The sequence below is a fragment of the Luteibacter aegosomaticola genome (assembly GCF_023078475.1).
GTDB lineage: Bacteria > Pseudomonadota > Gammaproteobacteria > Xanthomonadales > Rhodanobacteraceae > Luteibacter > Luteibacter aegosomaticola.
This window is the reverse complement of the sequence record NZ_CP095741.1, coordinates 1375130-1432800: the sequence shown is the minus strand read 5'-3', so window position 1 is coordinate 1432800 and position 57671 is coordinate 1375130. Positions and strand designations below refer to the sequence as shown.

General features: G+C 65.8%; 52 protein-coding genes and 1 pseudogene (2 of these 53 running past the window's edge). 26 read left to right on the top strand and 27 right to left on the bottom strand.

Annotated elements, in window-relative coordinates; translation table 11 throughout:
- A protein-coding gene (locus L2Y96_RS06370) for an asparaginase domain-containing protein (RefSeq protein WP_247334184.1) crosses the window boundary here: on the top strand, nucleotides 1-301 show its 3' portion. 185 nt of this gene lie to the left of the window's left edge; the window shows 301 of its 486 coding nt (coding positions 186-486); its start codon lies off the left edge, out of view; its stop codon occupies nucleotides 299-301.
- An 8-nt stretch (nucleotides 302-309) separates the two neighbouring features.
- On the opposite strand, the gene L2Y96_RS06365 is transcribed toward L2Y96_RS06370, so the two are convergent.
- The gene (locus L2Y96_RS06365) at nucleotides 310-1641 is read right to left on the bottom strand and encodes a S8 family peptidase (protein WP_247334183.1); all 1332 of its coding nucleotides are present in this window, start codon (nucleotides 1639-1641) and stop codon (nucleotides 310-312) included.
- 172 nt (nucleotides 1642-1813) lie between these two features.
- Nucleotides 1814-3655, bottom strand: coding sequence for a M4 family metallopeptidase (locus tag L2Y96_RS06360; protein WP_247334172.1), 1842 nt, complete (start codon nucleotides 3653-3655; stop codon nucleotides 1814-1816).
- 229 nt (nucleotides 3656-3884) lie between these two features.
- On the opposite strand from L2Y96_RS06360, the gene L2Y96_RS06355 reads away from it, so the two are divergent.
- A complete protein-coding gene (locus tag L2Y96_RS06355) occupies nucleotides 3885-4325 on the top strand; it encodes a DUF4279 domain-containing protein (RefSeq protein ID WP_247334160.1) in 441 nt (146 codons plus the stop codon).
- Between the two features lie 7 nt (nucleotides 4326-4332).
- On the opposite strand, the gene sufT is transcribed toward L2Y96_RS06355, so the two are convergent.
- Nucleotides 4333-4890, bottom strand: a complete 558-nt coding sequence (sufT, locus tag L2Y96_RS06350) for a putative Fe-S cluster assembly protein SufT (RefSeq protein WP_247334159.1) — start codon at nucleotides 4888-4890, stop codon at nucleotides 4333-4335.
- A gap of 190 nt (nucleotides 4891-5080) precedes the next feature.
- On the opposite strand from sufT, the gene L2Y96_RS06345 reads away from it, so the two are divergent.
- The 8 genes from L2Y96_RS06345 to dnaE all read left to right on the top strand — a co-directional run bounded on the left by L2Y96_RS06345 (nucleotide 5081) and on the right by dnaE (nucleotide 13235).
- Complete coding sequence (locus L2Y96_RS06345) at nucleotides 5081-5521, top strand: hypothetical protein (protein ID WP_247334157.1); 441 nt, start codon at nucleotides 5081-5083, stop codon at nucleotides 5519-5521.
- Nucleotides 5522-5617: 96 nt separating this feature from the next.
- The gene (locus L2Y96_RS06340) at nucleotides 5618-6241 is read left to right on the top strand and encodes an RNA polymerase sigma factor (RefSeq protein ID WP_425492558.1); all 624 of its coding nucleotides are present in this window, start codon (nucleotides 5618-5620) and stop codon (nucleotides 6239-6241) included.
- The gene (locus tag L2Y96_RS06335; RefSeq protein WP_247334155.1) at nucleotides 6238-6618 is read left to right on the top strand and encodes a hypothetical protein; all 381 of its coding nucleotides are present in this window, start codon (nucleotides 6238-6240) and stop codon (nucleotides 6616-6618) included. The genes L2Y96_RS06340 and L2Y96_RS06335 overlap by 4 nt, the downstream gene beginning before the upstream one ends.
- A 5-nt stretch (nucleotides 6619-6623) precedes the next feature.
- Nucleotides 6624-7175: a DUF3106 domain-containing protein gene (locus L2Y96_RS06330; RefSeq protein ID WP_247334153.1), complete on the top strand. Its 552-nt coding sequence runs from the start codon at nucleotides 6624-6626 to the stop codon at nucleotides 7173-7175.
- A 67-nt stretch (nucleotides 7176-7242) separates the two neighbouring features.
- On the top strand, nucleotides 7243-7815 hold the full coding sequence (locus tag L2Y96_RS06325; protein ID WP_247334151.1) for a nitroreductase family protein: 573 nt from the start codon (nucleotides 7243-7245) through the stop codon (nucleotides 7813-7815).
- A 62-nt stretch (nucleotides 7816-7877) separates the two neighbouring features.
- Nucleotides 7878-8702, top strand: coding sequence for a 5'-3' exonuclease (locus tag L2Y96_RS06320; RefSeq protein ID WP_247336934.1), 825 nt, complete (start codon nucleotides 7878-7880; stop codon nucleotides 8700-8702).
- Between the two features lie 231 nt (nucleotides 8703-8933).
- Entirely contained in the window at nucleotides 8934-9518 is a 585-nt protein-coding gene (locus L2Y96_RS06315) for an NUDIX hydrolase (RefSeq protein ID WP_247334142.1), read from the top strand.
- Between the two features lie 174 nt (nucleotides 9519-9692).
- The gene (gene dnaE, locus L2Y96_RS06310; protein ID WP_247334140.1) at nucleotides 9693-13235 is read left to right on the top strand and encodes a DNA polymerase III subunit alpha; all 3543 of its coding nucleotides are present in this window, start codon (nucleotides 9693-9695) and stop codon (nucleotides 13233-13235) included.
- Nucleotides 13236-13241: 6 nt separating this feature from the next.
- On the opposite strand, the gene L2Y96_RS06305 is transcribed toward dnaE, so the two are convergent.
- The 5 genes from L2Y96_RS06305 to L2Y96_RS06285 form a co-directional block, all read right to left on the bottom strand.
- Complete coding sequence (locus L2Y96_RS06305; RefSeq protein ID WP_247334138.1) at nucleotides 13242-13826, bottom strand: hypothetical protein; 585 nt, start codon at nucleotides 13824-13826, stop codon at nucleotides 13242-13244.
- A 44-nt stretch (nucleotides 13827-13870) separates the two neighbouring features.
- Nucleotides 13871-14332: a hypothetical protein gene (locus tag L2Y96_RS06300; protein WP_247334136.1), complete on the bottom strand. Its 462-nt coding sequence runs from the start codon at nucleotides 14330-14332 to the stop codon at nucleotides 13871-13873.
- A 220-nt stretch (nucleotides 14333-14552) separates the two neighbouring features.
- Nucleotides 14553-15140, bottom strand: a complete 588-nt coding sequence (locus L2Y96_RS06295; protein ID WP_247334135.1) for a hypothetical protein — start codon at nucleotides 15138-15140, stop codon at nucleotides 14553-14555.
- Between the two features lie 30 nt (nucleotides 15141-15170).
- Nucleotides 15171-15761 (bottom strand): hypothetical protein, encoded by a 591-nt coding sequence (locus L2Y96_RS06290; protein ID WP_247334126.1) that lies wholly within the window; start codon nucleotides 15759-15761, stop codon nucleotides 15171-15173.
- A 369-nt stretch (nucleotides 15762-16130) separates the two neighbouring features.
- Nucleotides 16131-16421: a hypothetical protein gene (locus L2Y96_RS06285; protein ID WP_247334124.1), complete on the bottom strand. Its 291-nt coding sequence runs from the start codon at nucleotides 16419-16421 to the stop codon at nucleotides 16131-16133.
- A gap of 233 nt (nucleotides 16422-16654) precedes the next feature.
- On the opposite strand from L2Y96_RS06285, the gene L2Y96_RS06280 reads away from it, so the two are divergent.
- The 5 genes from L2Y96_RS06280 to ispA all read left to right on the top strand — a co-directional run bounded on the left by L2Y96_RS06280 (nucleotide 16655) and on the right by ispA (nucleotide 20890).
- Entirely contained in the window at nucleotides 16655-17611 is a 957-nt protein-coding gene (locus L2Y96_RS06280; protein WP_247334122.1) for an acetyl-CoA carboxylase carboxyltransferase subunit alpha, read from the top strand.
- 70 nt (nucleotides 17612-17681) lie between these two features.
- Nucleotides 17682-18425 carry an NYN domain-containing protein gene (locus L2Y96_RS06275; protein WP_247334120.1) on the top strand — a complete coding sequence of 248 codons (744 nt, stop codon included), beginning with the start codon at nucleotides 17682-17684 and terminating at the stop codon, nucleotides 18423-18425.
- Complete coding sequence (gene tilS / locus L2Y96_RS06270) at nucleotides 18422-19711, top strand: tRNA lysidine(34) synthetase TilS (RefSeq protein WP_247334118.1); 1290 nt, start codon at nucleotides 18422-18424, stop codon at nucleotides 19709-19711. Before L2Y96_RS06275 ends, tilS begins: the two co-directional genes overlap by 4 nt.
- A 32-nt stretch (nucleotides 19712-19743) precedes the next feature.
- Nucleotides 19744-20004 carry an exodeoxyribonuclease VII small subunit gene (locus tag L2Y96_RS06265; RefSeq protein ID WP_247334116.1) on the top strand — a complete coding sequence of 87 codons (261 nt, stop codon included), beginning with the start codon at nucleotides 19744-19746 and terminating at the stop codon, nucleotides 20002-20004.
- Entirely contained in the window at nucleotides 19985-20890 is a 906-nt protein-coding gene (gene ispA, locus L2Y96_RS06260) for a (2E,6E)-farnesyl diphosphate synthase (protein WP_247334100.1), read from the top strand. The genes L2Y96_RS06265 and ispA overlap by 20 nt, the downstream gene beginning before the upstream one ends.
- A 103-nt stretch (nucleotides 20891-20993) precedes the next feature.
- On the opposite strand, the gene L2Y96_RS06255 is transcribed toward ispA, so the two are convergent.
- Entirely contained in the window at nucleotides 20994-21407 is a 414-nt protein-coding gene (locus L2Y96_RS06255) for a DUF4870 domain-containing protein (RefSeq protein WP_247334098.1), read from the bottom strand.
- Nucleotides 21408-21514: 107 nt separating this feature from the next.
- Nucleotides 21515-22864, bottom strand: a complete 1350-nt coding sequence (gene pmbA / locus L2Y96_RS06250; RefSeq protein WP_247334096.1) for a metalloprotease PmbA — start codon at nucleotides 22862-22864, stop codon at nucleotides 21515-21517.
- A gap of 118 nt (nucleotides 22865-22982) precedes the next feature.
- Between pmbA and L2Y96_RS06245 the strand changes: the two genes are divergently transcribed.
- The 4 genes and pseudogenes from L2Y96_RS06245 to L2Y96_RS23045 all read left to right on the top strand — a co-directional run bounded on the left by L2Y96_RS06245 (nucleotide 22983) and on the right by L2Y96_RS23045 (nucleotide 24047).
- Nucleotides 22983-23207 carry a DUF1653 domain-containing protein gene (locus tag L2Y96_RS06245; RefSeq protein ID WP_247334094.1) on the top strand — a complete coding sequence of 75 codons (225 nt, stop codon included), beginning with the start codon at nucleotides 22983-22985 and terminating at the stop codon, nucleotides 23205-23207.
- Nucleotides 23204-23746: a ribosome biogenesis factor YjgA gene (gene yjgA, locus L2Y96_RS06240; protein ID WP_247334085.1), complete on the top strand. Its 543-nt coding sequence runs from the start codon at nucleotides 23204-23206 to the stop codon at nucleotides 23744-23746. The genes L2Y96_RS06245 and yjgA overlap by 4 nt, the downstream gene beginning before the upstream one ends.
- A gap of 80 nt (nucleotides 23747-23826) precedes the next feature.
- Nucleotides 23827-23910, top strand: a pseudogene (locus L2Y96_RS23120) (hypothetical protein); the annotation flags it as partial.
- Entirely contained in the window at nucleotides 23889-24047 is a 159-nt protein-coding gene (locus L2Y96_RS23045) for a hypothetical protein (RefSeq protein WP_425492557.1), read from the top strand. The pseudogene L2Y96_RS23120 and the gene L2Y96_RS23045, both read left to right, overlap by 22 nt.
- Nucleotides 24048-24053: 6 nt before the next feature.
- Here L2Y96_RS23045 and L2Y96_RS06235 read toward each other — a convergent pair whose 3' ends face one another.
- Complete coding sequence (locus tag L2Y96_RS06235; RefSeq protein WP_247334083.1) at nucleotides 24054-31142, bottom strand: beta-1,3-glucanase family protein; 7089 nt, start codon at nucleotides 31140-31142, stop codon at nucleotides 24054-24056.
- 395 nt (nucleotides 31143-31537) lie between these two features.
- Nucleotides 31538-32977: a metalloprotease TldD gene (gene tldD, locus L2Y96_RS06230; protein ID WP_425492556.1), complete on the bottom strand. Its 1440-nt coding sequence runs from the start codon at nucleotides 32975-32977 to the stop codon at nucleotides 31538-31540.
- A gap of 124 nt (nucleotides 32978-33101) precedes the next feature.
- Here tldD and L2Y96_RS06225 point away from each other — a divergent pair, with 124 nt between their 5' ends.
- Entirely contained in the window at nucleotides 33102-34301 is a 1200-nt protein-coding gene (locus L2Y96_RS06225) for a sterol desaturase family protein (RefSeq protein WP_247334071.1), read from the top strand.
- Nucleotides 34302-34424: 123 nt separating this feature from the next.
- Here the strand turns inward: L2Y96_RS06225 and L2Y96_RS06220 are convergent, their stop codons facing one another.
- From L2Y96_RS06220 to L2Y96_RS06150, 15 genes are all read right to left on the bottom strand, one after another.
- Nucleotides 34425-34772: a HigA family addiction module antitoxin gene (locus tag L2Y96_RS06220; RefSeq protein WP_247334054.1), complete on the bottom strand. Its 348-nt coding sequence runs from the start codon at nucleotides 34770-34772 to the stop codon at nucleotides 34425-34427.
- An 11-nt stretch (nucleotides 34773-34783) separates the two neighbouring features.
- Nucleotides 34784-35062, bottom strand: coding sequence for a type II toxin-antitoxin system RelE/ParE family toxin (locus tag L2Y96_RS06215; RefSeq protein WP_247334053.1), 279 nt, complete (start codon nucleotides 35060-35062; stop codon nucleotides 34784-34786).
- 355 nt (nucleotides 35063-35417) lie between these two features.
- Entirely contained in the window at nucleotides 35418-39293 is a 3876-nt protein-coding gene (locus tag L2Y96_RS06210) for a YhdP family protein (RefSeq protein ID WP_247334031.1), read from the bottom strand.
- Nucleotides 39294-39320: 27 nt separating this feature from the next.
- Complete coding sequence (rng, locus tag L2Y96_RS06205; RefSeq protein ID WP_247334030.1) at nucleotides 39321-40808, bottom strand: ribonuclease G; 1488 nt, start codon at nucleotides 40806-40808, stop codon at nucleotides 39321-39323.
- Nucleotides 40809-40862: 54 nt separating this feature from the next.
- Nucleotides 40863-41420 carry a Maf family nucleotide pyrophosphatase gene (locus tag L2Y96_RS06200; protein WP_247334028.1) on the bottom strand — a complete coding sequence of 186 codons (558 nt, stop codon included), beginning with the start codon at nucleotides 41418-41420 and terminating at the stop codon, nucleotides 40863-40865.
- An 11-nt stretch (nucleotides 41421-41431) separates the two neighbouring features.
- Nucleotides 41432-41902, bottom strand: a complete 471-nt coding sequence (gene rlmH, locus L2Y96_RS06195) for a 23S rRNA (pseudouridine(1915)-N(3))-methyltransferase RlmH (protein ID WP_247334026.1) — start codon at nucleotides 41900-41902, stop codon at nucleotides 41432-41434.
- A gap of 7 nt (nucleotides 41903-41909) precedes the next feature.
- Complete coding sequence (rsfS, locus tag L2Y96_RS06190) at nucleotides 41910-42299, bottom strand: ribosome silencing factor (protein ID WP_247334024.1); 390 nt, start codon at nucleotides 42297-42299, stop codon at nucleotides 41910-41912.
- 108 nt (nucleotides 42300-42407) lie between these two features.
- Nucleotides 42408-43049, bottom strand: a complete 642-nt coding sequence (gene nadD, locus L2Y96_RS06185; protein ID WP_247334015.1) for a nicotinate-nucleotide adenylyltransferase — start codon at nucleotides 43047-43049, stop codon at nucleotides 42408-42410.
- Complete coding sequence (gene holA / locus L2Y96_RS06180) at nucleotides 43046-44050, bottom strand: DNA polymerase III subunit delta (protein WP_247334014.1); 1005 nt, start codon at nucleotides 44048-44050, stop codon at nucleotides 43046-43048. Before holA ends, nadD begins: the two co-directional genes overlap by 4 nt.
- 20 nt (nucleotides 44051-44070) lie before the next feature.
- Entirely contained in the window at nucleotides 44071-44616 is a 546-nt protein-coding gene (locus tag L2Y96_RS06175) for an LPS-assembly lipoprotein LptE (protein WP_247334004.1), read from the bottom strand.
- 2 nt (nucleotides 44617-44618) lie between these two features.
- Nucleotides 44619-47366 carry a leucine--tRNA ligase gene (leuS, locus tag L2Y96_RS06170; protein ID WP_247336931.1) on the bottom strand — a complete coding sequence of 916 codons (2748 nt, stop codon included), beginning with the start codon at nucleotides 47364-47366 and terminating at the stop codon, nucleotides 44619-44621.
- A 1097-nt stretch (nucleotides 47367-48463) separates the two neighbouring features.
- Nucleotides 48464-49054 carry a PqiC family protein gene (locus L2Y96_RS06165; RefSeq protein WP_247334002.1) on the bottom strand — a complete coding sequence of 197 codons (591 nt, stop codon included), beginning with the start codon at nucleotides 49052-49054 and terminating at the stop codon, nucleotides 48464-48466.
- Nucleotides 49051-50730 (bottom strand): PqiB family protein, encoded by a 1680-nt coding sequence (locus L2Y96_RS06160; protein WP_247334000.1) that lies wholly within the window; start codon nucleotides 50728-50730, stop codon nucleotides 49051-49053. The genes L2Y96_RS06165 and L2Y96_RS06160 overlap by 4 nt, the downstream gene beginning before the upstream one ends.
- Nucleotides 50727-51347 (bottom strand): paraquat-inducible protein A, encoded by a 621-nt coding sequence (locus L2Y96_RS06155; protein ID WP_247333998.1) that lies wholly within the window; start codon nucleotides 51345-51347, stop codon nucleotides 50727-50729. Before L2Y96_RS06155 ends, L2Y96_RS06160 begins: the two co-directional genes overlap by 4 nt.
- Nucleotides 51344-51955, bottom strand: coding sequence for a paraquat-inducible protein A (locus L2Y96_RS06150; RefSeq protein WP_247333997.1), 612 nt, complete (start codon nucleotides 51953-51955; stop codon nucleotides 51344-51346). The genes L2Y96_RS06155 and L2Y96_RS06150 overlap by 4 nt, the downstream gene beginning before the upstream one ends.
- 167 nt (nucleotides 51956-52122) lie before the next feature.
- Here L2Y96_RS06150 and trxA point away from each other — a divergent pair, with 167 nt between their 5' ends.
- The 6 genes from trxA to L2Y96_RS06120 all read left to right on the top strand — a co-directional run.
- The gene (gene trxA / locus L2Y96_RS06145; RefSeq protein ID WP_247333995.1) at nucleotides 52123-52998 is read left to right on the top strand and encodes a thioredoxin; all 876 of its coding nucleotides are present in this window, start codon (nucleotides 52123-52125) and stop codon (nucleotides 52996-52998) included.
- Between the two features lie 141 nt (nucleotides 52999-53139).
- Complete coding sequence (locus L2Y96_RS06140) at nucleotides 53140-54327, top strand: OprO/OprP family phosphate-selective porin (protein WP_247333985.1); 1188 nt, start codon at nucleotides 53140-53142, stop codon at nucleotides 54325-54327.
- 97 nt (nucleotides 54328-54424) lie between these two features.
- A complete protein-coding gene (locus L2Y96_RS06135) occupies nucleotides 54425-55216 on the top strand; it encodes a hypothetical protein (protein ID WP_247333983.1) in 792 nt (263 codons plus the stop codon).
- Between the two features lie 94 nt (nucleotides 55217-55310).
- Entirely contained in the window at nucleotides 55311-56654 is a 1344-nt protein-coding gene (locus L2Y96_RS06130) for a DUF3300 domain-containing protein (RefSeq protein ID WP_247333982.1), read from the top strand.
- 9 nt (nucleotides 56655-56663) lie between these two features.
- On the top strand, nucleotides 56664-57557 hold the full coding sequence (locus tag L2Y96_RS06125) for a DUF2950 domain-containing protein (protein ID WP_247333980.1): 894 nt from the start codon (nucleotides 56664-56666) through the stop codon (nucleotides 57555-57557).
- A 19-nt stretch (nucleotides 57558-57576) separates the two neighbouring features.
- Nucleotides 57577-57671, top strand: partial view of a hypothetical protein gene (locus L2Y96_RS06120; protein WP_247333972.1) — the 5' portion only. 346 nt of this gene lie beyond the right edge of the window; the window shows 95 of its 441 coding nt (coding positions 1-95); it begins with the start codon at nucleotides 57577-57579; its stop codon lies beyond the right edge, outside the window.

Below are 57671 nucleotides of genomic sequence, written 5' to 3'. Positions count from 1 at the left end.
CGCCCTCATGCGCAGCACGATCGAAGCGCAGCCGCACCGGCACGTGCTGATGACCCACGGCACCGACACCATGGTCGAGACCGCGGCAAAGCTCGAAGGCATTCCGGGCAAGGTCATCGTGCTCACCGGTGCGCTGAACCCGGCCCGCTTCCAGGGCTCCGATGCGGTGTTCAACATCGGCTGCGCCGTGGGCGCGGTGCAGACCCTGGAAGATGGCGTCTACATCGCCATGAACGGCCGCGTGTGGGATCCGAAGAAGGTCCGCAAGAACCGCGACGCCAATCGCTTCGAAGCGGTCTGATACCGCTCCTACAACAGCGGTGATCGTTCTGCGATGACGGCGTCCAGGGTGGCGCCGGCATCCAGCAGGCCAGCGCCACAGCCTTTCGGGCACCGTGCGGGTCGGGCGCTATCGACCAGATGGCGCGTGATGTCATCGACGCCAAGCGTCGGATCCGCCGAGCGCATCAGCGCCACGACGCCGCTCACATGCGGCGCGGCCATCGACGTGCCGGCCAGGTAGCCGAAGACGCTGCGCCATGCCACCCGCGCGCCCTGGTCCACGGCTGAGAGAATGTCGTCAGCGCGCACGCCGCGCAGCGAACCGCCTGGCGCCGCGAGCGTGACGGCGGCACCGTGGTTGGCGTACCACGCATGCCGGCCAAACCGGTCGAGCGCTGCAACGTTGATGACGCCTGGGCAATTGCCTGGCGCCATGCTGGCGGCGGCGACACCCTCGTTCCCGGCCGCCACGACCACCGCTACACCCCGCGCACGTGCCTGCGCCACCGCGTCGCCCATCGCGTCCCCGCACGCGCCCTCCACGCCGAGGCTCAGGTTGATGACATCAGCGCGCCGCGCCACCGGCGGCACGCCCGGCACCTCGCCGCCCGACGCCCACGCGATCGCATCGATGACATCGGAGAGATATCCCCCGCAATGCGCCAGCACGCGCACCGGGAGAAGCTTCGCCTCCGGCGCCACGCCGGCGATGCCAAGGCGATTACCACGACGTGCCGCGGCAATCGCCATTACATGCGTGCCGTGCCATGACGACCGCGAACCCGTGCGGCGGCCGCAATCGCCGGGCTCTTCCCAGTCGCCTTCGTCCTTCGGATCGGGGTCTCGCCCGTCGCCATCGCGCGCACGGGCGGCATCAGCCACGAAGTCGTAGCCGGGGAGAAGTTGTCCGCCCAGTTCGGGATGCGCCGTGGCGCCCGTGTCCAGCACGGCGATGACGGCACCTTCGCCGCGTGTGTACTTCCACGCCACTTCGGCATCGATACCCGACATCGGGTCGTGCAGCGACCACTGCCGCGGATAGAGCGGATCGGCCAGCGCGGCGGGCCGCACGATGCGGTCCTCCTCCACGCTGATGACGCCCGGGAGCCGCACGAAATGCGCTGGATTGCCATCGTCCACATCGAACAGCTGCGCACCGCCCGCGAGCGTAGCGATGTGCCGTGGCTGGCCGGGGTCTGTCGCGCGCTTGCGCCGTGTCGTGGATTCAGGAGAAGGCTGGGGAGCGATTGCCGCGTTCGCCGATGCCTGGTCGGCAAAGCGAACGATGAACCGCGTGGCAGCGAAGGCCGGTGAGACGGCGAACAGCGTGAGGCAGATTAAAGCGTAATGACGGACCATGCGTGGTTCCTCCTTGAGTGGAGGGATCACGCTATGCGATGCGCCAACGGCGACCTATCAGCGGCCGCCGCGCCAATACGTAGGAAAAAACTGTAGGAGCGTGCTTGCACGCGATGGGAGGTATCGCACCCTCCATCGCGCGCAAGCGCGCTCCTACAAAAGCCACGGAGGCTTACGGGGTCCAGGTGGCCTTGAGCGACACACCCGAGAACGACGAATAGCCACGCACCTTCACGTAGTACGTGCCGGCCTGCGTCGTCGCGAACGAGCACGATTCGGCATTACCGGTCTTGTACGGACGGCAGTTGTAGCTCGACGTGGTCGGCGCGGAACCGAACTTCACGTACAGGTCGGCATCACCCGTACCGCCACTGGTGGCGATGACCAGGTTCTTCGCACCCGCGGCTACCGTGACGGTGTAGCTGAGTTCCTGGCTGGCGCTACCCGAGAGGCCGGTCTTCGCCGTGCCGTTCTCAAGCGACGTGCCGCCCGAACCACCGCCACCGCCCGTGGAGCAGGTGACGCCCACGCCCGAGAACGCGGCCGCGACGTCCGTGGCGGAGTAGCCCAGGTCAGTCGCCGCGCTGGCCACGCCGCACGAACCGCTGTTGAATGTGGAAGTCGCGGTCCAGTACACGGCATTGGCGCGGGCGAAGGCCTTGAACGCCTTGACCGTATCCCAGCCGCTCGTCTTGGCGAGCAGGCAGAACGCTTTGTTGTACACGCCCGAGGAGTAATGCACATCGAGGCCGCTGGTGTAGTCCGAAGCGTTTCCGATCGAACCACCGTCCTGCGGCGGGTTGCACATATAGCGTAGCGCGGTGCCGATGCCGGCACTGCTCTTCACGATATCGGCGCCGACGAGGAAGTCGTTGGTGCCGCGGTCGTAGTACTCGGCCGCTTCACCCGCGATATCGGAATAGGCTTCGTTCATACCGCCCGACTGGCCGTCGTACTCCAGGTTGGAGTGCTGCTCGGTGTAGCCGTGGCTGATTTCGTGCGAGGTCACGTCCAGCGCCACCAGCGGATAGAACGTGCTGGCACCGTCGCCGAAGGTCATCGAGCTGCCATCCCAGAAGGCGTTTTCGTAGCTCGAGCCGTAGTGCACCTTCATCACGAGCACCTGGTTCAGCGGCGGCGCACCCGTGTACGAGTTGTACATGTCATGCACCACGCCACCGAAGTGGTGGGCGTCGTTGATCGGGCCAAAACCGCCGTTCACCGCATCACCCGAAGAGGTGGGACAGGTGAAGCTCCACAGCGTGCCCGTACCGGACGTCGCCTTCTTCATGTTGTACGTCTTCACGTTGCTGTTCTGCATCGTGCAGGTGGTACCGGACTGCGTGACATTGAGCGCCGGCAGGCCATTGGCGCCCCAGGTGTACTGGCCGGTCTTGCCATTGCCGCCGGGGCCGGTGGCGTCGGCATAGGTCAGGCCTTCCCACTGCTTGATCACTTCGCCGGTGTTGGCATCGACGATCGCCGTCGGGCGGGTCGGATGGTCGCCGCCGCTGAAGAACGAGGTGAGGTACACGAGGCGGGCCGGTGCGCCGTCGCCCGGGTAGACATAGAGGTCGGCCTTGGCGTTCTCGGGCTTGATCGCCGCGGCACGCAAGGTGGTCGACTGGCGGGTCAGCACGGCGAGCGCCGCGGCCTGGTCCAGCTTCGGGGTGACCGAGGCGAGATCCACCTGCAGGTCGGACGATACGACGCCATTGGCGACGAGGGCGTTGCCCTGGGCATCCTGCTCCACGGCGATGCTGCGGCCGTAGACCGGCACGCCCTTGAAGGTCTGCTGCATGCGTACCGTCTGGGTGCCCTTGACGGTCGGCAAGGCATTCTTTGCGACAAACGCGTTATCGGCGGTAAGGCCGAGTTTCGTGGCCAGCTGGCTGGCCGGCGCGGCGCCCAGGTTCTGCGCGCGCAGGGCCTGTTCGGTGGCGGCCGTGGCGGCCGAGGTGGCGGCGATGCCGACGCAGGTAGCCAGGAGTTTCAAGCGAACATGATGTGCCATTAACGTTCCTCCTCCGGGAATGGGCAACACGAAGCCCTTGCGGCCGTGGTGGACCACATTCCGAACGATGATGATTTCGCGCCGCAGCGCGAATGCCCGTGTGACTTCCCGTCCCCCCAGACCGGAAGTCCTTGTCAACGTATCGCAAGTTTTCGCGGTCGACTACCTAGGGGTTTCCCTAGGTCGTGAAAAAACGCGATGCTATGCACGAAACGAAGGGGAACCCACCATGGCCAGCAGCATGCTCGATATCGATGCCGACCTCGCCCTGCGCACGCCGCTGGTCAGCGCTTCGTTCCGGCTCACCTCGGAACGGCACGTGCTCGACCACCTGGTGCGGGAATTCAACATCGAAGGCGGCCAGTGCTGGCAGAAGGGTGATGCCGACGAGGATGACGGCATGGCCCGGCGCGCGTACGGCTGGAGCGTGGCCCTGCCCCCGCAGCGCACCTACTCGGTGGATACGGCTATCAATGCCTTGCTGCTACGGCTGGCGCCGGAGCGTGATGCCATCATCCAGCTGATCCGCCTGATGGAGCTGGATGCGCATGTGTGCCTTGAGGTGAAGGTCGCCCCGGGCAACCTGCCGGTGCTGCACGCCGCACCGGCGACGATCGCGGCGATGGCCGCGTATCACGCGGCCTGCAGCGTGGACTTGCGCGAGCTCTGAGCCCGGCTCAGAGCATCCCGGTTTCGAGCTTCGCCGCGTCCGACATCATCGACTGGTTCCAGGGCGGATCGAACACCAGGTCGACATCGGCCTCCAGCACGGTGGGGATCAGCTCGAGCTTGGTGCGAACGTCGTCGACGAGGATATCGCCCATGCCGCAGCCCGGCGCGGTCAGGGTCATCTTCACGTAGGCCTTGCGGCCACCCTCATCACTCGTTTCCAGGCTCACGTCGTAGACGAGGCCCAGTTCCACCACGTTGATGGGGATTTCCGGGTCGAAGCACGTGCGCAACTGCTGCCACACCAGCTTCTCGACGTCGTCGTCGGATGCGTCGGCGGGCAGTTCGATGGGGCGCGGCGGCTCCTTGCCCAGCGCGTCGGCATCGTTGCCGGCGATCCGGAACAGGTTGCCCTCCACGTAAACCGTGAAGCTGCCCCCGAGGGCCTGGGTGATGTAGCCGATCTGGCCGGCCGGGAGCGTCACCGTCTCGCCCTGCGGGACCATGACCGCAGCGCAGTCACGTTCCAGGGTGAAGGGCTCGCTGCTAAGGCTGAAACCGCTCATGGATGTCCTGTGGAGGCGGCCCGCGGGCCGCAAAGTAGGCAATTATGCGCCCGCCGGGGCCCGGCGGTCAGCATCTGCCCCGTAACGTTTGGGCACCGGGCGCCACCCTCAAGAGCGCGCGGGCGCCCGGCCCGCTATCATGCGGGCGTTGCCCCCACCCCGGTTCCCATGCGCCTGTCGATTCCCTGCCATGGTGGCTAGCCCCATCCGCCGCCTTATCAACCTCGTCTCTGGCCTGCTCGGCGCCGTCCTTTTCGGTTTCGCCGCCGGCGCCGTGTGGATGGTGCCCTCCATGATGTTCGGCAGGGCCCTGCCCGCCCTCGCCCTGCCCGTGGGCTGGGCGCTCGGCTACGTGGTACGCCGCTGGCTCCGCTTCGAGGGCCTGCCCGGGGCCTTGCTCGCCGCCGGTGCCACCCTGCTCGCCTCGCTCTACGTCTGCTGCCTCGTGGCCGCGGCGACGATCGCCGGCATGATGGGTCTCGGCTTCGCCCAGGCTATCTCCGATGCGGGCCCGGCCATGCTCATCAGCCTGGCCCGCATGGCCCAGGCGCCGGCCGACCTCGGCCTGTATGTCGCTGGCGCCCTGCTCGCGGCCCTGGTGGCCTGGCCACTGGGCCGCCGGCGTGGCTGACTTCACACGGGGTAAAGGCCCGGGCGGGAAGATAACCACGGGTAACGAGTCAACCAGCGGTCCGCGACCGCGTTTAGCAGGGTGAAACCAGGCCGTATGGAGCATGAGGATGGCAAGACCGATGACGCGGAGAAAGCCGTGAACGGCTCGCTCGCGCTCGATAGTGCCTCCCTTGAGGACCTGCGCGATGTGCCCGCGAACATGGATGCCTTCCTTGCCGGCATCGAGCGGCGCGCCTGGCGCATGGCCGAGATCCACCTCGGCAACCGCGACGACGCGCTTGATGCGGTACAGGACGCGATGATGCGCCTGGTCAGGCACTACGGCGAGAAGCCCGCCCAGGAATGGACGCCCTTGTTCTGGGGCATCCTGCGTCGCCGCATCGTCGATCTGCAGCGCCGTCGCAAGGTTCGCTCCATCGTGGTGGGCTGGATCGGTGGCGGCCACGATGATGACGGCACGGAATTGCCGGCATGGGAGCCCGCGGATGACGCGCCCGACCCCTCGGCGCGGCTGCAGGACTCCCAGGCCTACGGCGATATCGTGGAAGCCGTACGCAAGCTGCCCCAACGGCAGCGCGAGGCCTTCACGTTCCGGATCATGGAAGGCCTGGATGTCGCCGAAACCGCCGCCGCCATGGGTTGCTCCGATGGCAGCGTCAAGACACACCTTTCGCGCGCGATGCACGCGCTGCGCGAACACCTGGAGGCATGGCGATGAGCCAGCAAGATCATGAACTCGAACGCCGCGCCAGGGAGCTTTTCCTGCGCGCCAGTCGTGACGTGGATCCGGCCATGGCCGGGCGCCTGCGTGCGGCCCGCCGCACGGCCCTGGCCAGCCCGGCGTCGCACACCGCGGCGCGCCGCCTCCTGATCCCCGCCAGCGCCTTCGCCGTGGTGGCGCTTGCCACGCTCATGGTGTGGCAGCCGCTGGGTAACCGCTCGCCGGCGCCGCCTGCGGACGTGCAGACCGTGGATGCCACCGACCCGACCGATCTGCCGCCGGATGCCGACAGCACGGATCCGTCGCTTTACCAGGACCTGCAGTTCTACAGCTGGCTCGCCTACAACGATGGCCAGGCCCGGAACAACAAGTGAGCACCATGCGCCACCTTGCTCTTTCCCTGGCCGTTCTCCTGGCGCTGGCCGCGCCGTTCGCCGCCAGCGCACAGGCCGGCGTGCCGACGCCCTCCGAGGATTTCCGCCCGCCGGCGGATAACCACCCGCTGCCGCCGCCGCGTCCGTGGGCGCAGCTCTCAGCCGATGAAAAGGACATCCTGTCTCCGCTGGCGAAGGATTGGGATACGTTCCCGCCGCAGCGCCAGTCGCGCATGCTCGACAAGGCCCAGCGCTGGCGCGGCCTGCCGCCCGAGCGCCGCACCGAGATCCGCGAGCGCATCGCGCACTGGCAGCAGATGACACCGGAAGAGCGCGCGCAGGCCCGTCGCAACCAGCAGAAGTTCAACGACCTCACGCCGGAACAGCGGCAGAAGCTGCACGATGCCTTCGAGCGCTTCCGCAGCCTGCCGCCGGAACAGCGCCACGCGCTGGTGGAGCAATGGCGCAACCAGACCCCGGAACAGCGCCACCAGGCACTGGACCATCTGGGGCCCAACGACGCCCTGCCCCCTCCGCCTCCACCGCGCGATCGCTGACCGAGCCCCTGTAGGAGCGCGCTCCTACAGGGGCGGCGGGTTTCTGCGGGGGTGCTAAAATGGGCGGATGAACCAGCCCTCCCTGGATATCCTCAACGCCCGCCGCTCCGTGCCTTCGCGCCAGCTCGGCGAACCCGCCCCCGATGACGCCACGCTGCGCCGCCTGATCGAAGCGGCCATCCGCGTGCCCGACCACGGCAAGCTGGAGCCCTTCCGCATCCGCATCCTGCGTGGCGAAGCCAAGCACGAGTTCGGCCGGAAGCTGGCGAAAATGGCCGTCGAGGCCAACCCCGACCTTTCCGAGGCCAAGCGCGAGAAAGAGCAGCGCCGCTACGAGCACGCCCCGCTCGTGCTGGTCGTTTCGGCGAAGATCGATCCTGACAGCAAGGTGCCCGAGCTCGAACAGGATCTCACCGCCGGCTGCGTCGCCTACAACCTGCTGCTCGGCGCACAGGCGCTGGGTTACGGTGCGCAGTGGCTCACCGGCTGGGCCGCGTACGATCGCGATGTCGCGAAGCTGCTGGGCATGAAGAAACACGAACACGTCGTGGGCTTCATCCACATCGGCACCCCCGCGATGGACGCGCCGGAACGCGACCGTCCGGTGTACGCCGACATCGTGGAAACGTGGCAGCCGTGAGCGGTAACGATACCGTCCACCTGGTCGACGGCAGCCTCTATGTGTTCCGCGCCTGGCATTCCATGCCCGACGAGTTCCACGACCACGACGGCGAGCCGGTCAACGCGGTGCACGGCTTCACGCGCTTCCTGTGTGAACTACTCGAGCGCAGCCGTGCGGAACATATCGCCGTAGCGTTCGATGCCTCGCTCACGACCTCGTTCCGCAACACGATCTACCCGGCGTACAAGGCCAATCGCGACCTGCCGCCACCGCAGCTCGTACGCCAGTTCGCGCTGTGCCGCGAGATCGCCGCGGCGCTGGGCCTCACGGTGCTCAACGACCACCAGTACGAAGCCGACGACCTGATCGGCAGCGCGCTGTGGGGCCTGCGTGCGCATGGTTTCCGCGGCGTCATCGTCTCTGCGGACAAGGACTTCGGGCAGCTGCTGGGTGAGCACGACCAGCAGTGGGATTTCGCGAAGGACCTGCGCTGGGGACCCGCCGGTGTCTTCGACAAACTGGGCGTGCATCCGCACCAGGTCGCTGATTACCTGGCGCTGTGCGGCGATGCCGTGGACAACATACCCGGCGTGCCTGGCATCGGCGCGAAAACCGCCGCTGCCCTGCTGGCGCACTTCGGCAGCCTGGATGCGCTGCTTGAGCGCGTCGATGAAGTCGCTTTCCTGCGTATCCGCGGGGCCGCAGCGTGCGCGGCACGGCTGCGCGAGCACGCCGAGCTCGCCTTGCTGTATCGCCGCCTCACCCGTATCGCGCTGGATGTGGCGGTGGCGGAAACCGCCGATGCCTTGAGCCGCCGCCAGGGTGATGCCTCGGCGGTCGACGAACTCTGCGAGCGGATTCGCTTCGGACCGATGACGCGTTCGCGCCTCCGCGCCCTGCTGTAACCCGAGATCGCGCACACGCGCGCGAGAACCCCGTAGGAGCCCACCCTGTGGGCGACATCTTTCGCCTCGGCGCGGCAGGGCCTGTGGCTCATCGGCGAAAGGCGTCGCCCACAGGGTGGGCTCCTACAGCGTTATCGCGAACGGCGTCGCCCACCGGGTGGGCTCCTACGCGGTCACACGGCCGAGATGGTTTTTGCACCATACTCGCAGGATCGCCTTAAGGAGCCCGCCATGCAGACCAGTCCGCTGCCCCACGCATCGCCCATCCCCGACGACGCCAGCCTGCCTGAGGAAACCCTCTTTTCCGGCAAGTGGCTAACGCTGAAAAAGCGCGGTCGTTGGGAGTACGTTTCACGCAACAACCCGGGCGGCGCGGTCATCATCCTGGCGGTGACGCCGGACGATAAGGTGATCTTCGTGGAGCAGTACCGGGTCTCGATCCTCGCCAACACCATCGAAATGCCCGCCGGCCTCGTCGGCGACCTGGAAGGCGCGGAAGACGAAGACGTGCTCCTGGCTGCCGAGCGCGAGCTGGAAGAAGAAACCGGCTACGCCTGCGGACGCATCGAATTTGTTCACGAGGGCCCATCCTCGTCGGGCATGAGCACCGAGATGATCGCCTTCGCCCGCGCCTGGGACCTGAAAAAGGTCGGCAAGGGCGGCGGTGACGAGACCGAGAACATCATCGTCCACGAGGTCCCGCGCGCCGAAGCCGGCAAATGGCTGTTCGATCGCGCCGCGGAGGGCTTTTCGATCGACGCCAAGCTCTTCGCAGGCCTGTGGTTCATCGAGCACCCGGAAGCCCACAAGCGCTAACCCCCCCCTGTAGGAGCGCGCTTGCGCGCGATAGGGCTTGCCGCGAGCACCCATCGCGCGCAAGCGCGCTCCTACAAGGGCCGGGGCTCCGGAAGGCGGATTTTCTCGCTGTCAATTCTTGCCCCAACCCCCTCCCCCGGTTAGCCTTTCCCATGGCCTGAACCGGCACCCCGCATGACCGTCCGTTTTACCCACCTTCACCTGCACAGCGAGTACTCGCTGGTCGACTCGACGATCCGCATCAAGCAGCTGATCGCCGCGTGCGTTCGCGCCGGTATGCCGGCCGTCGCACTGACCGACGAGAACAACATGTTCGGGTTGGTGAAGTTCTACAAGCAGTGCGTAGCCGCCGGCATCAAGCCGATCGGCGGCAGCGATATCTGGGTGTCCAGCCCGGATGATCCGCGCCCCTGGCGCCTCACGCTCATCTGCCAGGACCGCGACGGCTACCTCAACCTGTCGCGCCTGGTCTCGCGCGCCTGGCGCGAGGGCCAGGGCACCGGCCGCGCGCTGGTCGATGCCAGCTGGCTCACCGCCGATGCGCTCGCCGGCCTCATCGCCATCACCGGCCGCGAAAGCGAGATCGCCCGCGTCGCCCTGGGCGCCGGGCTGCCCGCCGCATCGGCAAGGCTCAGCTTCCTCACTCGCCTGTTCCCGAACCGCCTCTACCTGGAACTGACCCGCACGGGCCGCGAGCAGGAAGAAAACTGGGTCCGCGCCGCCATGGCACTGGCCGGTGAGCACGGCCTGCCGGTCATCGCCAGCAACGATGTGCGCTTCCTCGAGCGCTCCGGTTTCGAATCGCACGAAGCGCGCACCTGTATCCACCAGGGCCGCGTGCTCGCCGACCCCAAGCGCCCGCGCTATTACAGCGAGGAGCAGTATTTCAAATCGGCCGAAGAAATGGCCGAGCTGTTCGCCGATATTCCCGAAGCCCTCGAGAACACGGTTGAACTGGCCAAGCGCTGCAACCTGGAACTCTCCTTCGGCACGTACTACCTGCCTGATTTCCCGGTGCCCGAGGGCCATAACCTCGATTCGTACATTCGCGAGCAAGCGCAGAAAGGCCTGGACGAACGCCTTGCGCACAACCCGCTCGCACCCGGAAAGACGCTGGAGGATTACCAGGCGCGCCTCGACCGCGAGGTGGACGTCATCATCCGCATGGGGTTCCCCGGTTACTTCCTGATCGTGGCGGACTTCATCGGCTGGGGTAAGGACAACGGTATTCCCGTTGGCCCGGGCCGTGGTTCGGGTGCAGGCTCGCTCGTCGCCTGGGTGTTGAAGATCACCGACCTGGATCCACTCCAGTTCGAGCTGCTGTTTGAGCGCTTCCTCAATCCCGAGCGCGTGTCGATGCCCGACTTCGACATCGACTTCTGCATGGACCGCCGCGACGAGGTCATCGACTACGTCGCCCGCAAGTACGGCCGCGACCACGTCAGCCAGATCATCACCTACGGCTCCATGGCCGCGAAGGCGGTGCTGCGCGATTCCGGCCGCGTACTCGGCATGGGCTACGGCCAGGTCGATCGCCACGCCAAGCTCATTCCCGCGCGCCCGCTCGACCTCACCCTGGGCGATGCCCTCGGCCGCACCGAAAAGTCGAAGAAAGAACCCGAGCGCGTCGTCAAGGAGTTCTGCGACGCGTACGACACCGAAGAAGAATCGCGCACGCTCATCGACCTGGCGCTGAGCCTGGAAGGTCTTACCCGCAACGCCGGCAAACACGCCGGCGGCGTGGTGATCGCGCCCACCCCGCTAACCGATTTCGCCCCGCTCTACTGCGAACCGAGCGGCGAAGGCGTGGTGACCCAGTACGACAAGGACGACGTCGAAGCGGTCGGTCTGGTGAAGTTCGACTTCCTCGGCCTGCGTACGCTCACGATCATCGATTGGGCCGTCAAGGCCATCAACAAGCGCCGTGCCGTCGAAGGCACCGAGCCGCTGAACATCGATACGCTGCCGCTCGATGACCCCAAGGTCTACGACCTGCTGAAGAAGGCGCAGACCGTCGCCGTCTTCCAGCTGGAATCGCGCGGTATGCAGGGCATGCTCAAGGAAGCGCAGGCCGACCGTTTCGAGGACATCATCGCGCTGGTGGCGCTGTACCGCCCCGGCCCGATGGACCTCATCCCCAGCTTCTGCGCACGTAAGCACGGCAAGGAAGCGGTGGAATATCCCGACCCGCGCGTCGAGCCCATCCTGAAAGAGACCTACGGCATCATGGTCTACCAGGAGCAGGTGATGCAGATGGCGCAGATCGTGGGTGGTTACACCCTCGGCGGCGCCGATCTGCTCCGCCGCGCCATGGGTAAGAAAAAAGCCGAGGAGATGGTGAAGCACCGCGCCACCTTCCGCGAAGGTGCCGCGAAGGATGGCATCGACGGCGACAAGGCCGATTCCATCTTCGACCTGATGGAAAAGTTCGCGGGCTACGGCTTCAACAAATCGCACGCAGCCGCGTACGCACTGGTCTCGTACCAGACCGCGTGGCTGAAGGCGCACTACCCCGCCGAGTTCATGGCCGCGACGATCTCGTCGGACATGGATAACACCGAGAAGGCCGTTACCTTCCTCGATGAAACCCGCGCCATCGGCATCAAGGTCCTGCCGCCGGACGTGAATGCATCCGAATGGATGTTCGAGGCGGTGGAACCGCGCGTGGTGCGCTACGGCCTGGGCGCCATCAAGGGCGTGGGCCAGGGCATCTGCGAAGAGATCGCGGCCGAGCGCAAGGCGCGTGGTCCGTTCAAGGGTCTCGTCGATTTCTGCCAGCGCATCGGCTCCAACAAGCTCAACAAGCGCGTGATGGAAGCGCTGGTGCAGTCCGGCGCGCTCGACGCGCTGGGCGAGAACCGCGCGACGCTGGTGATGCATATCCCAGAGGCCATGCGCGCCGCCGACCAGGAAGCGAAGAACCGTGCTTCGGGCCAGGTGGATATCTTCGGCAACGCGTTCGGCGATGTCGAGGCACCCAGCATCATCGAACTTTCCGGCTCCGTGCCGGAATGGCCGCTGGAACAGCTGCTGCAGGGCGAGCACACGACGCTCGGCCATTATCTTTCCGGCCACCCGACCGACCCGTGGACGACGGAACTTGCCCAGTTGGGCAGCTGCCCGATCGGCGAGATCCCGCACCGTTACCAGCCACCCAAGCCGCGCCGCAACGACGATGACGATGCGGGCCGCTTCCGCCGCGGCCCGGAAACGCCGTGGACCGTCGCCGGCATGGTGGTTGGCATGCGCAAGCGTGGCGATAGCGATGCCTTCGTGCAGATCGAAGACGCCACGGGTTTGCTCGAGACCAGTTTCTTCCGCGAAGTGTTTACCGACGCGGCACCGCTGCTGACACGCGGCAACATCATCGTGGTGGAAGGTGGCCTGCGCATCGACGATTTCGCCGGCGGTTACCAGCTGCGCGCGCGCAAGGCGTACTCGCTTTCCGATGCCATGGAACACTTCGGCCGCCTGCTCACGCTGAAACTCAACGGCGTCGACGAGGATTTCCCGAAGCACCTGAAGCACGCGCTCATGGGTTTCCGTGGTGGCCGCACGCCGTTGATGCTTTCCGGGTACCGCAACAAGGTAGGCCAGGCCAGTTTCGAGCTGGGCGATGAGTGGCGCGTGCGTGCCCTGCCCGATCTGGTACGCACGCTGCGCACGCTACCGGGCGTACTCGGCACGGAATTGCGCCTGGTACGCCCGGCGGACTAACGCCCCTTAGAACGACTGCACGATCACGACGTCGTCGATAGCGACCTCCGTGTCGCTACCGTCCTCACGCTGGATCTGCACGCGCAGGTAGGCGGGTTGCGGGTACTCGCGACCGGCGACCTCGAGCCGGGCGGTGTTTGGGTTCCCCGTGACGGCCACGCGGGTACTCCCCAGTTCGAGCGGGTTGCCACCCGCATCGTCGACGAGCGTAAGGCGCGCCATCAGCGAGCCCGATACGTCCATGGCGCCTTCGCCATCCGTCGTGAACGTCAGCGTGTAGGAGGGAAAGCGCCCTCCGCCCAGGGTGGTGTTCAACGGCAGGGGTACATCCTGCCTGATCCGCGCACCCGCAAAGAGGTGCAGATCATCGCCATAGCCATGGCCTTTCGCCCTGCCCGTCTCGACCACCCAGGGGGCGATGTAGTCCTTCCCGTCGTGCGTATCGAAGCTTCCATTGATGAGCGGCAGTTCGCACGTCATCGGTGAGCCCGCGCCGTGGGCCGACGGGCACGTGGCAGCAAGTGCCTGCGTGCCCACGGCGAGAAACGCAACGGCCATGGACGCCACGACGAGGTTTTTATTGTTCCGCATAAAGGGGTTCCTTCCTTGGGTCTGAATCAAAGGGTTCCGGCGAATCATTCGCCGGTGCTTTGCCACGCCCGCACACCCGTAATGGCTACCGGCGTACCGCCAGCGGCATCGTCGCGGACGAACGCCACCTGGACGCGTGCGCCTGCAGGCACCCGGCTGACGGGTAGCACGATCCCATGCGACTGCCATGCGGCACCCGACGGCGATACCGCCAGGCTCCGGCCACCAAGCACCTGGCCATCGGGACCTCGCAATTGCACGAAGGCGCGCATGCGGGCATCGCTGTTACCGGGTGCACTCACGTCAAACTGAACGCCGATACGGGAAGGTTCGGGGCCGGCTATCGGAAGCCCGGGCATGTCCTGCCGGATCGAGTGCCCCGTGGCGAACAACTGACTAGCCCAGCGCCCCTCGTAGTGAACGCCGAGATTGGCACGCGGATGGGATGCCAGCCAATGCGCCGAATGCCCCCAGACGATCGCCCGGGTGTTGCTGACATTGCGCACCTCCGTGAAGTCGCCGTTTTTTAGGGGAAGTTCACAGGTACCGGAAAACCCTTCCGGTGAATCAAGCGGGCACGGAGGTGTCACCGCATAGCACGGAAGAGCGACGCACCAGAGAGCGCAAAGCGCAGCCGCACGCGTTCGGGCGGCTGACGCCACGGAGTGCATCGTCCGCGGTGATGTGATGAAACGATTCATGAGTGACTCCTTGTCATTCCGCGGTTCAGCCGGCTTCCACGCCGGCGCTCTCCACGACGTGGACATCATCCACCTGCACCTGCGTGCCGCTGGCGCTATCGTTTGCCAGGGTGATATGAACGTGCGGTGCGCCGCCGTACTGCTTGCCGGTCACGAACAATTCGCCCACGGTCCACTCGCCGCGAACGGCACGCACGGTCGTACCGCCAAGGTCGATCTTCTGGTTGCCGTTGTCGTCCGACAGCGCGACACGCACATCGATGCTACCGTCAGCACTTTCACCGAGTACGCGGAAGCGAATCGCATACGCGACATCCTGTGGCAGATTGGCGGTGGGGATGCCGACGGCCTGGCTGATGGCCGCGCCAACCGGCAGGGCCGCATAAGCATTGCCGCTCGCGTCGTAACCGACGACCGGCAAGCCCTGGCGCTGCCAGCCATTCAAGGCTCCGGCACTGAAGTCTCCGTCGCGTATCGGCAGGCGGCAGGCGTCGTCGTTACCGGCGCTCGTGCAGGCCGGAAGGCGCGAGGGATCGGGGCTGGTGCTGGCCTGCACCGGGGCTGCGACAAGGCACAGGGCAAACAAAGCGGCCGTTGAGGTCGTATAGCGCATGATCATTCCTTTGCTCATGGGGGTAGTGGATCAATCGATCCGTGCGCCGCGCTGCCCGGCACCGACGGACAGGACGGTCACGGACGCCGAGGCGTTCGAGTCACGTCGGTGGATGGAGAATTGCAGTTCCGTTGGCTGAGCCGTCTGAACGCCGCTGAACGAAAGTGGCAGCGTATTCACGCCGGGCGACAGTTCGACTTCTTCATCCAACACGCTCCGAAGGTTGAAGGCCTTATCCATCATGGATCCCTGCACGCGGACCCGGCCACCCTCGCCCGCCGCATGGACGGAGACAATGACCTGATAAAGCGTGATGTCGCCGTACTCGTGGGCTGAAGCAGGAATTTCGATCGACTGCAGCAACGCGCTGTGCGAGCCGAGCGAGGCGGCAGCAGCGAGAGGGTCACTGGGGCTGGTCACCGCAAGCACGTCGCCGACCGTGTGCCAGCCAGCGAGCCCGCGTTCGAAATGGCCACCTTGCACGGGAATGCTGCAAAGGTCGGCAGGTTCCGTGATAAGCCCCATGTCACACGGCGGTGCAGCCGCGGCGACAGCCGCACCTGAGCTCATCAGGGCCAGGCCAAGGGTGAAACGGTGGAAAACATTAACAGGCGCATGCATTGACTCCTTGTCGAAGCGCTGCCCTCCTGGGCAACGACGGGTTCATCCCGCGGGTCGCATTGGAGCATGGTTACCGCGCGGGATGGGCGACACGTAGGCGGCTCTGGCCCGCCGCCTACGCAAATGTCAGCCTTCGCCTACACGGCTTCGAACCGTTAACGGTCCCGTCCGATCGCCTGGATCACGTTGATGTTCTTGATCGTCAGCGGCGATGCGTCGTCACCGCTCTGCGCCACGTTCAGCCTGAGATAGGCGGGCTGTGCGAACCGCTGCGCACGCGCGTCCAGCCAGATGCGCCGAAAGCCGGGGGCACCTCAGATTCAACCGCGCCCAGTTCGATCGCGTTCCCGCCGGCATCGTCCACCATGGCTAGCGTGGCGCGCAGGTTGAGCGGCATGGCACCGTGTGGTCGACGTCGATGAACAGCGAGTACGTCGGCAGCTCGTTGTCGTCGATGGTGGTGTTCAGCGGAAGCGTGATGCGCTTGCTCAGCGTGCCATCAGCGTCGAACCGCTCAGCATGGGAGTTGATAAGGTCACACACCATCGGCGTGCCGGGCGTATGCAGCGAGGGGCATGCCGGTTCGGCGGCGGCCGGGAGCGCCCAGGCAAGGCTGAGGCCGGTCAGGCCCGCGACGCGAATGAAGGTTGAACGATTCATGGGTGACTCCTTGTCAGTGTCTGGCGGCAAGGCCGGCCAGCGCGGGTCCATCCCGCAAGTGGATTCCACCACGGCGCCACATAGGCGTATATCGCCGCAAGCCTGAAACCCCGCTCAGCCAAACCCTTAGCATTCATAGGCTTAGATTCCGCGCAGTGTCCGTACTGCCGCGCACACCAAGGCTGGCACAGGCCGGTTATAATGCCGGGTCTTGCCTTGGCTATGCGTATTCCATGAATCCCAACTTCCTCGAATTCGAACAACCCATCGCCGAACTGGAAGCGAAGATCGAAGAGCTTCGCCACGCCAGCAGTGGCCAGGCGTTCAATATCGATGAAGAAGTGGCCCGCCTGCGCGAGAAGCTGAAGCTGAAGACCGCTGAGATCTTCCGCAACCTCTCGCCGTGGCAGATCAGCCAGCTGTCGCGCCATCCGGCGCGCCCGTACACGCTCGATTACATCCAGGGCATGTGCGAAGAATTCCACGAGCTCAAGGGCGACCGCATGTTCGCGGACGACCAGGCCATCGTCGGTGGCCTGGCCCGCATCAACGGCCGCTCGATCATGGTCGTCGGCCACCAGAAGGGCCGCGATACCAAGACCAAGGTCAAGCGCAACTTCGGCATGCCGCGTCCCGAGGGCTATCGCAAGGCCCTGCGCCTGTTCAAGCTGGCCGAGCGCTTCCGCATGCCGGTGTTCACGTTCATCGACACGGCGGGCGCATGGCCCGGCATCAACGCCGAAGAGCGTGGCCAGTCCGAAGCCATTGCCCGCAACCTGCTGGAAATGGCCGAGCTGCGCGTGCCGGTCATCTGCACCGTCACCGGTGAAGGCGGCTCGGGCGGCGCACTCGCCATCGGCGTGGGCGATCGCGTGAACATGCTCCAGTACTCGACCTATTCGGTGATCACGCCGGAAGGCTGCGCCTCCATCCTGTGGAAGAGCGCCGACAAGGCGAAGGATGCGGCCGAGGTCATGGGCCTCACCGCGCCGCGCATCCTTGAGAACGGCTTGATCGACAAGATCGTGCGCGAGCCGCTGGGTGGCGCCCACCGTAACCCGCAGAGCATGGCCACGCGCCTGAAGGCCGTGCTGCTGAACCAGCTCGACGAGCTCGAAAAGCTGCCCGTCGATGCCCTGCTCGAAAAGCGCTACCAGCGCCTGCGTGGTTTCGGCGCCTTCACCGAGTAAGCCCCCCGCCCGCGCACGCCGTTGTCACGGCGTCGCGCTACCATGGCCGCTCGCTTCCAGGGAGACGGCCATGGCCACCGACGTCACCGTTAAGCTCGCTGTCCTGATCGATGCGGATAATGCCCGCCCGGCGATCGTGGACGGCCTGCTGGCCGAGGTCGCAAAGTACGGCACCGCCCACGTCAAACGCATCTACGGCGACTGGACCGGCCCCAACCTCAACGGGTGGAAGGCGGCGCTCCTCGATCATTCCATCCAGCCCATCCAGCAGTTCGCCTATACCTCGGGCAAGAACGCCACGGATTCGGCCATGATCATCGACGCCATGGATTTGCTGTACGCCGAGCGCTTCGACGGTTTCTGCATTGTCTCCAGCGACAGCGATTTCACGCGGTTGGCGTCGCGCATCCGCGAGGCGGGCCTCATCGTGTACGGGTTCGGTGAACTGAAGACCCCCAAAGCCTTCGTGTCGGCATGCGACAAATTCATCTATACCGAAGTGCTCGTAGGCGCGGGCGAAGACGAGGAAAAACAGCCTCCCGCACCGCTGTCGGTCGCCGAATTGCGCGGCGACACCAAGCTGCTCAACAACGTACGCAACGCGATCAAGGATGCCTCCGACGATAACGGCTGGGCTGCGCTCGGCGGCGTCGGCAGTATCCTCAACAAGCGCATGCCGGATTTCGATTCGCGCAACTACGGTTACGCGAAGCTCAGTGGCCTCATCCATGGCATCGGCCTGTTCGATGTGGAAGAGCGCCAGCACGGCAACGCCAAGCACGTGTACATCAAGCTGCGTTCAAAAGGTAAATGAACCTGTCACTGTCCGACCACCTTGCCGCCGCGCTGGCGGATACCGACGCCACGCCGCTCGTCGTGGCCTATAGCGGCGGCCCGGATTCCACCGCGCTGCTGCATGCCCTGGCATTGCAAACGCCCCGGCCCGCCCTGCGCGCGCTGCATATCGACCACGGCCTGCACGCGGAGAGCGGGCTCTGGGCGGTCCATTGCCGGCGGTTCTGCGAATCACTGGATGTACCGTTCGAGTCCATCCGCGTGAGCGTCGATCTCAGCCGTGGCGAGGGCATGGAAGGTGCGGCACGCCGTGCGCGGCGCGCCGCGTTCACGGCCGCGCTGCGGCCCGGGGAGCGGCTTGTCCTGGCCCATCACCGCGATGACCAGGTGGAAACGGTGTTGTTGAAGCTCATGCGCGGGGCAGGTCCTGAAGGCCTCGCCGGCATGCGCGCGCTCCGCCCGCTCGGCGCGGGTTACCAGTGGCGTCCATTGCTGGACGTGCCGCGCGACGCCCTGATGGACCACGTCGCGCTACACGCCCTCGATACCATCCATGATCCGTCGAATGACGATCCGCGAGTCGCCCGTGCCTGGCTGCGCGGTACGGTGCTGCCTGCCCTGCGCGAGCATTGGCCGCATGCGGCCCACAGCGTCGTGCACAGCGCACGCCTGTGTGGCGAAGCGGCGGCCTGCTTGCGCGATGGCTGGCTCGCCGCCTATACCGACCTGCGCGGCGCGGACGGCAGTCTCGACGCCGCAGGCTGGCTAGCCCTGCCCCACGCCTGGCGTGGGCCGCTACTCGACCACTGGCTGCACAGTGCCGGCCTTTCCGCACCGACCACCGCACAGCGCGAGACCCTCGAACGCCAGGCCCGGGAAGCCGCCGCCGAACGCCTGCCGCTGGTCGGCTGGCTCGATACCGAGGTGCGGGTCTGGCGTGGACGCCTGTGGGCCATGCCGCGGCTGCGCCCCTTTGACGCCACCTGGTCAGCGCCCTGGCGCGGCGAGCCACTGTCCCTGCCAGGGGGCGGCTCGCTCACCCTCGGCGGCCACCGCCTGCATGAGCCCGTCACCGTGCGCTACCGCCAGGGCGGCGAAAGCCTCAAGCCCGTGGGTGATCGCCATACCCGCGAGCTCCGCGACCTGTTCCAGCGGGCGGGCATTCCGCCGTGGGAACGCCCGCGGATCCCGCTTGTCGTAACGGGTGAGACCGTGCTGGCCGTCGGCGACCGCTGGGTCAGCGAGGCGGGCCACCCCCGGTTCGAAAGCGCTGGCGCAGCCCCCCTGTGGCATCGCAACGATTGATCGAAAAGCCCATGTGAGCTAGTTTTGCCGCCATGCCGAAGTCCCCAGCCGCCCCCGCTCCCGTGTCGTCGATCGCCGAATTCGAGCTCTCGCTCGATGAGCTCGAGCAGCTCGTCACGCGCATGGAAGGCGGCGAGCTCAGCCTGGACGACTCGCTGAAATCTTTCGAGCGCGGCATCGGCCTCTACCGGCAGTGCCAGACGGCGCTGGAGCAGGCCGAACTACGCGTGCGCCTGCTGCTCGACCCCGAAGCCCCCGATACCGCCGAACCCTTTGACTCCCGCATCGACTGACCTGCCGGCGCCGCTGAAGGCGCTGGCCGGCCGGGCCGACGACGCGCTCGCGCGTGTGTTGCCCGGCGAAGACCTGCCCCCCACCGAACTGCACCGTGCCATGCGCTACGCCGTGCTGGGTGGTGGCAAGCGGCTGCGCCCGCTCCTCGTATACGCCGCAGGCCATGCGCTGGGCAGCGATGGCCCTGTGCTCGATGCGCCGGCTTGTGCCGTCGAGATCATCCACGCCTATTCGCTGGTCCACGACGACCTGCCGGCCATGGATGACGACGACCTGCGCCGCGGCCGGCCCACGTGCCACATCGTATTCGGCGAGGCCATGGCGATCCTCGCCGGGGATGCCCTGCAGGCTCTTGCCTTTGAAATCCTGGCGGATGACGAACCGGAAGGGGACGACCCCGCCCAGCGCATCGCCATGCTGCGTACGTTAGGTGCCGCCTGCGGTGCCGAAGGCATGGCCGGTGGCCAGGCGTTCGATCTTTCCGCCGTGGGCCGCAAGCTCACGCTCGAAGAACTCGAGCGCATGCACGCGTACAAGACCGGCGCGCTTATCCGCGCCTCGGTACGCCTGGGCGCCCTCGCGGCCGGCTGCCGCGACCAGGACCTGCTGGAACGCCTCGACCGCTATGGCCACGCCGTCGGCCTGGCCTTCCAGGTGCGCGACGACATCCTCGATATCGAGGGCGAATCGGCCGTGATCGGCAAAACCGCCGGCAAAGACGCCGCCGCGGACAAGCCCACCTTCCCGTCGATCATCGGCCTCGACGCCTCGCGCGCGCGGCTTGCCGCGCTCGTGGACGAAGCGCTGGAAGCGATCTCGCCGCTGGGTGCACGCGGTGAATGGCTGGCGGATCTGGCGCGGTATTCGGCAGCGCGCGGGCACTAATTAAGAGCGCCAGCTTCACCGCTTCGTTGGCCGTGCTTTCCATCACGGACCATAAAAAGGGCCCGCATTCGCGGGCCCTTTTCGTACACAGCTTGCGCCGGGCTCAGTTGATCAGGCGCAGGCAATACGGGTAGCGGTAGGTGCCATCCGAGCTGACCTTCAGCGCGGCGACGATGCAGAACACGAGGTTTGCGATCCAGGCCAGGAAGATCACCAGGCCGCCGATCAGGATGATCGAGAGGATGCCGCCGATGAAATAGGCCAGCACGATGGTGATCTGGAAGTTCAGGGCTTCCTTCGCCTCGCGTACGAGGTACTGCTTGTCCTCGCGGTCCTTGAAGACCAGCCACACGATGAGCGGCACGACGACATGGAAGAGCAGCCCGGAGAGGTGCGTGAGCATCGCGATGTTCTTGTCATCGGCGCTCGGCGCAGCGGACGGGGGTGACACCGGCTCATACGGCGGCGGCGGTGCAGGCGGCGGCGACGGCGGAACCTGATCGGACGGGGTACTCATGGCACGACTCCCTGGGCGATGACGGCCCCACTCTCCCTTCGCCCCGTGCCGGTGTCAATCTGACTTGCGGCACGGGGGTGGGAAGTCATGCCTGCCCGGCAGCGGGACTACTCGCCCGCGATGGTCATGTTTTCGATGAGCCAGGAGCCGGTGAGGATGTGCGAGCGGCGATCCACATCGGCACCCACGGCCACGAGGTTGGCGTACATATCGCGCAGGTTGGCAGCGATGGTGATCTCTTCGACCGGGTAGGCGATTTCGCCGTTTTCCACCCAGAAACCCGACGCGCCACGCGAATAATCGCCGGTAATGATGGAAACGCCCTGCCCCATCACCTCGGTGACCAGCAGGCCGGTGCCGAGTTTTTTCAGCATGCCCTGGAAGTCTTCGCCGCTGTTGGCAACCACGAGGTTATGCACGCCGCCGGCATTGCCGGTGGACGAAAGGCCGAGCTTGCGTGCCGAATAGCTGCCGAGGATATAGCGCGAGAGCACGCCATCCACGATGAGCGGCGAGTCCAGCGTGGCCACACCTTCGGCATCGAAAACCGAGGAACCGAAGCCACCCGGGATGAGCGGTTTCTCATCGATCCGCATCCAGGACGGCAGCACCTGCTTGCCCACGTGGTCGAGCAGGAAGCTGGAGCGACGGTACAGCGAGCCACCGCTCACCGCACCGAGCAGGTGGCCGATCAGGGAGCGGGAGATCTCCGGCGCGAACAACACCGGCGCCTGACGGGTGCTGAGGCGGCGGGCGTCCAGGCGCGAAAGCGTGCGCTCGGCGGCTTTGCGGCCCAGCGCCGCGGCGTCCATGAACTGGCTGGCGTCACGCACGCTGTCATACCAGTAATCGCGCTGCATGCCTTCGTCGTCACCGGCGATAAGCGCCACCGACAGCGAATGGCGGGTGCCGCGTTCGCGGCCCAGGAAGCCATGCGAGTTGGCGTAGACGGAGAGGCTCTGCCCCGCATTGACGCTGGCACCATCGGAATTGGTGATGCCATCGAGATCGCGACCGGCATTTTCGACGTCGCAGCCGAGGCGGATGGCCGACTCTACGTCGATGTCCCACGGATGCCACAGGTCCAGATCCGGGAAGGACGTGGCCATGCGGTCGGCATCCGCCAGGCCGGCGGCCGGGTCTTCCTCGGTAAAGCGGGCGATGGCACAGGCCTGGTCGATCGTGGCCTGGATGGAATCCGGGTTCAGGTCGGCCGTGCTGGCCGAGCCCTTGCGCTGGCCAAAGAACACCGTGAGGGAAAACCCGCGGTCGCGGGTGTGCTCCACGGTTTCCACCTCACCCAGGCGCACGTTCACGTTCAGGCCCACGTCGACACTGGCGGAGACTTCGGCCTGGGAGGCGCCTGCGGCGCGGGCCCGGCGGATCGTATCCTCGGCCAGGCTGGCAAGGCGGTCGAGGTCCTGGTGGCTGGTGTCGAGGGTGGAAACTAGGCTCACGTGGGCTTCCCGGGGGCTGGCGGTTAGAATGGCAGGCCGCAGGCGGCCAATGTCCCTATCTGGGGGCGCGCCGCCCGAATCCAAAGCAACGCACCGCCCATGGTGCCATGGAAACCTGATGAGCATCCGTGTCGGCTACTACCGCCACTTCAAGGGCATGCCCTACCGCGTGCTGGGCACCGCCCGGCACAGCGAAACCCTGGAGGAACTGGTCGTGTACCAGGCTCTCTACGGCGAGCACGGCCTGTGGGTACGCCCCGCGACCATGTTCGCGGAAACTGTTGAACACGAAGGCCGCGTGCAGCCGCGCTTTGCCTTCGAAGGTGAGGAGGTACAGCCATGATGAACTGGGACAAGCCGCCGCCGCGGGACGACGACGAGGAAGATTTCGGCCCCAGCCGCACCGAGAACCGGCGCAACGCGCTGGATATCCTGAAGCTGGCCAACCAGCTGGTGGACCTGCCGCCCTCGCGCATCCCCAAGCTCAACCTGCCGGAAGACATCGTCGACGAGATCGGGCGCACGCGTAAGGTCACGGCGCATATCGCGCGTAAGCGCCAGATGGCCTACCTGGCGAAGATGATGCGCCGGCATGGCGATGAAGCCTTCGCCGATGCCCGTGCCGCGCTGGGTGAAGACCGCGACCGCCAGCGCCAGGAAGCCGCGCACATGCACCGCCTGGAGGCGGCGCGCGAGAAGCTGCTGGAAGGCGGCGATGCGGCGCTCGGCGATCTGTTCGACAAGCACCCGGAGCTGGATCGCCAGCACCTGCGCTCGCTGGTGCGCCAGGCGCGCACCGAGCGCGAGGCGAACAAGCCGCTGCACGCGTTCCGCGAGATCTACAAGATCCTCAAGGAACTCGAAGCCTCATCCGAGGATTGAAACCGCCTCATGTAGGAGCCCACCCTGTGGGCGACGCCGTTCGTACCGCGGCCGCAGGGCCTGAGAGGTTTGGGCGAAAGATGTCGCCCACAGGGTGGGCTCCTACGACGGGCGACGGGCGACGGGCGACGCGCGATGGACGATGGACGATGGACGATGGACGATGGACGATGGACGATGGACGATGGACGATGGACGATGGACGATGGACGATGGACGATGGACGATGGACGATGGACGATGGACGATGGGCATGAAAAAGGGCGGTGGGTTTCCCCACCGCCCTTTCTTTTTTACCTGACGCTTTTTACCAGCCGATCCCGAGTTCGAGATGTTCCGGCTGCGCCTCGATGAGGCTGGAGCTCTGGTCGGAAACATCGTCGTACGCGAAACCGTAGGCCTTGCCGTTCACGCCGTGCAGGTGCCAGAAGCGCGAGTAGTAGTTGGCCGGCGACTGCAGGTAGAACGCACCCGCATCCTTCCACTCACTCGTATCTTCCATCACGTGGCGGTTGAACGCCGCGCAGATCTGCGCTTCCAGCTGGCCTTCCACGCCCCATGGGTCGTTGGAACGCGCCAGGGCGCCCTTGCCTTCCAGCACATCCTGCGTGGTCGGCTTCTGCACGTTGAACAGCATGCCTTCGGCTTCATCCGGCTCGTGGGTATCCGCCCAGTTCGTGTGGCGGAACACCAGCGTGCCATCCACCACGGTGCCTTCGAACTGCTTGGCGCCGATGGTCATCTGCAGCACATGGCTCTGGTAATACGTCCAGCTGCTGTCGATGTACGCGTCGAAGTAATGCTCCTGCGGCTTGCCGGCATCGAACTGATCCTTGCCCGGGGCGAGGATACGGATCGGGTCGGCACTGGCCAGCTGGAACTCGGCCGGTACTTCCTGGTTGTACGCCGCGAAGATCTCGGCGCGGGTCTGGGTGATACCCGAGTTCACATGGCGCGTCTTGTTGCCGCCATACACATCCAGCGAGAGCGGGATGGAGAACTGATCGACCTGCGTGGTGTTGATGAACAGGGCGTCGTTGTTCCAGGTGAACTCATACCAGTCGTAATACACACCGATGTTCGGATCGGTCACGTTCAACGGGTTGGGGCCCGCAAAACCGATCGTGTCATCGGCCGCCTTCAGGATCTTGATGTACATCGGTTCACCGACGGACACGAAGATGCGGCCCGAATCCATCTTCGGCAGCTTCAGCAACTTGGCCTGGGCCAGGGTGAAGAAGTAGTTCGGATAGTTCTGGCCATTCTTGGTCAGGTGGCCCGCACCGTCGTTGTCTTCCACCTTCGCGGCGGTGATCGTGCCATCCGGCTTCACCCACGAGAACACCTGGGTGGTCGGATCGCGGCCGATGACAGCGACGTAAACCTGATCGTCGCGCCACTTGCCGTTGGTGGCATTGCGCAGCTGGGTGCCGATGAAGCCCGGGTAGGTGTCGTAATCGAAACCTTCCGAGGGATCGTTACCCACCGGCTGCTGCGGCTGGGTCGGGTCGGTGCCATCCGTGGTGCCGTACACCTCCATTTCCCACAGCGAGTAGCCGTACTGCGTGTTGCGGGTCTGGCCGTGCATGCGCACGTAGCGAGCGGACACCGGGGTGAACGTCAGCGTTTCCACGCCGCCGTCGCTGCCGATCTTCGCATCCGCCACCTGCCAGGACTGCCCGTCGAGCGACACCTCGATCAGGTAGTTCACGGCATGGGCGTTCTCCCACGTCAGCACCACCTTGTTCACCGTCTTCACGGCACCAAGGTCGACACGCACCCACTCGTCATCGTTGAACTGCGACGACCAACGCGTACCGGTGTCACCATCGGTCAGGTTGGCGGCCTTGAACGCCACCGGGTTCTCCTCCGAAGAGGCGAGCACCGGCTGGTGCAGGGCGAGGTTGGTGCTGGACGACACCGGCGGCGGCGTCTGCTGCACCGGCTGCTGCACGGCGAGCGTCGCCGCCTGACTGACTGCCTTCTGGCCGGCGGCATCGGTCACCACCACGTCGTAGCTGCCAGCGTTGGCCAGCGAGGCGGTGAACGTGTAGCTGGCCTGGTTGGCACCACTGACGGCAGCACCGTCGCGACGCCACTGGTAGCCGGGCGTGCCGTTGGCCTTGACGCTGACCGCGAACGTCACCGCCTGGCCGGCCGTCACCGACTGCGCCTGCGGCTGGCTCACGAAGGTCGGCGCGGTGGCCGCATACACCTCGAACTCATACAGCGACACACCGTAGTCCGTGTTCTTCGCCGAGCTGGTCATGCGCACGTACTGTGCGGTGACCGCGGAGAAGTCCACGCGCTCCACGCCACCCTTGCCAGCCACCGGCTGCGGGGTCACGGGGGTGTAGTTCACATCGTCGTTCGACACTTCGACCACGTACGACGTCGAGTGCGCGCGCTCCCAGCGAAGGATCACGTGGTCGAACGTCTTCTGCGCACCCAGGTCGAGGCGGATCCACGCGGTCGGCGTGAAAGACGAGCCCCAGCGCGTGGTGAAATCGCCGTCCGTCGCACCCTTCGGGCCGAGGTAGCCGTCGTTTTCGTTACCACTGGAGGTCGCGCCTGCACCCACGGCAATGTTCACACCGCCCTGGCCATCGCCCGGCGTGCCCGGGCCATCCGGGTTATCCGGCTGGTTCGGATCGGTGCCACCGTTGCCCGGCTGGGTCGCGGTGCCCTGCTGCCATGCCGGCGGATCGAAGCCGTCGGTGGAGGTATCCACCGTGATGGCTGCGAACGCGCTCTGGGTCGTGAGGCCCTTCGCACTCACCACGCGCACCATGTACTGCGTGCCGTTATCCGCGGCGGCGAGCGCCGGGGTGGCGTAGGTGCCATCGGTGGTCGAGGCGGCCAGCTCGTCCGTGAACGTGCCATCGGCCTGCGCAAGGTGGCGGTACCAGTTGTAGGCCAGCGGGCCATCACCGGTCGCGGTCACGGCAAGATGCGCCGAACGGCCCACGCCCGCCTTCTGTGCCTGCGGATCCACCGTGATCGCCGGAGCGACCGCCGTGGGGCCGGTCACGCACAGTGCGTGCGACGGGTTGTTCTCCGCCACGAGGCGGAAGGTCGAACCATCCGAGGCCACCTGGTACGCGTACTGCGGATCCGAGGGATCGTTCGTCGCGGTCCAGATCGTCCACGCCTGCGGGAACGCATTCGTCGACAGGTTCTGGCCGGCCACGGCCAGCGCTTCATCCAGCGTCGGCAGGCGAGCGCTCGCGGCCTTGCAATCCGTGTTCGCATTGGACTGCTTGTACTGCGCACCCTGGTCCGCCAGCCCGCGCTGAGCACGCTCCCAGGTCAGGCCACTGAAGTGGTCCACGACGTGGTTGGTGTCCTGCACGGTGTAGCGGTCGCCATCCTGGCAGCAGGTGGGCGAGTCATAGACTTCGAACTCGTAGAACGAGTAACCGTAGTCGGTGGCGCGCTTGATGCCCTGCATGCGCACGTAGCGTGCCGACACGCGCTTGTCCGTCGTGTCTTCGGTACCGCCGAGGCTGGTGTCGTTCTCGAACCAATCCTGGTAGCCCGTGTCCTTGTCGTTCGAGTACTGGATCTTGTACCGCGCGGCGTGGGCATTCTCCCACTTGATCACCACGCGGTTGAACGAGCGCACGGCACCCAGGTCGACGGTGAACCATGCCGCATCGTTGCCCTGCTCCGACGCCCAGCGCGTGCCCTTGTCATCGCCATCCACGGCACCCGCCGACGGCGTGCCCTGCACGTTCTCCACGCCACTGGCGTAGGTCACCTTCTGACGGGCGAGGTTGGCACCGGGGGGCGCCAGCGTGAGCGCAGCGTTCGTACTCGTCGCGGCCGAGGCATCACCGAGGATATTGGTGATCACGACCTGGTAGTTACCGACATCGCTGAGGCTGACGTTGGAAACGGTCAGCGTGGCGTTGTCGTCACCCACCGGCTGGCCATCGTGCGTCCACTTGTAGTGGAACGGCGAGGAACCGGCGACGGACACGGTGAACTGGGCGCTCTGGCCCGGGTTCGCACGCACGTTGCCCGGCTGGCCGGTGATCACCGGCGGACGAGCCGCATTCACGGTGAGGTGGGCCGGCGTGGAAGGCGTATCGCCCAGCGGGTTGGAGACCACCACGGCGAAATCGACGTTGCCATCGGCCGCGGTGAGCACCGGCGTGTCGTACGTCGGGCCATTCGCACCCGCGATCGCCGTATTGCCGCGCATCCACTGGTAGGTCACCTTCGGCGAACCGGTAGCCACGACAGCGAAGTGCGCCTGCTGGCCCACGTCGACGCTCTGGGCGGCCGGCTGCTGGCTGATCACCACGTTCTGCGGCTTGAACACGTGGAGGACGGCAGGCGTGGATTCCTGGTCACCCTTCGCGTTGTGCACGACGACGGTATAGGTCGCGCCGTCATCACCCGCCACCGTGGCATCGGTGGTGTAGCTCGCCGCATTCGCACCCGGGATCGCCTGGCCACCACGCTTCCAGGTGAACGACAACGGCGCTTCGCCGGTCGCGGTCACCGAGAAATGGCCGGGGAAGCCCTGGGTCACGTCGTCTTCGACGGGGTTGGCGATGATGGCCGGCGGACCGGACGCACCCTGCGACGCCTTCGGCACCGCGACGACGTTGAACGACGCGCTGCCCGGCAGCAGGCCATTGGCTGTCGCCGTGACGGTGACCGTACCGGTATCGAACTTCGTACGCAGTGCGATCTTCTGCAGGCCGCCTTCGAACTTCAGCTCATGCGAGCCCGGTGCGTGGTAACCGTGGATCGGCTCTTCCGAGCCATCGTTGTTCAACGTGTGGCCACCGGCCCAGTCGACCAGCTGCTGCGTGCCGCCCTGGTAGGTCACCAGCGAGGCACCGCCCGTCACTTCGAAATCGACGTTGACATCGGCGCCCGTCGGGACGGTGACGCCGTTCTTGTCGACAACGCGGGCCACGATGAAGGCAGCGTCCGAACCGTTGGCCGTGATACCGAACGAGGTGCCATCCGGCTTCACCAGCTCCGGAACGACGCTCAGTTCGATGTGGTCGGCGGTACCTGCGGTCGTCAGCGTGTCCTGCACCGGCGAGCCGTTGGCGTCATCCACCACGGCACCCAGCGCATCGATGCACTGCGCGGTGGCGGTACCGGCCTGCCAGGTCAGGTTCCAGTGGACCTGGCCCGGGAGGCCGGTGGTCTTCTGGGCCTGCGCCGAACCCTTGATATGGCCCGTGTCCGGATCCTTACCCGAGTTTTCGACGTCGTAGCTGGCCTGGTCGATCGAATCCCAGTTGTTGGGCTTCTGGTCGCTACCCTGCGGCACGCCGTTCACCAGCAGGCGCACGGCCGGGCAGTTACTGAACGCGTTCACCTGGATCGGTGCATCGGAAGCACGGTTCCAGTGATGCGCCAGCTTGACCACCGGCTTCACTTCGAACGGCGTCCACACCGACTGGTAGATGTAATACATCATGCGCGGGAAGCGGTTCTGGTCGACCATGGAGCTGCCGATCGAGCGCACGTTGTGCGCAAACTGCTTCTCGCCCGTATCCGCGGCGATCGTGTAGTGCGTCGCGTCCTCGGTGCCTTCATCGAACTCGATGGTTTCACCCGGCGTATCGGCGAAGTACCACTGCGCCATGCCGAAGGTGCCCGCCTTGCGGCCCTTCGAATATGGCACGAGGTAGTTCAGCGCATACGAGAGCTCGTAATCGAACGCGTGACGCTGCGAACCAATGCCCCAGTACTCCGCGCCCCAGGCGGGCTTGTTCGGGTACTGCTGGTGCACGCCTTCTTCGCACCCTGCCTTGCTGCAGCTCAGGATGTCGCCGTTGGCCGGGTCCGGCGAACGGTCGGCGGCGGCACGCGGCGCGATGCTGTCCCAGTTACGGGCCATCGTGCGCAGTTCCACCGCGAAGTTGGTGTCCATCTTGCCGTTGTTGGATTCCCAGGCAAGGATCGACGGATGGTTGCGATCGCGGATCACCAGGTCGCGATGCAGCTCGCGCTTGATGTTCCACATGTTCACGCAGGCATCGTCACCGGCCGCGCAACGGTTGGAGAAACCGTTCTCGCCATCGCCGCTGGGCTGCACGATGAACACGCCAAGCGCGTCCGCGGCCTCGACGAACTCGGGGCTGGACGGCGAATGACCCGGGCGCCACAGGTTACCGCCGGCCGCGGCCAGCTGCTGCAGATCGCGCCACTGCTGCTCTTCCGGCACGGACGAGCCGAGCGCCGGGTAGTCATAGCGACCCGAAGCGCCCCACGTGTACTGCTTCTTGCCGTTGACGTACGGGAAATCCTTATCCCAGGTGATCATGCGAATGCCGAGCGGGCTCTGCTTCGCATCGACCACGGTGCCATCGATGCTGACCGTATGCAGCACTTTGTACATGTACGGCTTGCCGTAGATGCTGTTGTTCGGATACCACAGCGTCGGCGTGTTCACCGTCAGCTTTTCGTCGAACACCGGCGTGACATCCGACGGGGCGACGTGCGGCGAGAGCTGCTTTTCCTGCTGATCGGTGGCGACCACCTTGCCGGTGGCATCGACGATCTGCGTGGTGAGCGTCACCGTCACCGGCGTATCGCGATCGTTGACCACGTTGGTCTGCACGCGGACGACGGCGCTGGAGTGATCATCGCTGAGCGACTCGGTACCTACATAGGTACCCCACGTGTTCTGGCCGGCGTAGACGTTTTCCGGGATGTGCACGAGGTTGGTGACGTGCAGTTTTACCGGGCGGAACAGGCCTGCTTCGGCCTGGCCGAAACGGAACGAACCCGAGAAACCCGGGTCCTGGAAGAAACCACCGCCGCTACGGCTGACCTTGACGGCGATGACGTCCTTGCCGTCGTAGTGCAGGTAGGGCGTCAGGTCGACGATATGCGGGATGAAGCCAATCACGTGCGTCGCGTTGGCATCGACCTGGCCGGCCTGGTTCAGTGCGCCCGTGCCGGGGATGAACTGGCCGTTGACGTACACGCGGTCGCCCGTGTGCGCGCCTTCGAATTCGACCATGACCTTGCGGCCCTGGTAGCTCGCGCTGTCTTTCAGCGTGGTGCGGTACCAGCTGGTTTCACCATCCAGGCTGCCCTGGCCACCACCCGATTCCTGGTTGATGAAGGTGGTGAAGTCGTTCGCGGCATGCGGGATACCGACGGTTTCCCATTGCGAATCGTCGAACGCGACAGCCGCGCCATCATCGCCGTTGGGGACGGGAGCGTGGCCGGTCTGGTTCTGGTATTGCTTGATGTACTTCCACGGCTGTGCGCCGAGGTTCACATCCACGCGATCGGAAGGCGCGAGTGTCACGGCATGTGCCGTCACCGTCGCGCCAAGGCAGAGCACCGCGAGCACGGCGGATAACCGTGTTCGCCTTGCCTGCCCCGGGGGTGCTGCGGGGTGCATTGTCATGGAGGAAATCCCCTGTGGGTTGGCCCGTTTGCAGCGGCGTTCCGCGCACGCACGACGGCGCCGGCCGGCGCATGCGCCAGCCGTCTTTCATCGTTCGTGTTTCAGAGGGAAGTCAAATTCCCGCCACGCGCCAAAGGCTTGTGACATAAAGGGATTTGGCCGTCCATACGCCAACTGCGGGCGGATCATCGCGCCGCAGCAATGACGATCACAATACTAAAGTGCACTCTAAGCGCAGCTTTTCGCACCATACGCGCGCGTTCCGTGACGCAGGTCGCGCTAGTCCTACGAAAGCTGGTTTCGTGCAAGAACGGGGGAATCGTATGCGGAACGTGCCTGTGCGCAATGGAACGTGACGTACGTCGCATCGCGCGCAAGCGCGCTCCTACCATGGCTTAGGCGGCGGTGCCGCCAACGGTCATGGCATCGACGCGCAGCGTGGGCTGGCCGACGCCGACGGGTACGCTCTGGCCGTCCTTACCGCAGACACCTACGCCTTCGTCAAGCGCCAGGTCGTTACCGATCATCGATACGCGCGTAAGAACTTCCGGGCCCGCGCCGACGAGCGTGGCGCCCTTCACCGGGCGCGTGACCTTGCCATCTTCGATGAGGTACGCCTCGCTGGCGGAGAACACGAACTTGCCGTTGGTGATGTCCACCTGGCCGCCACCGAAATTCACCGCGTATAGGCCCTTCTTGACCGAACGGATGATTTCTTCGGGCTCGCGGTTACCGGCAAGCATGTAGGTATTGGTCATGCGCGGCATCGGGAGCTGCGCGAACGACTCGCGGCGGCCGTTGCCCGTGGACTTAACGCCCATGAGGCGTGCGTTGAGCTTGTCCTGCATGTAGCCCTTGAGGATGCCGTTCTCGATGAGCGTGGTGCACTCGGTCGGCGTGCCCTCGTCATCGATGCTGAGCGAGCCGCGGCGGCCCGGCAGCGTGCCGTCATCGACCACGGTGACGCCTTCGGCGGCCACGCGCTGGCCAATCCGGCCGGCGAACGCGGAACTGCCCTTGCGGTTGAAGTCGCCTTCCAGGCCGTGGCCGATGGCCTCGTGCAGCAGCACGCCCGGCCAGCCGGGGCCGAGCACCACGGTCATCGTGCCGGCGGGGGCATCTACCGCTTCGAGGTTCACCAGCGCCTGGCGCACGGCTTCCTCCGCGAATGCGTGGGCGCGGCCGTTTTCCAGCAGCTCGCGATAGCCGTAACGGCCACCACCACCGGAATGACCCGACTCGCGGCGGCTACCCTGCTCGGCGATCACCTGCACGTTCAGGCGCACCAGCGGGCGCACATCGGCCGCCAGGGTGCCGTCGGAACCGGCCACCAGGATCGTATCCATCGTGGCCGCGAGGCTCACCACCACCTGCTTGACGCGCGGATCGCGCGAGCGGGCGTAGGCATCCACCTCGCGCAGCAGCGCGATCTTTTCCTCGTTGGGCAGGCTCTCGACCGGGTCGATGGCCGGGTACAGGCCTCGGCCCGTGGCGATGGCCAGCGGCTTGCCGGCGCCGTTACCGCCCTGGGCGATGGCGCGCGCGGCACGGGAGGCCTCGAGCAACTGCGGCAGCACGATTTCGTCCGAGTAGGAGAAGCCGGTTTTCTCGCCGGAAATGGCGCGAACGCCCACGCCCTGCTCGATCGAGTGACTGCCATCCTTCACGATGCCCTCTTCCAGCACCCAGGATTCGCTGCGCGAATGCTGGAAATACAGGTCCGCCGCGTCGATGGAGGGGCCCATCAGCTGCGCAAAGACCCGGTCGAGGTCGGTGGAGGCAAGGCCGCCCGGGGTAAGCAGGCGCCGTTCGGCGAGGGTGATCAGGGAGTCCATCAAGGCTGCCGGTAGGTAAACGGGTAGACCCCTCAAATGGGGCCGCTGGGGACCAGCTTAAACCCCGGCGCCCCGGCTGGCGAATGCTAGGATGCGCGCTGCATACCATTGGGAAGGAGAACCGATGAGCCAGGGGAAGAAGCGGGCATTTGCCCGGCGTGTCGCCACCGCGCCCGCGCGGCGGGCTGAAGTGGTGGTCGATGAGACCGTGGGGCTGCTCCATCGCAGCGGCGAGCTGAAGCCAGGCAAGGCCATGGTCAGCACGGCGATCACGCTGTCGCTGGGCATTCTCTCATTGCTGGCGGTCATCGCCTTCCATTTCCCGGAATACCTGACCACGCCCGACCTGCGCCACAAATACTCGGTGGACGTGCTGCGCCAGCTCCTGCTGGGCGCCCTGCTCATCGCCGGCGGCCTGTCGCTCGCCAATATCATCCTGAACCGCCAGCGCAACCTGAACATCGGCGCGTTCGTGCTGGTACTCGCGGCGGTGGCGCTGGGCGGCAACCGCGTGCCGGTCGGCAGCTTCCCCGACCATACGCCGTACATCGGCCTGGACTGGTTCATCCTCGATCTGCTCGGTTCGACCCTGATCTTCGTGGTGCTGGAGAAAATCTTCCCGCTCTACAAGGGCCAGTCGCTGTTCCGCTTCGAGTGGCAGACCGACATGAAGCACTTCGCGGTCAACCACTTCATCGTGGGTCTCGCGCTGCTTATCGTGAACTTCCTGATCCACCACGCCTTCGGCTGGCTGGTGAACAGCGATTTCCAGCGCATGGTCGCGTCCATCTGGTTCGTGCCCCAGCTGCTCCTATGCATCCTGGTCGCCGACATGGCGCAGTACTGGACCCACCGCGCGTACCACGAGGTGCCGTTCCTGTGGCGCTTCCACGCTGTGCACCACAGCGTGAAAACCATGGACTGGCTCGCCGGCTCGCGCCAGCACATGCTCGAGCTGATCTTCACCCGCGTCGCCGTGCTCGCCCCGTTGTACGTGCTGGGCTTCAGCGAAGCGGTGATGAACGCCTACATCATCGTCGTGGGCTTCCAGGCCGTGTTCAACCACGCCAACGTGCACCTGCCCTGGGGTCCGTTGCGCTACCTGATCGTCACGCCCGATTTCCACCACTGGCACCACGCGTCGGATGACGAGGCCATCGATAAGAACTACGCCGCGCACTACGCCTTTCTCGACTATCTGTTCGGCACCGCAGTGAGGTCGAAGAAGGTGTTCCCGGAGAAGTACGGCGTGGTCGGTGATTACATGCCGGACGGGTTCGTGAAGCAGCAGATGTTCCCGTTCCGCAAGGAAGAAAAGTCGTAACGGGGCCGGCAGCGCCGGATCGCGCGCAAGCACACTCCTGCAAGGGCACCGCGAATCCGCGATCCGGCACGGCCACGGCAGCTCTGCTGTAGGAGCGCGCTTGCGCGCGAGGCGGCGCGCCCGTTACGCGCGCGCTGACTTGCCGCGCCGTTTGGATGTGACGCTCGACGGCGTCTGAAGCTCTGCCCACGGAACGATGGCAGCCAATGCCTCAGCCATCCGAGGGCGGACCATCGCGCGATCGTAGCCATCCTGCAGACCCAGCCAGAAGTCCTCGGACTGGCCAAAGAAACGCGAAAGGCGCAAACCCGTATCGACCGTCACGGCACGACGGCCGGCAATGATCTCGCCGATGCGCATCGCCGGGACGCCAATGGCCTTGGCCAACCGATACTTCGTGATGCCCATCGGCGTCAGGAACTCTTCCTGGAGAATTTCACCAGGATGCGGGTAAGGGACGTCGCGTGCCATGGGTAGACCTCTCAGTGGTAATCGACGATGCGAACATGGTGGGCGTGCCCATCGCGCCAGATGAACATCACGCGAAACTGATCGTTGATACGGATGCTGTGATATCCGGCGAGATCCCCTTTCAAAGGCTTCAACCGGTTAGAAGGCGGAATGCGAAGATCCGCCAGATCTTTTGCGTGATCGAGCATCACCAGCTTTCGCATCGCCGAAGGCTCTATGTTCATCCAACGACGGCACGAGATGCCGGCATACAGATCTCTCGTATCGCGATCGCCGAACGACTGGATCATGACTAGTATCGCCACTCGATAATAACGAATAGCGATATTATTTTCAATCAACCCCAGGCACAGGCAGCGGACGCCACCGCAGACCGTAGGCGCTAGCCCAATGTGACGTAGGAGCCGGCGCATGATGCTCTCCGTCAGACGCAGGTGACGCACGGTGTCGTGACCGGCAAGGCCCTTGGGTCGATATGAGCAGAGCGCCGCGTGGGCGTGCTACGGAGCGCGGAGCGACTACGGCGCGCTCCGAAGGACTGCGCCTATCGGCCCAAGGGCCTTGCCGGTCACGGCGCTCAGAACGCCCGAGCGCAAGGCGGCGGTAGCCGCACAAAACATGCATTCGCGGCAGCGAATGATCCGTTTAGCGATCGGGCGGGTTGGCCGTGGAAGGGAGGCCCTTGTCGATCGGGGTGAATACCGGCTTATCCCAGCTGCCCGTCACGTGGTAGCGCTTGCGCGCCGCCTGGTTCAGGCCATGTCCCAGCAAGCCCTGCACGGCAAAGCCCGCCGCCGCGCCCACCGGGCCACCCGCAAGCGCACCCACCACCGGCAAGCTATTGCCGACATGCGGCACCACCAGCACTTCCTGGTCGTAATCACGCGCCTTCAGCCCCGCCCGGCCCGAGATCGAAATCTCCGCCGCGGGCGCCTTGATCTTCAGATCCTGCGTGCTGGCATTGCCGTTCGAGAAACGGAAGTTGCCCGTGATCGAATCGAAGCCGAAGCCCTTGCCCAGCACGTCACCGAAATCGAGCGCCATGCGCCGCGGAAGTTCAGTGATGGAGACGAGGCCGAACAGGCGGCCGACGCCTGGCTGTACTTCCAGGATACGGCCGTTGGCTACGTCGATCTTCAGCGTGCCATCCATGTTCACCAGCGCCAGCGCCGACGGGCCGCCCGGCCACGTCGCATTCAGGCGCGCCTCGGTGCGGCCGCCCGACATGATGCCTGCGAAGCCCAGCGCGTCGAGCATGCGCGCGACATCCTCGGAGGCGAAATCCATGGCGAGGTGCGTGTGGCTGTTCTGCTCGTCGCCGTTCCAGTCGCCGGTCGCGGTGATCTGCACGTTCTTCGACTGCGCACGCAGCTGATCCACATGGAGGCCTTCATCCGTGGGCCACGTTTCCAGGCGTGCTTCGCCCAGGCGTGCCTTGCCCAGGCGCATATCGCTGACTTGCAGATGCAGCGGGGGCAGGCTCGACGGTGCCACGCCCGCCTCATTCGTATCGGCGGGCTTCTTGCCAGCGTTGTCCTTCGCCTCTTCCGCATGGGCGACGGTCACCGCGGCGGTCGCGACCTGCCCTGCCGCCGTGCGCCCCTTCTTCGCCGCGTCGGCTGCGTCGTCCGCCGACGGCCAGTACAAGCGATCCATGCGCGCGGTAATGCCGCGGCGGCGCAGGTCGTCGTTCGGCACGGTCATGGCACCGGCCATGCCATCGCTATCCACGCGCAGGCTCAGTTCCTTTGGACCCGGCCGCGCGACGATATGCATGTTGCTGAAGTGCTGGCCGAAGACCTCGGCATCATCGGTGGTCAGGTCGAGCCCCGTCAGGCCCGGGCCAGTCGAACCGGTGGAAAGGCCGACGACGTATTGGACCCAGCCCGACACGTCCAGCTTCGCCGCGTGCCCACTGAAGAGATACCCCTGCGCCGGCATCACCTCGGGCGGCGTGGTGCCCAGGTTGAATGCCGCCGCGATGGGCGCGTTGTTCCGGCTATCCGGAAGGCGCAGGCGAGCACGGACGAAATCGCCCATGGCGAGGTCGAGCCGCGCGCCATCGATCGGCAAGGCAAGGCGCACGGACAGCGGCAGCGCCTGCGCCGCCGGCTTCTTCACCGGCGTCGGCATCAGCATCTCCACGCCACGCAGGTCGGAATCCACGCTGAGCTGCTGGGCAAGATCACCTTTGTCACCGGTACGGGTCAGGTCGAAGCCCACGCGGAAGTTGCCGCGGCCCTTGGCGATGTCGGCCAGCCATTTCAGGTCGGGATAGTCGGCCACCATCTCGCCGACCGTGAACGCACCCGTGACGCTCGCGCTCAACGCCTTGGCCGGATCTTCCGTGCCGCTGGCGATGGCCAGGTCGAGACTCGCCGGCTGGCCGTGGAACTGCGTCGCCAGGCCCTTCGCCGTGAACCCGGTGCCGCTGAAACTCATGGGGCCCGTGATCTTGTCGAGCCGCAGCTTCCACGCGTCGGCCACCAGGTCGGCATCCTTGATCGTGGCCTTGCCGTCGAGGGTGAAGTCCTTCGCTTCCTTAAGCGGCAGGAGCAGGTTGAAGCCGAACTCGCCCGTGCCACCAAGCTTCATCTGATCCAGGGCTTCGCGGCTGCTGCTCGCGACCGGGCTGTTCTTCACGAAATCGAGGAAGCTCTGCCCGGTGCCCGCGCCACTGATCCGCAGATCCAGCATGCCGTCGCCGAAATCGGCGATCGTGGCGGTAGCCGCACTCACGGCCGTACCCAGCGAATGGCCTTCGCTGGCTTCGATGAACATGCCGTTGTCGATGAAGTTGGCGACCGCGGTAATCCCTTCCGCCTTCGGCCAGCCCGTACCGTAATCGAGCACCGTATCGTCGATGAGCGCACGCGCTTCGAAACGGCCTTCCTGGTTCTTGAACGGGAAATCACGCAGGTTGCCGCGGATCATCGCCGAGCCGCCGGCGATGTGGCCGGAAACCAGGCCGCGGTTGAGCCAGTTCTGCGATCCCTCGGACATCGAGTGGATCGGCCAGAACAGCTTCGCGGCCGGCACCTCGCCCTCGCCCAGCGCCACGTACATATCGATGAACGGGCCCGTGTCGCCCGGCGGCAGCACCAGCTCGCCGCGTGCCTGGCCGCCGTAGCCTTCGCCGCGGAAATCGAGAGCGTCGACACCAATGTGCCAGCCATCTTCGTCATTGAAGACCGCGACATCCCCGCCGAGCGCGGACATCACGAACGGCTTGCGGAAGACGCCGGTCGCATCGATGGTCGTCGCCTGCTTCGGCAACGAAAGCACCAGCGCTTCGTGGTCGCCGAATACCTGGCCGGAAAGTGACGAGAGACCCGGCAGCTTGCCGCTGGCATCGATGCCCAGGCCGGAGAACGCGGCATGCGCGAACTTCAGGCCATCCGTTGAATTCCAGTCGGCGCGCACATCGTCGAAACGGCCGCGCGGCTTGCCTTCGCCCAGCCAGCGCGCCAGCGCCGGCGAGACTTGCGGCAATAAACCCGCCCACGGCAGCAGCGGTGCCAGCTCAAGCTTGCGCGCGACGACCGTTCCATCGCTGGCATCGCCGTTCGCGTGCAGCACGATCGCGGCATCGCTGCCATCGCGGCCAGCCCAGTCGATGCGCTGCCCTCCGTTGAAGCGGTGCAGATCGACGATGCCGTGCAGGCCCGCCGTTTTCACCGTACGCGCGGGACCGCGGAAGGCCAGGTTGTCCAGGTCGATGCTCGATGTGGCGCGGACCACGTGGGCATCGCGCCAGTCCAGCCACGTCTCGAAGCGGCCGGTGCCGCCTGCCAGCGCGTAGCCACCCGCTTCGAAATCGCCGGTGAGCGCGGCGAAATCGACGTTCGCGCCCTTGACGTATACCTTGCCGCTCGAGCCGTCGGCGGCGAAGCGGCCCGCTGCCGAGAGCAGCCCGCTCGCGTTTTCACGGCGCAGGTTGCCACCGACGCGGACGACCTGGCCCTGCAAGCTCAGCCGCAACTGATCGGCCACGAGGCCAAAGTCGTGGTGAGTGGTCTCGTCGGCGATATCGATGTGCGTATTGGTGAGCCAGAGGTCCACCGATATGTTGCCGAACGACACCTTCTGGGTCGTGCCGCCCGAGGCAAAGCCATCGATGCTCCAGCGCCCGTCCGGTGCGCGGCGAAGGCCCAGCCGCAGATCCTGCAGGCGCAGGTTGATCAGATGCCGCGAGGGCAGCACCAGGCCGCCGAAGTCCAGCTTCACGGCCGCCTGCGGCAGCCGCAGCGGCTGCCCACCCGAATTGCTGCCGATGGTGACATCGCGCATGACGAACAGCGGACCGCTCGGCCGCCAAAACCCCTCGAGCGAGGCGAACTGCACCGGCGTGCGGACCTTTTCGCTGAGCAGCGCGGCGACGCGCGCCGGGTAACGCGCCGCCAGCGGCAGCAACAGCTGGCCAAACGCCATGACGATCGCCAATGCGACCAGTACGCTCGCCACCAGGCCCAACAGGAAGAACCGCAGGCGCCGTGCGCGATGGCGCCAGGACGGCGTCATCGGCTCATCCGGCGGCATCGCCCGCGTTTAAAGCAAGACCACATCAAACTGTTCCTGCGAGTAGTGCTCTTCCGCCTGGAAGCGAATGCTCTTGGCGATGAATTCCTCGAGCTCAGCCACGGCGGCGGATTCTTCTTCAAGGATGCGGCCGACCACCTTGGGGCTGGCCATCACCAACAGCTTCTGCGCATTGAACTGACGCACGGCGCGGGTGATCTCGCGGAAGATTTCGTAGATGACCGTTTCCGCCGTCTTGAGCGTGCCGCGGCCGCTGCACGCGGGGCACGGTTCGCACAGCTGGCGTTCGAGGCTTTCGGTCGTGCGCTTGCGGGTCATTTCGACCAGGCCCAGCGCCGACATCGGATAGACGGTGGTCTTGGCATGGTCGCGCGCAAGGCCCTTTTCCAGCGTACGGATCACCTGGCGCTTGTGCTCGTCATCCACCATGTCGATGAAATCGATGATGACGATGCCGCCCAGGTTACGCAGGCGCAGCTGGCGGGCGGCCGCCTGCGCCGCCTCCAGGTTGGTGCGGTATACCGTCTCTTCGAGGTTGCGGCTGCCGAGGTAGCCGCCGGTATTCACATCGACAGTGGTCATCGCTTCGGTCTGGTCCACGATCAGGTAGCCGCCCGATTTCAGCGGCACCTCCTTGCGCAGCGCGCGCTGGATTTCATCCTCCACGCCGTACAGGTCGAAGATCGGCCGCTCGCCCGAGTAGTGTTCCACGCGGTCCGACAATACGGGCATGAACTTCTGCACGAATTTGACGGTTTTCTCGTAGGTCTCGCGTGAATCCACGCGGACCTTCTCAATGCCGTCGTTCAGCGAATCGCGCAGCGAGCGTAGCGGCAGCGAGAGTTCTTCGTACACGCGCTCGCCGAGTTTCGCCTTGGCGATGTTTTCCTGGACGACGCGCCAGACCTTGCTGAGGTAGGTGACGTCGAAGGCCAGCGATTCCTCCGACTGCCCTTCCGCATTGGTGCGGACGATGTAGCCGAGATGGTTGTCGCCGATGAGCGGCGTGATGATGTCCTTCAGGCGCTGCCGCTCGGCCTCTTCCTCGATGCGTACGGAAACACCGAGCGTGCGCGAATGCGGGAGCAGCACGAGGTAGCGCGAAGGGATGGAGAGGTGGGTGGAAAGCCGGGCGCCCTTGCTGCCGATCGGGTCCTTCACCACCTGCACGACGATTTCCTGGCCTTCGTGGACCAGTTCGCTGATGGGCGGCACGGGGCCGTGGCCGTTCGACTTGCCGCCCTCTGGCGCATCCGTGGCGGGCAGCGACGGGCGCACGATATCCGAGGCGTGCAGGAACGCGGCACGCTCGAGACCGATCTCGACGAAGACCGCCTGCATGCCAGGCATGACGCGCTGGACGCGCCCTTTGTAGACATTGCCCACGTAGCCGCGCTTGGACGCGCGCTCGACGTGCACTTCCTGGAGCATGCCGTTTTCGACGATCGCCACACGCGTCTCACGCGGCGTGACATTGATCAGGATTTCCTCACTCACCGGCGCCCCTTTTCCTTAAGCCATCGTGCTTTATAGCTGCGCGGCGTCAACATGTCACTGACCGCTCAACAGCTGCGAAGTTTCGTAAAGCGGCAGTCCCATGACGCCTGAATAGCTGCCGGAAAGATGCTCGATAAAGGCCGCGGCGCGGCCCTGGATGGCGTAGGCGCCCGCCTTGCCCATGCACTCGCCCGTGGCCACGTACGCAGCGATAGCCGCCGCATCGAGGGCGGCAAAACGCACGATGGAGACCGAAACGACGCGCCGCTCCACGCCCTGCGCCACCAGCCATGCCACGGAGACGACACGGTGTTCACGCCCGGCGAGGCGGCCCAGCATCGCGGCGGCATCCGCCGCATCGCGTGGCTTGCCGAACACTTCGTCACCCAGGATGACCTCGGTATCCGCGCCCAGCACACGGGCACCGGCTTCCGCACCGACGAGCGCGAAGCCTGCGCGCGCCTTGTCGCGGGCGACCCGGCTGACGTAATCCTCCGGCGCCTCGCCTGGCCCGCGGATCTCCTCCACCTCGACGTCCAGTGTCCGGTGGGCTTCACCTAGCTGATCCAGCAGTTCACGACGGCGCGGGGATTGCGAAGCCAGGTAAAGCACGGGGCGTTCCTTCAGGCTCGGTGGTAGGGATGGCCGGCGACCAGCGTCGTGGCGCGGTAGAGCTGCTCGGCCAGAACGAGGCGCACCAGCATGTGCGGCAAGGTAAGTGGGCCAAGTGACCAGCGTTGGTCAGCCCGGGCCAGCACGTCGGGGGCGTGGCCGTCGGGGCCACCGATGAGGAACGCGAGATCGCGGCCGCCCATGCGCCACTGCTCAAGCTGCACGCCCAGCTCCTCGCTGGACCACAGCTTGCCGCGGCCATCGAGGGCCACCACGTGGATATCGCGCGGCAGCGCGGCCAGGATGGCCGCGCCTTCATCCACGATGGCTCGTGCGTCGTCGCGGCCCTTGCCGCGGACACCGGGTTTGATCTCGATGAGTTCGAGCGGCAGCTCATGGGAGAGCCGCTTACGGTATTCGGCGAAGCCTTCCGCCACCCAGGCGGGCATGCGTTCGCCGACCGCGATGAGGCGCGCCTTCACGGCGCGCTCAGTCGTTGGCGGCGGCGTCGGGGGCGTCGTCGCCCACCGTCCACAAACGCTCGAGGCCGTAGAACTCGCGGATACGCGGCAGCATGACGTGGACGATGATGTCGCCCAGGTCGACCAGCACCCATTCGGCCTCGGTCTGGCCTTCGACGCCAAGCGGCATCACACCCGCTTCCTTCGCGAACTTCACCACCTCGTCGGCGATGGATTTCACGTGGCGCGCGGAGGTGCCTGAGGCAACGAACAGGATATCGGCGATGGAGGTCTTACCGCGGACGTCGATTTCGCGGACGTCCTTGGCCTTGAGGTCTTCCAGGGCCGCGACCACGCGCTTACGGAGATGCTCATTGCTGGCGGCGGGCTTGGCCTTGCGGGATGCGGGCGAACTCAAGATACGAAAACCTCATGCGGCGGAATGCCGACGTTGGGCGAAGTATACCCCCCGCCGGGCCAGACTGCGTCAACCCGCCCCGGTTGTGAATCGCGCGCAAGCGCGCTCCTACAGGTCGGGCGACCGGTAGGGAGCCAGCAGGGCCGGGTCGGCGAAGCAGGTTTCCGGCATCAGGAACCGGGGCTCATACCCCGCGGCGAACGCCTCGCGGATCGCCGTGGCGGCGATATCCAGGGGGGTGATCGAGATATCGATGACCTGCCCCGCCGGGCCATGCAGGCGAGGCGTGCGGCGGCCTTCGACGAAGGCAGCGAGTTCTGCCGGAAGTGCGTGGTGTCCACCCGGCCGGGTGAGCACGCCGATATGGGCCAGGCCGAACAGATCCTGCCAAAGATGCCACGAGGCCAGGCCGGCGAAGGCATCGGCCCCCACAAGCAGCACCAGGGGACGATCCGGGCCTATCTCGGCACGCAGGGAGGCCAGGGTGTCGACGGTGTAGGACGGGCCATCACGGTCGAGTTCACGGGTATCCAGGACCAGGCGATCCTGCCCGGCCAGCGCCGCGCGCAGCAACGCCACACGCCCCGCCACGTCAGCCATGGGCGGCGGCCGGTGCGGCGGTGTACGCGCCGGCACCATGCGCACCTCGGCGTCGAGCGCCTCGGCCGCCTCCCAGGCACCGCGAAGGTGTCCGTTATGGATGGGGTCGAAGGTCCCGCCCAGGATGGCGAGGGGGCGAGGCGCGTTCATGCAAAAGCCGCCGCCGCGCGCGGCTCGGCGATCGCGGCAATCAGCCGTTCGGCTTCCAGCCACGGATTACCCTGCTCGCGGCCCTTGGCCATGCGATCGATACGGGCGGCACGGGCCAGGCAAGCCAGCCAATGCTCGCGCGGCGCGCGGCGCAGGGCTTTGCGGAACAACTGCTCACGTGCGGGCCAGAGGCGCTCCGCTTTGGCCTGCGCCGCGAAATCCCGTGCGTTGGCCAGGCGCAGCGCAAGCTGTAGCTGGTTCACCAGCCAGCCCATGAGCGCAATCAGCTCATCGCCTTCGGCACGCAGGCCGGCGAGGATACGCAAAGCGCGCCCACCGTCACCGGCGAACGCGGCATCCGTGAGCTTGAAGGCATCAAAACGGGCGCTATCGGCCACCAGGCTTTCAAGCGTGGCGGCGTCCAGTCGGCGGTCGCCGGCAAGCACTACCAGCTTGTCGATCTCCTGGGCCGCTGCCAGCAGATTGCCCTCTACCCGCTCGGCGAGCATGGCAACGGCGTCCGGCGTGGCCTGCAAGCCACGCGAAGCAAGGCGCTGGCCGATCCACTGGCCCCACTCGTTGGGCCGCGGCGCGTTGAAAACGACCTGGATCCCGCCCTGGTCCACCGCCTTGGTCCAGGCGGCCTCATGCTTGCTGCTCCACTCGGTCGCGGAGATCAGCAGCGTGGTATCGGGTGGCGGGTCGTTGACGAAGGCCGTGATGGCTGCCCCGCCTTCCTTGCCCGCGCGGCCGCCGGCCAGGCGCAGGTCGAGCAGGCGCTGGGTGGCGAACAGCGACAGCCCTGCGGATGACCGGGCGAGGTCATCCCAATCAAACCGGCTATCGGCCTCGAGCACCTCGCGCTCGGTGTACCCGAGGCGGCGTGCCATGGCGCGCAGGGCATCGGCCGCCTCCAGCACCAGCAATTCCTCGCCAGCCAGGAGGTAAACCGGTGCCATCCGGTCACCGGCGAGGTGTTTCGGCCACTGGGCGGGCTGCATGGGCAATGCGGTTGGGCCGTTTACTGCACGGACGACGCTGGCGCAGGTGCCGCATCCGCCGCCGGCGGATGGGTGCGGGCGGCCTGCAGGCGGAACAGGATCGACTGCACCATGTCGCCGATGAGGCTGCGCTGCAGCTCTTCGGTCTGCGATGCGGTACCGATCGCATTGGTCGCGTCGTAGCTGAATTCACGCGACATATCGACGGACTGCGGCGCCACGAGCAGCGTGCCATCCGGTGCCTTCGCGTTGAAATCGACGTGGTAGCGCACCGCGTATTCCGTCACGCGTGCCGTGCCGCTGACGGTAAGCGAATCCGTACGGAACGAGTTACTGGTGATCGCCAGTTCGGCAATACCCGCGCCAGGCTTATCCACCACGGTGGCGTTCGAGTTCTCGAGCGCACGGGAGAGCTCGCGTTCAAGACGGCCACCCCCAACCACGGTGAGGTGGATCTTTTCCATGCCCGCAGGCAGCGCTGCCGACTGGCGCAGGTGGAAGCCGCAAGCACCCAGCAACGAGGTGGCGGCAACGACCAGGGCGACACGGAGAACGTTCGGGCTCATGGTTATCCTGCGACGATGTTGACGATCTTACCGGGCACGACAATCACCTTGCGCACGGTCAGGCCTTCCAGCTGGGCGGCCACCGCAGGCAGTGCACGGGCCTGGGCTTCGGCTTCTTCCTTCGAGGCGCTGGCCGGCAGCTCGATGGTAGCGCGAAGCTTACCGTTTACCTGCACCGCGTAGGTCAGCGAATCGCGGACCAGGGCCGCCGGGTCCACGGCCGGCCAGCCAGCGTCTTCCACCAGCGCCTCGCCATGGCCCAGCGCCTGCCACAGGGCATGCGACACGTGCGGGGTGAACGGGTTGATCAGCTGCACCACGGCCGTGAAGGCCTCCTGGCGCAGGGCCACCCCTTCCTCGCTGGCGTCATCGAACTTGTTGAGCGCGTTGAGCAGTTCCATCAGCGCCGCGATAGCCGTGTTGAACGACTGGCGGCGACCGATATCGTCGGTGACCTTCTGGATGGTCTCGTGCAGCTGGCGGCGCAGCGTCTTGCGCGCGCCCTCGCCCGCCGGGTTCCCACCCTGCCCCTTGCCGCCTTCGGCATGGGTGGTGACATCGCGCCACAGGCGGCGCAGGAAACGCGCCATGCCTTCCACACCCGCCTCGTTCCACTCCAGCGACTGGTCGGGCGGCGCGGCGAACATGGAGAACAGGCGGACGGTGTCGGCGCCGTACTTGCCGATCATCGCCTGCGGATCCACGCCGTTGTTCTTCGACTTGGCCATCTTCTCGATGCCGCCGATTTCCACCGGCTGGCCATCGGCGCGCAACGTGGCACCCGTGATGCGTGCACGCTCATCGCGCTGCACATCCACATCGGCCGGATTGAACCAGGTAAACGAACCGTCGCTTTCCTTCCGGAAGTACGTTTCGGCGATGACCATGCCCTGGCACAGCAGGTTGGTCGCAGGCTCATCGCTGCTCACCAGGCCTTCGTCGCGCATGAGCTTGTGATAGAAGCGGAAATACAGCAGATGCAGGATCGCGTGCTCGATACCACCGATGTACTGGTCCACCGGCGTCCAGTACTTCGCACGCTCATCCACCTGCGCCTTCGCGCCAGGGCTGGTGTAGCGGGCGTAGTACCAGCTCGATTCCATGAAGGTATCGAACGTATCCGTTTCGCGCTCAGCCGGGCCGCCGCAGTTCGGGCAGGTGGTCTTGCGCCATTCCGGATCGGCCTTGATCGGGCTCTGCACGCCGGAGAACTCGACATCTTCGGGCAGCACGACCGGCAACTGGTCTTCCGGCACCGGTACGGCATCGCACTGCGGGCAGTAGATGACCGGGATGGGGCAACCCCAATAACGCTGGCGGCTGACGCCCCAGTCGCGGATACGCCAGTTCACCCGGCGCTCGCCGCGACCGGCGGCCTCGAGCTTCGCCGCGATGGCGTCGAACGCCGCGTCGAAATCCAGGCCATCGAATTCACCCGAGTTCACGAGGTAACCGTGCTCGGTGTACGCACCCGCTTCCTGGATGCCGGTCTCGAACGACTTCACGGTTTCCACGGCCGCGGAGGTCGTATAGGCATCGGTGCTACCGCCCTCCAGCGCGTGCTGGGTAGCGTCCGTGCCATCGCCCTTGGCGAGGTCGCGCTTGATCTCGGCCAGCGCATCGACCACGCCCTGGTCGACCACCACCATCTTGATCGGCAGCGAATACTTCTGGGCAAACTCCCAGTCACGCTCGTCGTGGCCGGGCACGGCCATGACAGCGCCAGTGCCGTAACCCATCAGCACGAAGTTGGCGACCCATACAGGTACCTTTTCACCGGTGATCGGGTGGATGGCATCGACGCCGGTGTAATAGCCGCGCTTTTCCTGGGTTTCCAGCTCAGCCTCGGACACGCCGCCGGCCTTGCAGCTTTCGATGAATTCAGCGAGGCCCGGGTTGCCGACGGCAGCCTGGGTGGCGATCGGGTGCTCCGCGGCAACGGCCACGTAGGACACGCCCAGCAAGGTGTCGGGGCGCGTGGTGAAGACCTTCAGCGGCTCGGCCTGGCCTTCGACGTCGAAGGTGATTTCCAGGCCCTGCGAGCGGCCCAGCCAGTTGCGCTGCATGGTCTTCACTGCGTCCGGCCAGCCCGGCAGGGTGTCCAGGCCGTCGAGCAGTTCCTGCGCGTAGGCAGTGATCTTGAGGAACCACTGCGGGATTTCGCGCTTCTCGACGATGGCGCCCGAGCGCCAGCCGCGACCGTCGATGACCTGCTCGTTGGCGAGCACGGTCTGGTCGACCGGGTCCCAGTTGACGACGCTGTTCTTGCGATAGACCAGGCCCTTTTTCATGAGCCGGGTGAACATCTGCTGCTCCCACTGGTAGTACTCGGGGCGGCAGGTGGTGACTTCGCGGGTCCAGTCGTAGGCAAAGCCCATGCGCTTGAGCTGTTCGCGCATGTGCTCGATATTTTTGTAGGTCCACTTGGCCGGCGCGGTCTTGTTCTTGATCGCGGCGTTTTCGGCGGGCAGGCCGAAGGCGTCCCAGCCCATGGGCTGGAGGACGTTCTTGCCCTGTTGGCGCTGGAAACGGCTGATGACGTCGCCGATGGTGTAGTTCCGGACGTGGCCCATGTGGAGGGCGCCGGAGGGGTACGGGAGCATCGATAGGCAGTAGTACTTGGGCTTGCCGGTGTCTTCGGTGACTTCGAAGGCACGGGTGTCGCTCCAGTAGCGCTGGGCGGCGGTTTCTACGGCGTCGGGGGCGTATCCGCCCTGCTCGCGCGTGGCCTGGTCGTTGCTGTCCTGCATGGTGTCTGGTACCGGATGGGTGCTCGGGTGGCCGCCGTTGGAAATCGCGGCGCTCAATCGCGGGAGACTATCCCACGGGGGTATGGCGGGCAACCTCGCTGGCTGTGGCGCTTTGATTTTGCTGGGTTTCGAGACGGCTCGCCTTCGGCTTCGCGTTGCTCGGCTTCGCCATCGCGTTTGCGCTCGGACGTCTCCGGAAAGAGCCCTTGGCGCCCACCCTCGCTGCTCAGACAAGTCTCCAACGTTCGAAAGGGATGCCCCTCCGGGGCCATGTACTTATTGCCCTACGGGCGCGAACCGGCGTGCGGACGGGGGTTTGAAACTCGCCTTCCTGGCTCGGTTTCAAACGAGCGGCCATCCGTGGCCGCTCCCGCCTGCGGCGGCTGTTCCCGTCCGCCCGCCTCGTCTCCGACAACTCGCCTCGAGGGTGGGCGCCAAGGCCTCTCGGACACACTGAGGCAGATCGGTGGGAAAACCACCGCCTGCAACACGACTGACTTGGCGACGTCTCGCATCTCACAAACGGCCGAAACACCCGGCCGTAGGAGCCCACCCTGTGGGCGACATCTTTCGCCTCAACGCTCAGGCCCTCTCGTACGGCACGATCGATTAAGGGCCAGACGCCGCAAGATCCGCAGTCTGCCGCGAACGGCGTCGCCCACAGGGTGGGCTCCTACGGGAACGTCGCGGGCACGTCGGTGGGTTTGCACCTCGGGCGACAAGGCCGGCCGCCACAACCGCGTTGCCGGCTCTCCCATCACGCGCCCTCAGTGCCTCTGAGAGCCCTCGGCGCCCACCCTCGAGGCGAGTTTCGCAGGCGAGGGCGACGGGCGGGAACAGCCGCCACAGGCGGGAGCGGCCATGGAGGGCCGCTCGTTTGAAACCGAGCCAGGATGGCGAGTTTCAAACCCCCGCCCGGCGACCGGTTCGCGGCCGTAGGCCAAATAAGTACATGGCCCCGGAGGGGCATCCCTTTCGAACGACGAGGACCTGTCTGAGCAGCGAGGGTGGGCGCCGAGGGCTCTTTCCGGAGACGTCCGAGCGCTAACGCGATGGCCAACGGCCGAGCCCCGCGAAGCCGAAGGCGAGCCTGTTCGTCAGTGGCAGGCAGCCGCCTGGCCGTTGGCGACCGAACGGCTCGCTACAGCAATCTGGTCAGCAAGCTGGCCCAGAGCGCGCTGATGCGCATCCACCAGAGAGTCATAGCTGCCACCCGCCGGCTCGACCACGCGCGACGCACAGTTCGCTGACTGCGACTCCGTGCGCACCGACCACGCCGCCTCCAGCGTCGCATTGCCATTCAGCTCCGAATCGAAGCGGCGCACATCCACCTGCACCCGCACCACGTTCGCATCCTTCGCCCGCGGCAAACCGTGGATATCGTGCGTGCCCAGGCGGCTCGACAGATCCGCCGCCAGCGCCGAACGAATCTCATCACCCAGCGGCGACGCCCAGCGCTCGCCATCCAGCACGCTCATCGACGAACTACCCGAACGCAACACCATCGACGGCTGATCCACCTGCGGCGGCACGCCCACCGCCTGCACATCGATCGCAAACGGCGCCATGGTCGCCGACGGCGCTGCGGCCGGCGGCACCAGGGTATGGAAATGCACCGGCGCCGAAGAGCACGCGGCAAGCGATGCCACGCACAGGGCCGAAGCGGCGTAGCGGGAAAACTTCATCATGGCTGACCTTCCTTGCCCTGCTTCGGGGACGACGGCGCGGTGGCCGGGGGCGGTGCATCGGCGCCGCGGCCGCGCAACAGTGCCTCCGGGTGACGGCCCAGGTAATCGGTAAATGCCCGCACCGAACGCACGGTGCGCTGCAATTCTTCCAGCGTATTCGCGATGTTCTGCTGCAGCGGCGAGTTCTCGCTCAGCGCATCGTTGGCCGTGCCCACGGTGCGATTCACGCCCTGCAAGGTCTTCTTCGCCTCAGGCATCAGTTCGGTGTTCACCTGGTGCAAGGTGCCATGCAGCTCATGCAGGCTGCCATCGAGGTTCTTGCCGATCGAATCGAACGGGATCTTCGAGATCTTGTCGACGATGCCCGAGAGCTGCTCCTGCAGGTGATCGAAATCGCCCGGCACCGTCGGAACCTCAAGCGGCTTGCCGTTCGGGTTGAACTCGACCTTTGCTGCCTTCGGATCCACATCCATGGCGATGTAAAGCTGGCCGGTCAGCAGGTTGCCCGTGCGCGCCTGCGCACGCAGGCCGTGATCGACCAGACCCTTCATGATGCGCGGGAACAGGGTTTCCGGATCGCCACCGAGCACCTGGGCGAGCTTGTCATGCGCCTTGCCCAGGCGCTGCGGGTACACCAGCACGCCGACCACCACCGGGAAGCTGTGCTTCTCCGGGTCGTAATCGAGGTTCACCGAAACGACCTTGCCCACCTTCACGCCGAGCAGTTCCACCGGGGCATCCACGTTCAGCCCACGCAGGGAATGCTCGAAACGCATGCGCATATAGCGCGGGTTGCCATCGGGCGGTGCCAGCGCCGTGGCCTGGTCGCCGAACAACGTGTACGAGCTCATTTCCGGCGCGGGCGACTCATCGTGCGGGCCCAGCGGATCGGAGAAGGCAACGCCGCCGGCAACCACCGTCGCCAGGGACTGGGTATTGAGCTTGAGGCCATCGGCGCCCAGGGAGACATCGACGCCGCTGGCATTCCAGAAGCGCGAGTCCTTGGTGACGAAGCGATCATTCGGGCCATCGACAAACAGCTGCAGGGACACGCCCTTGCCATCCTTGTCGAGCTCGTACGAGACGATGCGGCCCACCTGGATGCGCCGGAAATACACCGGCGAGCCGATATCCAGCGAGCCAAGGTCGCCGGTATGCAGCTCGAAGCGGCGGCCCGGCGCACCGTGGGTCACGGCCGGCGGCGTTTCCAGACCGGTGAAATCGCTCTGGTCCTCCTCGGACGTGCCGGTATCCGCGCCGATGAAGGCACCCGAAAGCAGCGTATCGAAACCGGAAACGCCACCCGCACCGATGCGCGGACGCACCACCCAGTAGCGGGTGCCCTTGGTCGCGAACTCCGAAGCGTTCTTCTCCAGGTCGATCACCACGCGGACGTGGGTACGGTCCTTGGAAAGGCGCATGCTGGTGACCTTGCCGATCACCACGTTCTTGTATTTGACCTGGGTCTTGCCGATCTCGATGCCTTCGCCAGTCTGGAAGGTCACCTCGATCTGCGGGCCCGCCGAGATGTAGTGATTGACCAGCAGCGAGATACCGACCAGCGCGGCGATGATCGGCACCAACCAGATGAGCGAGACGCCCATCTTCGAACGGCGCACCTCCGGCTGCGGCAGGTCGTCGCCTTCCGGCGTGTTTCCTTGTTGGGTGTCGCTCATCGCGCTTTCCTTTTGTCCCAGATCAGGCGGGGATCGAAGCTCATCGCCGCCAGCATCGTCAGCACCACGACGATGCCGAAATAAATCACGCCCGGTAGCGGCTCAACGCGCGAGAGCACCTTGAAGTGCACCAGCGCGGAAAGAATCGCCACCACGAACACATCGAGCATGGACCAGTAACCCACCAGCTCCACGAAGCGGTACAGCTTGGCGCGTTGCCGCGGCCCGTAATCGCTGGCCCGCTGCACCGACGTCAGCAGGAACCCCATGATGCAGAACTTCAGCACGGGCACCACGATAGAAGCCGTGAAGACGATGATGGCCAGGTCGGGCGACCCGTTGCGCCATAGCTCGAACACACCACTGAGGATCGTATTGTCGTCCTTCGATAGCAGGCTCTGCGTCCGCATGATCGGAAACAGGTTGGCCGGCACGTAGAAGATCGCCGCCGAGATAAGGAACGCCCAGGCGCGGGTGATGCTGCCGGCCTTCCGCGGGTGTAGCGGGTTATGGCAGCGCGGGCAACGCGCGTGCGGATCCTCGGTGTACGCGGTGATCAGGCGGCACACGTGGCAGCCCATCATGCCCAGGTCCTGGGCGCGTGGCAGGTCGGTCACCGGCGCACCTCCTTCGTCACGTCCCACAGGTTCCGCGGGTCGTGGCTGGCGAACACGGTGATCAGTATGGTGAGGAAACCAAATGCCCATACGCCGGTACCCGGAATCACATCGAAATACGTATGTGCCTTCACCACCGCCACCAGGACACCCAGCATGAACACCTCGATCATGCTCCACGGCTTGATCCGCACCAGGGTGGACATGGCCAGGCCGAAACCCGGCGCACGCACGCCGTGCCGCGCGTACATCAGCACCCAGCCGAACAGGACGATCTGCACCAGCGGGAAGAAGAACAGCGTGAGTGCGGTCAGGGCCGCCACGATCTGGGCACCATCGTTCCACATGGCGATGGCCGCGCCCCACAGGGTGGTATCGGCCATCATCCCGGAGAAGCCCAGGGTGACGATGGGTGAGACGTTGGCGATGACGAAGACGATGAACGCCGCCACGATCAGGGCGAACTGCGCATCGATGCCCAGCCACTGATGGCGCTCGAGCACGGCCCCGCAGTTCACGCACTGCGCGACTTCGCCACGGGCAAGGTGGCGCCGCCGGTAAACGGTGTCACAGTGCTCGCAGATGATGAGGTCAGGGGCTTTTTGCATGCACGCCGGCGGTGGAGGCCGGTATGGCCCTTGGCGATATGATCGCAAATCCGGGTAAACGGCGCATGACGAAACATTGCGCCTGCGCCGAAATGGCCACCCGGGCTTGATATGCTGCCGAACTTCCCCGATTTAGGGGGCATCTTCTTCTATCCCCAGGAGCTCCCGTGACCAGCGCCCAGACCCCCAGTGCCCATGTCTTCGACGCCACCACGGCCGGGTTCGAGCAGGATGTCATCCAGGCTTCGCTGCAGACCCCCATCCTGGTCGACCTGTGGGCGGAATGGTGCGGCCCGTGCAAAACCCTGGGTCCCCTGCTGGAAAAGCTGGCCGTCGAGTACAACGGCGCGTTCCGCCTGGCCAAGATCGACGTGGAAGCCGAGCAGCAGCTGGCCGCCATGTTTGGGGTCCGCAGCATCCCCACCGTCATCCTGATCAAGGATGGCCAGATGGCGGATGGTTTCGCCGGTGCCCTGCCGGAAGGCCAGTTGCGCGAGTTCCTCACCCGCAACGGCATCGAGCCCGGCGACGGCTCGGCGAACGACGCCGAGGTGATCGAAGCCGAGCCGGAAAGCCCCGAGGAGGCCATCAACCGCCTCCAGCAGGCGATCGCTGCCGCCCCGGACCATGCCGAACTGAAGCTCGACCTTGCACTGGCCCTGCTCCGTGCCGGCCAGGTCGAACCGGCCCAGGCCGAGCTGGACGCGCTGCCGGCCAACCTGGCCACCGACAGCCGCGCCGTGCGCCTGCGCAACCAGCTCGACCTTGCCCGCGCCCTCGCTGGCGCACCGTCGCTCGCCGAGCTGCGCCAGCGCGTGGCTGCCAACGGCGACGATTGGGAAGCCCGTGACCTGCTCGGCGTGCGCCTGCTCATCGAAGGCGATGCCGCGGCCGGCCTCGACCAGTTCCTTGATGTGCTGAAGCGCCAGCGCGACTGGAACGACGGCCAGGCGAAGAAGCGCCTGCTTGCCGCCTTCGCCACGCTGGACGATGCCGAAGTGGTCGGTACGTACCGCCGGAAGATGGCTTCACTGGTCTTCTGACCGCGCGGGGACGGCGTGGCAACGCGCCGCCCCGCCGTGATCCATCGTAGTTTTACCGGCCTTCGTTGCGCGTAGTTTCGATACCGACGCGCTGCGAAGGCACGCATGCTGGGGGCCTGCTCACGACGATGGGCCACCCGGTTGAAGACCTTCGCAACCGCCGTCCTGGCGCTCGCCCTCAGCGCGGGAGCCGCTGCGGATGGTGCGCAGGCCCCATCGTACGATTGGCGTACCCACTGGCCGACACACTACGTGTTCGCGGATGGCACCGACGTCGGCCTTTCGCTGAAGTACCAGTACGACCTGGATCGCTTCAGCAACGACCAGGGTGCCTACGAGGACGCCCAGACGAATCGTCGCAAGGAGTTCGGCTTCGTTATCCGGAAGCCAGGCGTCTACGACGCCACCGCCGTGTTCGATGTCCAGGCAAAGACCTGGCTGGACGTGTACTTCCGCCTGCAGAGCAAGGCCGTGCTGGGCGCCGACGCTGGCGCCGTGCGGATCGGCTTCATGAAAACGCCGGTGGGCTTCGAAGGAAACACCAGCACCGGCACCACCTCGTTCCTCGAGCCATCGCTGCCCATGCAGGCGATCTACGCGAACCGTCGCATCGGCGTGGACTGGGCACTCACGCGCAAGGCCTGGCTGATCCAGTTGGGTTACTACCACGGCGGCAACCTGCAGGGCGATCTCGATGGCCGCATGGTGGCCGCACGCGTTGCGTGGACACCGCTGAACTCGCCGCGAGAGGTCCTGCACCTGGGCGGTTCGATCTCGCGGGAAGAACCCCGGGGCACCTGGGATGGCCGCGGCCAGTACACCCCACCCTCCGCGCGCCTGAGCGCCCTGCCCGAAGCCAGTCTGGCCGACCAGAGACTGGTCGATTCGGGCCTGCTTGTACCGGCACGTCACATCGACCGGCGTGGGTTGGAAGGCCTGTGGATCCATGGCCCGTGGTCAGTGCAAGGTGAATACCTGGACGCTAAGGTGAAGCTGCGCGACGCGCTCGCTTACAAGGCGCGAGGCTGGTACACCTTCGGCAGTTGGGTGCTGACGGGCGAATCACGCACCTATCGCAGCGGTAACGTTTCCGACGTGCAGCCAGCGGGCCCGTGGGGAGCGATGGAAGTCCTTGTCCGCTACAGCACACTGAATCTCGACGACGGCCCGACGCAAGGTGGCAACGAACACGACTGGACGCTCGGTGCCAACTGGTACATCACCCCGTACGTGAAGCTGCAGGCAAACCATGTGCGTGCCTTTAGCGATCATGGCGACCGCCGCATCGATCCGCATATCTTCGAAATGCGCGTGCAGGTCATGTTCTGACAACGTAGTTTTACCAGCCAGCACCGCGGGCCCTTTCGGTTACCGCGCGCACGGCAAGGCGGCAAGCTGAAGGCCCCGTCACGTAGGGGCTCCTACCATGCCCAGGCCTCCTCGCCCTGCCGCCGCGCTCTCACTCCTCATTCCCTGCGTTTGCCAGCTCGCCCATGCACAGTCGGCAGACGACATGAACAAGGCGAATAACCCGCTTGCCCCGACCATCGGCCTGAACCTGCAGGATCAATACGTCGGCAGCTACTACGGCCTCGACGACGCCGATTCCAATGCGTTCCTGTTGCGCGGCACGCTGCCACACAAAGCGTTCGGCCTGCCGCAGATCTTTCGCTACACCTTGCCCGTGGTGACGTCGCCAAACATCGCGCCCAACGGCCGCACGACCAACATCGGCGACCTCAATGTCTTCGACGTCGCCGTGTTCAAGGCCGGCGGCGTGGAGATCGGCATCGGCCCGCAACTCACCGTACCGAGCGCAGGGAGCGATCGCACGGGTACGGGCAAGTGGCAAGCCGGTGTGGCCACGCTCGTCATCTCGCCCAAACCCTGGGGGCTCGTCGGCGGACTCGTGACCTGGCAACGGTCGTTCGCCGGTTCAGGGCAGCGCAGTACGCAGAACAACCTGCAGGCACAGCCACTCGTCATCTACAACCTTCCGCGTGGCTGGTACCTGCGCACGACGGCCACATGGACGTGGGATCTCGAGGCGGGCACGCACTACATCCCCATTGGCGTAGGCACCGGCAAGGTGTGGCGTGGCCATGGCGGCGTCACCTACAACCTGTTCGCCGAGCCGCAGTTCACCGTGGCGCGGCACGGCGACGGCGTGCCGCAATTCCAGGTGTTCCTCGGCCTGAACATGCAGTTCCCCATGTAGGTAGTTTTGCGGAAAGCCGGTACGCACATCTGCGCTTCCGGGCATGCGGCCACGCGCCGGATGCTGCGTGTGACATTCACCGTGGAGACGCCTCGTGGACACTCGCCGGACCGGAGCCTGGCTCCGTCACGTCGCCGCATGGTTGCTCGCCCTCGCCGCCACATCGCTCGCGGCGCAAGGCGCAGCCCCTGCGGGAAAGACCTTTACGAAAGAACAGGTCGACCAATACATGGCACCCATCGCGCTGTATCCCGATGCGTTGCTTTCGCAGATCCTGATGGCTGCAACCTACCCTGCCGATGTCGCGGACGCAGCCGCCTGGTCGAAGCAGAATCCCAAGGCGACGGGAGATGCCGCCGTGAAGCAGGTGTCCTCGAAACCCTGGGATCCCAGCGTGCAGTCGCTCGTGGCCTTCCCGCAGGTACTCGCGCAGATGGGCGCGCATCCGGATTGGGTCCGCAACATCGGCGATGCCTTCCTCGCACAGCCCGACGATGTCATGGCTTCCGCGCAACGCCTGCGCGCGCAGGCACAGAAAGCGGGCAACCTGAAATCGAACGCGCAGCAGAAGGTGGTGGTGCAAGAAACCGCCCCACAGACTACGGTGATCCAGATCGAACCAGCGGACCCGCAGGTCGTGTATGTGCCGGCCTACAACCCCACGGTGGTCTACGGCACGTGGGCGTACCCCGCTTACCCACCGCCGGCGTGGCCGCCACCGCCAGGCTACCAGTACCCCGTCGCCACAGGCCTGGCCGCCGGCCTGGCCTTCGGCACCGGCGTGGCGATCGCCAACTCGCTCTGGGGTGGCTTCGACTGGGGCCATAACGACGTCAACATCAACGTCAACCGCTACAACAACATCAACGTCAATAACCACATCAGCGGCAACGGCAACGTCAACTGGAACCACAACCCGGCGAACCGCCGCGGCACGCCGTATCGCGATCCAGCGACGCAGGCGCGTTTTAACCAGGGCATAGGCGGAGCGCAGCAACGCCAGGCGTTCCGCGGCCAGGATCCCGCGCGCGAAGCGAGTCGTCAGCAGGCGCTACAAAGCTTCAACCGCTCCACCGGTGGTGGCGCTTCACCTGCGCTGCAACGTGGTAGTGCGGGTAACGCGAATACGCCAGGCAACCGCGCAAACGCCGGCAACTTCGCGAACCGGACGGAGCAGCGTCCAGGCGCGAATGCCAGCGGTGCGCAGCGCCCCGGTGCCAACGGCGGTGGCGTGCAACGCCAGCCCCTGGGCAACGGCAATGAAGCGCGCGCGAATGCCTTCTCCGGCGTGCGCTCGCCAGGTGACGCCGGTGCCGCGCGCCAGCGAGGCGAATCCAGCCTGCAGCAGCGGGGCGGCGGCAACCGCCCGAACGTGGGCGCCGCCCATCCCGTCAACCGCCCGGTGCCCATGCATGCTGGCGGATTCCACCGCCGCTAGGAGCTTGCGATGAATGTCCCGACCGCCAAGCGCGTTGCGCGCACGCTCCTTGCCGCCTGCCTCATGGCCAGCTTCGCCGCATGGCCAGCCGCAGCCACCTACCCCACCCCGGATGCGGCGGCGGATGCCCTCGTCGCCGCGTTGAAAGCCCATGACGATACGGCCATCGGCAAGGTCCTCGGCAGCGACTGGCGCACCTATATCCCCACTGAAGGCGTCCAACGCGAAGACGTCGATGCGTTTGTCGACGACTACGCTGGCAACCACCGCATCGTGACCGATGGTAGCGGCACCCACCTCACCGTGGGCCGCGCGGGCTGGCAACTACCCATTCCCCTGGCGAAAGACGCCACGGGCTGGCACTTCGACGTGGCAGCGGGCCACGATGAAATCATCGCGCGCCAGATCGGCCACAACGAAATGGACGTGGTGCAGGTGCTGCTGGCCTATTACGACGCGCAGCGCGAATACGCCGCCAGCACGCACGACAAGGACAGCGTGCCGCATTACGCGTCGAAGCTGCGCAGCACGCCGGGCCAGCACGACGGCCTCTACTGGGCGCCGGAAGAAGGCCAGCCGGAAAGCCCGCTCGGGCCGCGCCTCGCCGCGGAGAAAGTCCACGGCGATACGTACTTTGGCTACCACTACCGGATCCTCACCGCACAAGGCGCCTCGGCACCCGGGGGCGCCTACGACTACGTCGCCGGCGGCGTCATGGCCAATGGCTTCGCCCTCATCGCTTGGCCCGCACGCTACGGCGAAAGCGGCGTCATGACCTTCGAGATCAGCCACGACGGCCAGGTCTTCCAAAAAGATCTCGGCAAGGACACCTCCACCGCCATCACGCATATCGAGCGTTTCGACCCGGACTCGAGCTGGACCGAGGTACCGGTTTCCCCCTGAAGCCCACGGAGTACCCGACATGAACCTGCGTCCACTCGCCCTGCCCCTGCTCGTCGCCGCCCTTTGCGCCCCGACGGCAAGCCGCGCCGCTGATGCCTTCGACTGCACGATGCG

Coding starts and splice junctions, on each gene's coding strand:
- L2Y96_RS06225 (WP_247334071.1), top strand. CDS start 33,102: ATGAGCCAGGGGAAGAAGCGGGCATTTGCCCGGCGTGTCGCCACCGCG.
- L2Y96_RS06265 (WP_247334116.1), top strand. CDS start 19,744: ATGCCGAAGTCCCCAGCCGCCCCCGCTCCCGTGTCGTCGATCGCCGAA.
- L2Y96_RS06285 (WP_247334124.1), bottom strand. CDS start 16,421: ATGAATCGTTCAACCTTCATTCGCGTCGCGGGCCTGACCGGCCTCAGC.
- L2Y96_RS06165 (WP_247334002.1), bottom strand. CDS start 49,054: ATGATGAAGTTTTCCCGCTACGCCGCTTCGGCCCTGTGCGTGGCATCG.
- L2Y96_RS06340 (WP_425492558.1), top strand. CDS start 5,618: ATGGAGCATGAGGATGGCAAGACCGATGACGCGGAGAAAGCCGTGAAC.
- L2Y96_RS23045 (WP_425492557.1), top strand. CDS start 23,889: ATGGACGATGGACGATGGACGATGGACGATGGACGATGGACGATGGAC.
- leuS (WP_247336931.1), bottom strand. CDS start 47,366: ATGCAGGACAGCAACGACCAGGCCACGCGCGAGCAGGGCGGATACGCC.
- L2Y96_RS06215 (WP_247334053.1), bottom strand. CDS start 35,062: ATGATCCAGTCGTTCGGCGATCGCGATACGAGAGATCTGTATGCCGGC.
- L2Y96_RS06135 (WP_247333983.1), top strand. CDS start 54,425: ATGCCCAGGCCTCCTCGCCCTGCCGCCGCGCTCTCACTCCTCATTCCC.
- L2Y96_RS06255 (WP_247334098.1), bottom strand. CDS start 21,407: ATGAGTACCCCGTCCGATCAGGTTCCGCCGTCGCCGCCGCCTGCACCG.
- L2Y96_RS06365 (WP_247334183.1), bottom strand. CDS start 1,641: ATGGTCCGTCATTACGCTTTAATCTGCCTCACGCTGTTCGCCGTCTCA.
- L2Y96_RS06330 (WP_247334153.1), top strand. CDS start 6,624: ATGCGCCACCTTGCTCTTTCCCTGGCCGTTCTCCTGGCGCTGGCCGCG.
- L2Y96_RS06150 (WP_247333997.1), bottom strand. CDS start 51,955: ATGCAAAAAGCCCCTGACCTCATCATCTGCGAGCACTGTGACACCGTT.
- L2Y96_RS06210 (WP_247334031.1), bottom strand. CDS start 39,293: ATGACGCCGTCCTGGCGCCATCGCGCACGGCGCCTGCGGTTCTTCCTG.
- L2Y96_RS06325 (WP_247334151.1), top strand. CDS start 7,243: ATGAACCAGCCCTCCCTGGATATCCTCAACGCCCGCCGCTCCGTGCCT.
- L2Y96_RS06290 (WP_247334126.1), bottom strand. CDS start 15,761: ATGCATGCGCCTGTTAATGTTTTCCACCGTTTCACCCTTGGCCTGGCC.
- holA (WP_247334014.1), bottom strand. CDS start 44,050: ATGCAGCCCGCCCAGTGGCCGAAACACCTCGCCGGTGACCGGATGGCA.
- L2Y96_RS06125 (WP_247333980.1), top strand. CDS start 56,664: ATGAATGTCCCGACCGCCAAGCGCGTTGCGCGCACGCTCCTTGCCGCC.
- L2Y96_RS06320 (WP_247336934.1), top strand. CDS start 7,878: ATGCCCGACGAGTTCCACGACCACGACGGCGAGCCGGTCAACGCGGTG.
- L2Y96_RS06160 (WP_247334000.1), bottom strand. CDS start 50,730: ATGAGCGACACCCAACAAGGAAACACGCCGGAAGGCGACGACCTGCCG.
- sufT (WP_247334159.1), bottom strand. CDS start 4,890: ATGAGCGGTTTCAGCCTTAGCAGCGAGCCCTTCACCCTGGAACGTGAC.
- L2Y96_RS06175 (WP_247334004.1), bottom strand. CDS start 44,616: ATGAGCCCGAACGTTCTCCGTGTCGCCCTGGTCGTTGCCGCCACCTCG.
- L2Y96_RS06305 (WP_247334138.1), bottom strand. CDS start 13,826: ATGCGGAACAATAAAAACCTCGTCGTGGCGTCCATGGCCGTTGCGTTT.
- nadD (WP_247334015.1), bottom strand. CDS start 43,049: ATGAACGCGCCTCGCCCCCTCGCCATCCTGGGCGGGACCTTCGACCCC.
- L2Y96_RS06315 (WP_247334142.1), top strand. CDS start 8,934: ATGCAGACCAGTCCGCTGCCCCACGCATCGCCCATCCCCGACGACGCC.
- tilS (WP_247334118.1), top strand. CDS start 18,422: ATGAACCTGTCACTGTCCGACCACCTTGCCGCCGCGCTGGCGGATACC.
- L2Y96_RS06335 (WP_247334155.1), top strand. CDS start 6,238: ATGAGCCAGCAAGATCATGAACTCGAACGCCGCGCCAGGGAGCTTTTC.
- tldD (WP_425492556.1), bottom strand. CDS start 32,977: ATGGACTCCCTGATCACCCTCGCCGAACGGCGCCTGCTTACCCCGGGC.
- dnaE (WP_247334140.1), top strand. CDS start 9,693: ATGACCGTCCGTTTTACCCACCTTCACCTGCACAGCGAGTACTCGCTG.
- L2Y96_RS06345 (WP_247334157.1), top strand. CDS start 5,081: ATGGTGGCTAGCCCCATCCGCCGCCTTATCAACCTCGTCTCTGGCCTG.
- L2Y96_RS06245 (WP_247334094.1), top strand. CDS start 22,983: ATGAGCATCCGTGTCGGCTACTACCGCCACTTCAAGGGCATGCCCTAC.
- L2Y96_RS06280 (WP_247334122.1), top strand. CDS start 16,655: ATGAATCCCAACTTCCTCGAATTCGAACAACCCATCGCCGAACTGGAA.
- L2Y96_RS06235 (WP_247334083.1), bottom strand. CDS start 31,142: ATGACAATGCACCCCGCAGCACCCCCGGGGCAGGCAAGGCGAACACGG.
- L2Y96_RS06275 (WP_247334120.1), top strand. CDS start 17,682: ATGGCCACCGACGTCACCGTTAAGCTCGCTGTCCTGATCGATGCGGAT.
- yjgA (WP_247334085.1), top strand. CDS start 23,204: ATGATGAACTGGGACAAGCCGCCGCCGCGGGACGACGACGAGGAAGAT.
- L2Y96_RS06295 (WP_247334135.1), bottom strand. CDS start 15,140: ATGCGCTATACGACCTCAACGGCCGCTTTGTTTGCCCTGTGCCTTGTC.
- L2Y96_RS06220 (WP_247334054.1), bottom strand. CDS start 34,772: ATGGCACGCGACGTCCCTTACCCGCATCCTGGTGAAATTCTCCAGGAA.
- L2Y96_RS06355 (WP_247334160.1), top strand. CDS start 3,885: ATGGCCAGCAGCATGCTCGATATCGATGCCGACCTCGCCCTGCGCACG.
- L2Y96_RS06360 (WP_247334172.1), bottom strand. CDS start 3,655: ATGGCACATCATGTTCGCTTGAAACTCCTGGCTACCTGCGTCGGCATC.